We start from the raw sequence: 48,714 nt of genomic DNA on the forward strand, positions 1-48,714 counted from the left end.
TCGGCGCGCCCCACCAAAGGCACCGACATCGAAGAAACCGCCCTGCAGACCAACCTTGAAGCCGCCGAAGAAATCGCCCGTCAGTTGCGCCTGCGCGACATCGGCGGCCTGATCGTCATCGACTTCATCGACATGACTCCGGCCAAGAACCAGCGCGCCGTGGAAGAGAAAGTCCGCGAATGCCTGGAAGCCGACCGTGCACGCGTGCAGATCGGTCGCATTTCGCGCTTCGGCCTGCTGGAAATGTCACGCCAACGCCTGCGTCCATCGCTCGGCGAAAGCAGCGGCATCGTCTGCCCGCGTTGCAACGGCACCGGCATCATCCGTGACGTTGAATCGCTGTCGCTGGCAATCCTGCGCCTGATCGAAGAAGAAGCTCTGAAGGACCGCACCGCCGAAGTTCGCGCACAAGTGCCGATCCCGGTCGCCGCGTTCCTGCTCAACGAAAAACGCAACTCGATCACCAAGATCGAACTGCGCACCCGTGCCCGCATCGTCATTCTGCCGAACGATCATCTCGAGACGCCGCACTTCGAAGTCCAGCGTCTGCGTGATGACAGCCCGGAAGCTGCGACCAACCAGTCCAGCTACGAAATCGCTGCAGCCGCTGCCGAAGTCGAAGAAGTCCAGCCAGCCGCTGCGACCCGCACCCTGGTTCGCCAGGAAGCTGCAGTGAAGACTGCGCCGGCCCGTGCCAACGCGCCGGTGCCGACTGATGTTGCACCTGCCGCGCCCGCTCCGGCACCGGTTGCCGCACCTGAGCCAAGCCTGTTCAAGGGTCTGGTGAAGTCGCTGGTGAGCCTGTTCGCCACCAAGGAAGAGCCAGCCGCTCCGGTTGCCGTTGCGAAACCGGCTGCCACCGAGCGTCCGGCCCGTAACGAAGAGCGCCGCAACGGTCGTCAACAGAGCCGCAACCGTAACGGTCGCCGCGATGAAGAACGCAAGCCGCGCGAAGAACGTGCTCCACGTGAAGAACGCGCACCTCGCGAGCCACGTGAAGAGCGTCAGCCACGTGAAGCCCGTGAGCCGCGTGAAGCGCGCAGCGAAGCACCGGTGGCCCGCGAAGAGCGCGCACCACGTGCCCCGCGTGAAGAACGTGCACCGCGCGCACCGCGTGAAGATCGCAAGCCGCGTGGCGAGCGTGAAGAACGCGTGCGTGAACTGCGCGAACCGCTGGACGCCGTGCCAGCCGTAGCCGCAGCAGCCGTAACCGCTGAAGAGCGTCCGGCTCGTCAGCCACGCGAAGAGCGCGCTCCGCGTCCGCCGCGTGAAGAGCGTCAACCGCGTGCCGAACAGGCCGCTGCTGCCGTTGCCGAAGAAGAAGTGAACACCAATAACGAAGAGCAACTGCCGGAAGACGGTCAGGACAACGCCGAAGGCGATCGTCCACGTCGTCGCTCCCGTGGTCAGCGTCGTCGCAGCAACCGTCGCGAGCGTCAACGTGATGCCAACGGCAACGTGATCGAAGGTTCGGAAGAATCCGAGTCCGCCGAAAACGCTGGCGAGCCAAGCAATGCCGATCTGGCCGCTGGCCTGGCCGTCACCGCCGCCGTTGCCAGCAGCACCATTAGCGCTCCGGCTGAAGCCGAGGCCCACGAGCAGGCTGAACGCGCCACCGCCGCTACTTTGGAAACTGTTCCAGTTGAAGCGCCGGCTGTCGAAGCCACCTCCCCAGTGGAAGTGACTGCTGCACCGGAAATCGAAATAGCCCCGGTCAGCGAAGCTCAGCCTCAGGTTGAAGCGGCTGCGCAAGCTGTCGTTGAAGCGCCCGTTGTTGCAGCCGAGCCAGCGGTTGATACCGTCACTGAAGACGTGACCAAAACCGTGCGCGAAGTTCGCGAAGAGCAGACTGCGTTCAACTGGGTTGCCGAGCCGGCCGTCACCGAAGCTCCGGCGCCAGTCGCTGAAGCCGAAGTACCGCCAGCCATGGTCTCCGAAACAGTTGTTGCAGCGGCCGAACCGGCACCGGCGCCAGTGGTTGAAGCACCGGTTGCTGAAGCTCAGGTTGAGGAAGCGCCAGCTGCAGTCGAAGCGCCAGCCCCGGTGGTTGAAGCACCGGCTCCGGTCAGCGCCCTGACGCCAAACGGCCGCGCGCCAAACGATCCGCGTGAAGTGCGCCGTCGCAAGCGTGAAGCCGAGCGCCTGCAGAAGGAAGCCGAACTGGCTGCCGCTGCGGCGCCAGCCGCTGCAACTGAAGTGGTCGAGGCAGCCCCTGCCCCTGTCGCTGAAGAAGCATCGGTCGAAGCGGTAATCGCCGAAGCGCCCCGCTCCGTTCAGGACGCGGTCGAGCAGCGCGAAGAAGCCCAGGAGAAAGAGCACGAGCCTAAACCACTCGTGTAATTCCTGAAGCTGTTAAAAAGCCCCGCCCGGTGAAAGCCTGGCGGGGCTTTTTATTGCCTGTTTATCAGATCAAAAGATCGTCCGAAGGCTCGGGCCGCGTTCGGAGGATCTTTTGCTGTTATTTGAAAACCAAAGCCTCTGGCGCATCGACATCCCACAACACCCCGGGATCATCCACCGCCACTTCAACCACCCGAGCCTGCGCAAACAACGGCCGCGCCCCGCGATCGCCGATCAGGGCCTGCAACTGCGCGCCGAACCCACGGCCAAACCCTACCGGATGGCCAAATTCGCCGTTCAGCACCGGCACGCTCACCGCCTCATCAGCCATCGCCGCGAGCACTCGCTCGATACTCGAAGGCAAGATAAACGGCATATCGCCGAGCACAATCAACCAGCCATCAGCGTCCGGGCAAGCGGCAACACCTGCGGCAATGCTGTCGCCCATGCCGGTCGATTCGATCGACACCACGTCGCAGCCGTAAGCCTGGGCCATGCGCATTGCCTGCGGGCGCGCTTCGGTCGTAACCAGTACGCGCTGGTTGAGACTGGCCGGCAGGTTCACCAGGACCTGCTCGATGACCGAACGCACTGCGCCGTCACGTCCGGTGCAGTCAGCGAGCAATTTGTCCTTGTCGGGGCCGGCGATCTGGCGAAAACGATTGCCCTCGCCCGCCGCCAGCACGATCACTGCGATGGATTGGCTCATGCGCCCTCCAGCGGTTTCTTCTGTTTGAGCTCCACACCGTTCTTGATCGCAACAATTTCCGCCAGCAGCGACAAGGCAATCTCTGCCGGCGAGTGGCTGCCGATGTGCAGGCCGATCGGCCCGTGCAAGCGATCAATCGACGCTTGGGGCAAACCTAGCTGAGCGAGGTTTTCCCGTCGCTTTTGGCTGTTGACCCGCGAGCCCAGCGCGCCGACGTAAAACGCCGGCGAGTCGAGCGCGGTGAGCAAAGCCATGTCATCCAGACGTGGATCGTGAGTCAAGGCAACAATCGCCGTACGCTCGTCGGTCTGAATGTTCAACACCGCCTCGTCCGGCATGCCGGGAACGAAGCGGCCATGCTGCTCTTCCCAGCCGTAAACGAATTCGGTGCGCGGATCGCAGATCAGCACTTCGAAATCCAGCAGCCGCGCCATGTCGGCGACGTAGCGTGACAACTGCCCGGCGCCGATCAACAGCAGGCGCCAGCGCGGGCCGTAAATCGCCCGCAAAACCTTGCCGTCGAACACCAGCGAATCGGTTTTACTCGCCGGAGCCAGCAGCACCTCGCCGGTTTCGATGCTTAGTTCCCGGGCCACGATTTCATGGTTTTCGCAACGCTGCAGCAGCTCGGCCACCCACGCCGGGTCGCCGACATGCTCCTCGGTCAGGCGCAACGTGCCGCCGCAAGGCAGGCCGAAACGCGCGGCCTCCTCACGGGTCACGCCGTAGGTGATCATCTGCACCGGCGGGCCGTCGGTGGCGATGCGACCGTCGTGCAGTCGCGCGATCAGGTCATCTTCGACACAGCCGCCCGACACCGAACCGATCACCACGCCATCTTCGCGCAAGGCGAGCATGGCGCCGGGCGAGCGCGGCGCCGTGCCCCATGTCTGCACGACGCTGAACAGCACCACCCGCTGTCCGGCGCGGCGCCATTCAAGCACGCTACGCAGAACGTTGAGATCGACGCTGTCCATTCACGCCTCCGCCTTCTGCCAGCCTTGCAGCTGATAACGCACCGGCAGATTGCGAATGCGTTTGCCGGTCGCGGCGAAGATCGCATTGCACAGCGCCGGCGCAATCGGCGGCACACCAGGCTCGCCCACGCCACCCAACGGCACGTCACCCGGCGGCGTGACCAAGTGCACCGCAACCTCCTTGGGCGCCAGCGACATGCGCGCGACCTCGTACATATGGAAGTTATCCTGCTGGACCTTGCCGTCCTTGAAGCTGATTTCGCCAAGCACGGCGTTGCCCAAGCCCATGACGCACGCGCCTTCGAACTGCGAACGGATGCGCTCAGGGTTGATCTGCGGCCCGCAGTCCACCGCGATGTCGGCCTTGTGCACGATCAGGGAACCGTCGTCCTTGACCTCGACTTCGATCGCTGCCGCCACATAGGTGACGAAGCTGTAATGCACCGCCAGACCGAGGCCGCGGCCCTTGGGCAGTTTGCGCCCCCAACCGGCAGCCTTGGCGGCAGTTTCCAGCACCGTGCGCATGCGTCCGGTGTCGATCGGATAACGCTCGGGCGATTCGCCGTAATTCCACTCCTCGCTCAAGGTGCGTGGATCGATCTGCCGATCCGGGCCGAGCAATTTGATCTGGTACTTGAGCGGATCTTCACCGGCCTTGTGCGCCAGTTCATCGACGAAGCTCTGAATGGCGAAACCGTGGGGAATGTTCGACACCGAGCGATACCAGCCGACCCGCGTGTGCACCTTGGCTTCGGGGTTTTCCAGGCGCACGTTGGGAATCGCGTAAGCCATGTTGGTAAAGCCCATGCCCAGCTCGAACGCCGCTTCATGGTTCATGTCCGCCGCAAACAGCGCGGTGATGCTCGGTGCCACGGTGCGATGCAGCCACCCGGACGGCATGCCATTCTTGTCGATGCCAGCCTTCAGATATTCCGCCGAGACGGTGTGGAAATACGAATTGTGGATGTCGTCTTCGCGCGTCCACTGCACACGCACAGCCTTACCCGGAAACTCCTTGGCGAGAATCGCCGCTTCGACGACGAAGTCCGGTTTGGACTTGCGCCCGAAACCACCGCCCAGCAGCGTTACGTTGAAGGTGACCTTTTCGAACGGTACGCCCAGGCGCTCGGCGATGCGCTCACGGGTGACCTGCGGTGCCTGACTCGGCGCCCAGGCTTCGCACACGCCGTCCTTGTACCGGGCAATGGCAACCATCGGTTCCATCGGCGCCTGGGCCAAGTGCGGCAGGTAATACGAAGCTTCAAGGGTACTGGCAGCGCCGCTCAAGGCCTTGTCGATGTCACCGGTATTGCGCACCACTTTGCCGGTTGTCAGCGACGCGGCTTCAAGCTCCTTGCGATAGGCAATCGAGTCATAACTGGCATTCGGGCCATCGTCCCACTCGATCTTCAGTGCCTCGCGACCTTTGATCGCCGCCCACGTATTGCTCGCCACGACTGCGACGCCACCCAGCGGCTGAAATTCCGAGGGCAACGGTCGGCCTTCGATCTGCATGACTTTTAACACGCCAGGGACTTTCAGCGCGGCACTGTCATCGAGGCTTTTGACCTTGCCGCCATACACCGCCGGGCGGGCGATGGTGGCGTAGAGCATGCCGTCAAAATGCACGTCGGCGCCGTACACTGCGCGGCCATTGACGATATCGGCACCGTCGATGGCCCTGGTGCCTTCCTTGCCGATGTAGCGAAATTCCGACGGCTGCTTGAGACGCAGGCTGTCACGCGCCGGCACCGCCAGCGCACTGGCCGCAGCGGCGAGTTCGCCGTAGCCCAGTTCGCGGCCGGAGGGTTTGTGAATGACCTTGTGCAGTTGCGCATGGCATTCGCCGACCGGCACTTTCCACTGGGCGGCGGCAGCTTGCTCAAGCATGGTTCGCGCCGCCGCACCGCAACGACGCATCGGCTCGTACCAGTGACGCATGCTGCGCGAGCCGTCGGTATCCTGGTTGCCGAAGCGCACTTCATCACCCGGCGCCTGCTGGACTTTAACCAGCGCCCAGTCGGCCTCGAGTTCGTCGGCAACCACCATGCTCAGGCTGGTGCGCACGCCCTGGCCCATTTCCGAGCGATTGCACACCACGGTGACGCTGCCATCGGCAGCAATGCTCACGTAAACCTTGGGGTCGTCGATCCATCCATTGGGCATGCCGTCCGCGCCGAACTTCTTCGGCGCGTCATCGGCCAGCGCATCCTGCCAGCCCCAGCTCGCCGCGAGGACCAGCGCACTGGTGGCGCCGACGCCTTTGAGAAAGCCACGGCGGCTGAGATTGCTCAGGGCGAAATCATTCGGGACGTGGCTCATGCCTTCACCTCCTTCAGGTGAGTGGAGGCCTGGCGGATTGCGGTTTTGATCCGGTTATACGTGCCACAGCGGCAGATGTTGCCAACCATGGCTTCTTCGATCTGCTCATCGCTTGGGTTCGGGTTGGTTTTCAGCAATGCCGTTGCCGACATGATCTGCCCGCCCTGGCAATAACCGCATTGAGCGACTGCGGTGTCGAGCCACGCTTGCTGCACTACCATGCCCACCGGGTCGGCGTGAAGGTTATCGATGGTGGTGACGTTCTGGCCGATCACCGAGCCGATCGGCGTGATGCAACTGCGTGCCGGCAGACCGTCGATATGGATGGTGCAGGCGCCGCACAGGCCCATGCCGCAACCGAATTTGGTGCCGTTGTAACCGGCGACGTCCCGAATCGCCCACAACAGCGGCATGTCTTCGGTGACATCGAGGGAATGGTCTTGACCGTTGAGTTTCAGGGTAATCATGGGCACGCCCGCATATTTTTTAGTGGTTATGGGGTCGAGTAATCTGCCGCCGGAAAATCAGCGGTGGGTTCGCGCAGATCGACTCAGGCTAATCAGGCTCTCTTGCACCGACGGAGACGTCTGCACCGGGCCTTTAGGTGGAGCAAATGGTTGGTATCGTTAGCTCGCTAAGTTAACCCAGCATTAACAAAAAAGCCCTGCACTTTTTAATCAGTGCAGGGCTTTTGATGGCCTCAGGCAAGCGTAGCCTCAATACCGATTGGGCTCCATTTCCAGTTCGACCTGGAAGCGCTCGGCGATGTCTTTCTGGATACGTTGCGCCAGGTCGAGCAGTTGCAGGCCGGTGGCCGTGCCGTAGTTGACCAGCACCAGCGCCTGCAACTTGTGCACGCCGGCATCGCCGTCGCGGAAACCCTTCCAGCCGGCGCGTTCGATCAGCCAGCCAGCGGCCAGTTTCATCTGCCCGTCCGCTTGCAGGTAAGCCACCAGATCCGGGTGCTGCGCTTTGATCCGCGTGACCACAGCGGCAGACACCAGCGGATTCTTGAAGAAGCTGCCGGCGTTGCCGAGCACCGCCGGGTCCGGCAGTTTTTCACTGCGGATGCTGCAGATGGCGCGGCTGACGTCGGTGGGCGTCGGCTGCTCGATCCCCTGCTCGCTCAAGCGCTGACGCACCGGGCCGTATTCCAGATGCAGGTGCGCCGCGCGATCCAGTCTGAAACGCACCCGCAGAATCAGCCAACGTCCCGGCTGCTGCTTGAACAAGCTGTCGCGGTAGCCGAAATTGCATTCTTCCAGGCTGAAATCCCGTAGCTCGCCGCTCTCGCGATCCAGCGCGGTCAGGCCGGCAAACACGTCCTTGATCTCGACGCCATAGGCACCGATGTTCTGCATCGGCGCGGCGCCAACAGTGCCAGGGATCAGGCTGAGGTTTTCCAGCCCGGCCAAACCCAGGGCCAGCGTGTGCTGGACGAACGGGTGCCAGGGCTCGCCCGCTTCTGCCTCGACAACCACTTGACTGCCATCATCGCTGAGCAGGCGAATGCCACGGGTGGCCATGCGCAGCACCAGCGCCGGAATATCCGCCGTCAGCAGCAAGTTGCTGCCGCCGCCGATCACCAGCAACGGCACGTTATGGGACGCGGCATAGGCCAGCGCTTCGCGGACATCGTCATCGCTGTGGGCTTCAGTGAACAGTTGCGCGCGCACATCGACGCCGAACGTGTTGAAGGCCTTTAGTGATGCCTGCGGTTGGACCTGCAGACTCATAACCGCCCCTTCACTTCGATCACCAACTGGTCGCAGGCCACTTCGATCAGATCAAGCACCTGTTCGAAACCCTGATCACCGTCGTAATACGGGTCCGGCACTTCATCGACCAGCCCGGCATAACGACGCAGGAACAGGTCCAGCTCGGCCCTGCCAGTAGACGGTTGCAGGGCCTTGAGGTTGCGCAGGTTGCTGTTGTCCATGGCGAGGATCAGGTCATAGCTGGCGAAATCGGCCCGACTGACCTGCTGCGCGCGCTGCGTCGACAGGTCATAACCGCGCAGTTTCGCCGCAGCCTGGCTACGCTTGTCCGGCGGGTTGCCGACGTGCCAGTCACCGGTGCCGGCGGAGGCCACCTCCACTACATCCGCCAATCCCGCGTCACGCAACTTGTGGCGTAACACACCTTCGGCGGTGGGCGAGCGGCAGATGTTGCCCAGGCACACAAACAGAACGCGCATCAGGCCCCCAGCAGGCGACGAACCCGCTCCAGGTCTTCTGCAGTGTCGACGCCGGTCGGCGGCGCGATCAGTGCATCGGCGACATGAATGCGCACGCCGTGCCACAAGGCACGCAGTTGCTCAAGGGATTCGGTGTTTTCCAGCCAGCATGGGCCCCAGCTCACAAAGTCGTGGAGGAACCCGGCGCGGTAGGCGTAAATGCCGATGTGACGGCGATAGGGCACGCCTTCCGGCAGTTGCTCGCGGCTTTTGGCAAACGCATCGCGAGCCCACGGCAAGGTGGCGCGACTGAAAGTCAGCGCGAGGCCGTTGATGTCACTGGCGACCTTGACCACGTTAGGGTTGAACAGCGTTTCCACATCCTCGATCGGCTCGGCCAGCGTGGCCATGCGCGCCTCGGTGTGAGCGGCGAGATTGGCGGCGACCTGATCGATCACGCTCGGCGGAATCAGCGGCTCATCGCCCTGGACATTGACCACGATCGCATCAGGTTCAAGGCCCAGTTTCGCTGCCACTTCGGCCAGACGATCGGTGCCGGAGTTGTGATCTTCACGGGTCAGCACCACTTCGGCGCCAAAGCTTTTGCACGCGTCGAAAATGCGCGCGTCATCAGTGGCAACGACGACGCGGGTCGCGCTGCTTTTGCTCGCCTGTTCCCAGACATGCTGGATCATCGGCTTGCCGGCAATATCCAGCAACGGCTTGCCCGGCAAACGGGTCGAGGCGAAACGCGACGGGATGACAACAGTGAAGGCTGTGGTCATTTATCCAGACGCTCATCGGTGGTCAGGGTGCGCGCTTCGCTTTCCAGCATCACCGGGATGCCGTCGCGGATGGGGTAAGCCAGGCCGGCGCCCTTGCTGATCAGTTCGGTCTTGTCGGCGCTAAGCTTGAGCGGGCCTTTGCATACGGGGCAGGCGAGGATGTCGAGCAGTTTGGTATCCATGAACATTCCCAGAAAGAAAAAACAATTAAGGCAACAGACGATCCGGCAACAGGCGCATCAGCTGCGTGTCGAACCAGGCCACAAAGGCCGGAGACGGCACGGCATCGACCGCCAGATACCACCAGTCGGCAGCAGCGAAGGCACGGCACTTCACCGCATCCTTTTCGGTCATTACCAACGGCAATGACGGGGTGAAATTCAACGCCTGTACGCTGTATTCGGCGTGGTCGGCAAATGCATGCGGGACTGGTCGCCAGTCTAGCGCTTCGAGGGTATTGAAGAAACGTTGCGGATTACCGATGCCGGCCACCGCATGCAGCGCTTGCCCGGGCGGAAAATGATCGAGCGGCTGATGCTCGCCGCTGCGCAGGTTGACCAGCGCCGTGGGCTGCAGGCGAAAGGCGAAACCGTCGTCGCGATCAGCCAAGGCACCGTTAAACAGCACGCCGTCAACACTCTGCAGGCGCTCGACCGGCTCACGCAACGGCCCGGCCGGCAGACAACGCTGATTGCCCAGCCCCCGAGCCGCATCGATCAGCACCAGCTCCAGGTCTCGCGCGAGGCGATAGTGCTGCATGCCATCGTCAGACAGAATCAGATCCAGCGGCTCACTGGCGATCAAGGCTTTGACGGCGGCGCTGCGATCAGGGTCGATCATCAGCGGCACACCGGTGCGCTGGACGATCAGCAACGGCTCGTCACCAGCAATCTCGGCGCTGTGCTCGGCCTCGACGCGCCAGGGCAGATGCGCCGGCTTGGCGCCGTAACCGCGACTGACCACGCCGACGCGCAGTCCACGGCGTCGGCAATGCTCGATCAGCCAAAGAATCATCGGCGTCTTGCCGGTGCCACCGACCGTGATATTACCGACCACAATCAGCGGCACGGGCGATTGGTAGATCTCTCCGTCACCGTCGAGAAAGCGCTGACGCTTGTTGATCACCACGCGGCGATACAGCATTTCCAGTGGCCGCAGCAGCGTCAGGGCCGGGTGCCCCTGATACCACGCGTTGAGCAGGCGATCGGACAGGCTCATCAGGATTTCGGAGCCGCCTCGACCGTGGTCATGCGCAGGTGGCTGAAACCAAGCTTGCCGGCCGCGTCCATGGCGGTGATCACCGATTGATGCTGGGCCTTGCCATCGGCACTGATCGACAACGGCATGTTGGTGTCGCCGTTGGATTCTTTCTGCATGGCTTCCATCAGCGTCGGCAGATCATTCTTCGGCAGAATCTTGTTGTTCACCGAAAATACGCCTTCGGCACTGATCGCGACGTCCAGTTGTTTGACCTGCTGATCTTCGGCGGGCGAGCCGCTGACCGCTTCCGGCAGATCCACGCGCAGCTGGGTTTCGCGAGTGAAGGTGGTAGTGACCACGAAAAACAGCAGCAGGATGAACACCACGTCAATCAGCGACGCGAGGTTGATGTCTACGGTTTCCCGGGGCTTGCGACGGAATTTCACGCTTTGCCCTCGGCCAGATCGACATCACGGTCGCCCTGCACCACTTCCACCAGTTTGATCGCTTCCTGCTCCATGCCGACCACCAGCTCGTCGATACGACGCTGCAGGAAACGGTGGAAGAACACCGCCGGGATGCCGACCATCAGGCCTGCAGCGGTGGTGATCAGGGCTTTGGAAATACCGCCGGCCAGCACCGAAGCGTTGGTGGTCATGCCGGAACCGGTAAAGGCACTGAAAATATCGATCATGCCCAGCACGGTGCCGAGCAGGCCGAGCAACGGCGCCATGGCAGCAATGGTGCCGAGGGCATTGATATAGCGTTCGAGTTCATGAATGACGCGCGCGGCGGCCTCTTCGATGCACTCCTTCATGATCTCGCGACCATGCTTGGAGTTGGCGAGGCCCGCGGCGAGGATTTCCCCCAGCGGCGAGTTGGCGCGCAGTTCCTTGAGTTTTTCCTTGTTGAGCTGCTTGTCCTTGATCCAGACCCAGACCTGACCCAGCAAATGCTCGGGGGTAACGCGACTGGCGCGCAGTGTCCACAGGCGCTCGGCGACAATCGCCATGGCCGCGATGGAACTCAGAATGATCGGCAACATCATCCAGCCGCCGGATTTGACCAATTCCCACACAGTGACAGTCCCCTCGAAAAAGTGCGCCACTTTACCATACCGATCCGCGATTAAGACCCGCCACCCCGACGACCGTGAGGTGGCAACCATGCTGGCACCGATCAACGGCCAGGCGTCGGCGGATCACGCCAGAAACGCCGCTGGTGACGCATCGTCCACGGCGCTTTGAAGCTGCCCAGTTGCAGATGGATGGCGCCCTGCTCGGCGCTGTCGTAAATGCGCAGGCCTTGCTTGCGGTAGCGCGCCAATACCGTTGGATGCGGGTGACCGAACGAATTGCCGTGGCCGCGGGAGATCAGCACCGCTTCTGGCTGCAAGGCTTTGAGCAGAGCCATCGACGATGAGCTGCGACTGCCGTGGTGGGGTGATTGCAGCCACTGCGTCGGTACGGCAAGTGGGCTGTCGAGCAGGACGCGCTCGGCGTGGGTGTCGATGTCGCCAGTGAGCAGCAGGCGTTCGCCGTTGGCCTCGATTTGCAAGACACAGGAGCGCTGGTTGCTGTCATCGGCCGCCGACCATTGCCAGAGCTGGAACTGCACGCCATCCCACTGCCATTGTTTGCCACTTTCGCAAGCTTCGGCGTTCAACTCGGCCGGCAGGTTCGGCGGATCGCCGCTGACGATGCGGTGCACATTCACTCCATGCATGATCGCCCGTGCGCCGCCAGCGTGATCGGCGTCGGCATGGCTGAGCAGCATCAGGTCGAGCGTTTGCACATTGAGTTTGCGTAACGCTGGCAACACCACGCGTTCGCCGATATCGAAATCGCCGAAGCGCGGGCCGGCGTCATAGAGCAATGCGTGATGTCGAGTGCGGACGAGGATGGCCAGACCTTGGCCGACATCCAGTTGCCAGATATCTGCCCGGCCTTCATCTACTCGCTCTCGCGGCGGTAACACCAACAACAACATCAGCGGCCAGCCCAACGGACGCAGCGGCACGCCACGGGGCAACAACAATAATGATGCGCCGAGGCTGCCCAAGGCCAACGCCCAGAAGGGGATCGCGGCAGGGACCCACGCTGGCCATTGCCCGGCAATCAGCGCCAGCGCGATGAACAGCCAGTCGATCAAACCACCGGCCAGCCACAACAGCCCTTCACCAACATGGGGCACGGGCAGCAACAGCGTGCCGAGCAGGGCCGGCGGCAGTACCACGAGGCTGACCCACGGTACTGCCAGCAGATTGGCTACAGGCCCACTGATGCTGATCGGCAAGCTCAGCGCCAGCAATACCGGACACAAGCCGATTGCGATCAGCCACTGCGCGCGAGTCCAGGTCTGCCACCAACGCCAAGCGCCCAGCCGCCCGCCGAAGGTGAAGATCAACACCGCCACTGCGGCGAACGACAGCCAGAAGCCTGGACGCAAACTGGCCAGCGGATCAAGCAGCAGTACGCCATTGAATGCCAGCAGCAACGGCCACCACGCGCCGAGATGGCGAAAACGCAGGCGCCACAACAGCACTAGCGCCACCATCACGCAGGCGCGCTGCACCGGCACATCGAAGCCGGCGAGCAAGCCGTAACCCAGCGCCGTCGCGAAGGCCAGACCGCACGCCCACGGCAGCCATGGCCAGCGCAACGGCCAGATTCCGAAACGCGCCAACCCGGCGACCAGCATATACATCACCGCCGCCAGCAAACCGATGTGCTGGCCGGAAATCACCAGCAAATGCACGGTGCCGGTGTCTTGCAGTACCTGCCAGTCCTCGCGCCTGAGCCCAGAGCCATCACCGAGTACCAGCGCCGCCAACGCGCCCTCGCGTCCTTGCGCATCCACGGCCAGCAGGCGCTGACGAACCCCGTCGCGCCATGCATTGCGCGCCTCAGCCAGACGCTGACCATCCTTGATCGTGCCGGTCGCACCGATCCGTTGCGCCAGCAGCCACGCCTCGTAATCGAAGGCGTCCGGATTGAGTAAACCAGTCGGGCGTTTCAACTTCACCGCCAGACGCCAGCGTTCGCCGCTATTGACCGCAGGCCCGGCATACCAGGCCAGGCGCAGCAGCGACGGCAACTTTTCGTGGCGTGAGTGGGCATCGGCCAACTCGAAACGCACCACGCCCGCGTCGTGCTGTGGCAAGCCGACCACGCGCCCTTCAAGCCAGCGGGTTTCACCATCCAGGCTCGGCGGCAAACGATCATTCAAGGCCCACTGCGCGCCGACACAGGCCCACGTGTAGCCAAACAGCAAAAACGCCAATGGATAGCTGCGAAACGGCAGCAGCATCAGCGCCACCACCGGTAGCACCAGCAACCAACCGACCGGCGGCAAGACCGGTAAAAAAACCGGGGCCAGCAGACCGACTGCCAGCGCCATCATCCCTGTGCGCATATGCCCGTCCTTGAGAGTCCCCTCCTTAGGCATAGCGGGTCTGCGGCACGACCGTCGTCAACAATTGTCACAAAGTCTGAATGGGCGGCTCATAGAATCCAGACATACTTGCCGCCTTAACCGACCGAGAAGCCTTATGCCCCGGCGCTTATTCAAACGTTACATGCCCGACCCGACGAGCATCAGGGAACACAAATCCTTACGCTTTCTCGGCACGTTGCTGCATGACCCGAACCTCTGGCACCTCAATCGCCACTCGGTGGCCCGGGCGATGGCGGTTGGCCTGTTCGCGGCGTTCTTGCCGATTCCGGCACAGATGCTGGTCGCGGCGGCGTTGGCGGTGATGGTGCGGGGCAACATGCCGATCGCGGTGAGTCTGGTCTGGCTGACCAATCCGATCACCATGCCTGCGGTGTTTTTCTGCACCTACCAGGCCGGGGCGTTTCTGATGGATGTGCCGGCGCGGCATCTGCCGGACGAGTTGACCTGGGAATGGATCAGCGGTGAATTGTCGACGCTCTGGCAGCCGTTTTTGCTGGGTTCGGTGGTTGTCGGCCTGGTGCTGGGGATTCTCGCCTACTTCCTTGTGATGCTGTATTGGCGCTGGTGGGTGGCGCGTCAATGGCGGCGGCGCAAGCTAAGTCGGCAGAAATGAATGCAAAACGGCCTCCGCGATGGGAGGCCGTTTTTGATTGTCAGACATGCAGGGTATCGCGTGCTTCAGGTGCGCATCCCGCGTCCACTCACCAGCAACCGCGCACAGCCGAGATACAGCACCACGGTCGCCACCAGCATGAACGTGATCGCGATGCCGATACGAATATCAGAGACACCAAGGATGCCGTAGCGGAAGGCATTGACCATGTGCAGCACCGGATTGGCCAGCGAGACGGTCTGCCAGAACGGCGGCAGCAAGGTGATCGAATAGAACACACCACCCAGGTAGGTCAGCGGGGTCAGGACAAAGGTCGGGATGATCGAAATGTCATCGAAGTTGCGTGCAAACACCGCGTTGATGAAGCCCAGCAGCGAAAAGATCGTCGCCGTCAGCACCACCACCAGAATGGTCACGCCAAGGTGATGCACCTGCAAATCGGTGAAGAACAGCGACAGAATCGTCACGATCAGACCCACCGCCAGACCGCGCAACACGCCACCAATGGTGAAGCCGATCAGGATCGTATGCGGGGATACCGGCGAAACCATCAGCTCTTCGATCGAGCGCTGGAACTTGCTGCCGAAGAAGCTCGACACCACGTTGCCGTAGGAGTTGGTGATCACCGACATCATGATCAGCCCCGGCACGATGTACTCCATGTAAGTGAAGCCACCCATGTCGCCGATCTGCCGCCCGATCAGGTTGCCGAAGATCACAAAGTACAGAACCATGGTGATCGCCGGCGGCAGCAATGTCTGCGGCCAGATCCGCATGAAGCGCTTGACCTCGCGGTAGACGATGGTTTGCAGGGCGACCAGGTTGGGGCCGAACTCGGAACTCATACCGCCACCTTCGACAGATTTTTCTCCACCAGGGACACGAACAACTCCTCGAGGCGATTGGTTTTGTTACGCAGGCTCAGCACTTCGATGTTCTGCTGCGCCAACTGGGTGAACAACGCCGTGATGCCCATGGATTTGTCGACCTGCACTTCCAGGGTGTGGCTGTCGAGCAACCGGGCCGGGTAGCCGAGCAATTGCGGCGCAACCTGCAGATCGTTTTTCAGGTCGAGCAAAAAAGTTTCCACGTGCAACTGGCCCAGCAACTGTTTCATGCTGGTGTTCTCGACAATGGTGCCGTGGTCGATGATGCCGATGTTGCGGCACAGCTGCTCGGCCTCTTCCAGATAATGCGTGGTCAGAATGATGGTGATGCCCTTCTGGTTGAGCTCAGTGAGGAAGGTCCACATCGAACGGCGCAGTTCGATATCGACACCCGCAGTCGGCTCATCAAGGATCAGCAGGCGCGGTTCATGCACCAGCGCACGGGCGATCATCAAACGGCGTTTCATGCCGCCGGACAGCGAACGCGACGGCACATCTCGCTTGTCCCACAGGCCGAGCTGCGTCAGGTATTGCTCGGCGCGTTCCTTGGCGACTTTGGCCGGGATGCCGTAGTAACCGGCCTGGGTCACGACGATATCGAAGGTCTTTTCGAACTGATTGAAATTGAATTCCTGCGGCACTACGCCGATCGAGCGCTTGAGCGCTGCCGGGTTTTTATCCAGGTCATGGCCAAAGACATTGACCGTGCCGCTGGTCTTGTTGACCAGGGTCGAGAGGATGCCGATGGTGGTGGATTTGCCGGCACCATTGGGGCCAAGCAAGGCGAAAAAGTCACCTTCGGCGACGTCCAGATCGATACCACTCAACGCCTGGAACCCGTTGCCGTAGGTTTTGGTTAGCTGCCGGATGGACAGAGCGGAACTCATATCGGATTTACGCACCAAGAAGGAAGGAAAGAGATAAATAAGGGCGGACGGCGAGGGAAACAACCGCGGCGCAAGTTCGCAATGGTGCTTGCCGCCGCCGCACAAGTACAGTCAAGTGTGTCGATAGTAATTATCAAGTCAACGCGGTCATGACCGCTTTCTGATAGGCCGGACGCTGTTTCAAACGTTCATACCAGGCTTGCAGATGCGGTTGCGGGGCGCGCTCGATGGGCATTTCGAACCAGGCATAAATGAAGCTGCCCAACGGGATGTCGCCCATACCGATGTCGTTGCCCGAGAGGTAAGGCTGGCTGATCAGGGCATGGTCGGCCATGTTCAGCAACTCATCACACTCTTTGATCGCGGCATTGATCGCCTTCCAGTCCTGCTTCTCGGCAGGGGTGCGTAGCACACCCCAGAACACCGTGCGAAACGGCCCGGCGAAACTGGAAGTGGTCCAGTCCATCCACTTGTCCGCCGCGGCGCGGGCTTGCGCATCCGCCGGATACCAGGCGCTTTCCGGCGCGTGTTTGGCCAGCAGATAGCGAACGATGGCATTGGATTCCCACAGCACGAAACCGTCATCCTCGATCACCGGCACCCGGCCGTTCGGGTTCATCGCGCGGTACTCGGGCGTGTCGACCACACCGAACGCGCCGCCGGCATCGATGGCCTCGTAAGCAAGGCCCAGCTCTTCGGCCGCCCACAGAGGCTTTCTGACGTTCGATGAATTTTTCCGTCCCCAGATCTTCAGCATGACCGCCTCTTTACAAGTGAGTGGACGGCCAGCATACGCCGGATCAGGTGCGACTCAAATCGGTCTGCATATCGCCCAGCAGCACCGGCAATTGCTCGCTGAACAGATGCGGATAGCACTTTTGCAGGTGCTCGAAGAAGAAAGCTTCCGGCACATCGGTGAACTGGCCGTGATCGATCAGATACTCCATCAACTGCGCGCCGTCACGGTTGAACGGGTGGAAAACGCTGTCGTTGACACCATCGAACTCGAGCGCGGCGACGTTGAACAACTCGCACAGTTGCTGATTGAACGCCGGCGTCGCCTTGACCCAACGGCCGTCGAGAAACAACTCGGTGTAGCCATGCATGGCGAACACGTCGCTTTTCAGTAACTCGAGCAGACGCGGCGTCGACAGGTGATTGCGCACGTCGGCCAGACCGATACGCGCCGCAATTCCGCAATGCCGCGCACAACCGGCGAGAAGCGTGGCTTTCGGCACGCAGTAACTCTGCCCTGCGGCGAGTGCATAACTGCCGCGCAAGGTTTGCGGATCGCGACTGAACGTATAGGGGTTGTAGCGCACCGCCTCGCGCACGGCGTAATAAAGGTTGATCGCCTGATCACGCGGATCATTACTCGCGCCGCGATGCCGCTCGGCGAACTCCACCACTGCCGGGTGGTCACTATCGATGAAGCGGCCGGGGCTCAGATACTCGTGCATGACGGCAATCTCCTGGGTAAGCCACGAGTCTAGCGACAGCGTGAGCACAGAGATAACGACGTTTCGGCCAAACCTGAATGCAAAGCTGCGCAGCAACGAACGATTTCCCACACGTGTTGCCCACCGAACCTACGAAAACCATCCGGGGTTTCCCACGATTTCAATCACCATGCTCTGACCACCCGGATTTACAGATGCCGTCTAAGCTCTGGAGGGTCGATTTGCCTTGGTTCACGGAGGACTGAATATGCTGTTGTTGTGGATACTGGTTTTGATCGTCGGCGTGGCGTACCTCGCCCATCGACGCATCGCCCCGCTGCCTGCGTTGGGCGTGGTCGCTGCCTACCTGGTGGCGATGGGGATTTTCAGTCACGCGCCGGGCTGGCTGCTGTTCATTTTCTGGGTCTTGCTGGCGGTGGTCGCCGCACCATTGTTGCTGCCTGACCTGCGCCGCAAACATTTCACCGCGCCGCTCTTCAACTGGTTCCAGAAAACCCTGCCGCCGATGTCGCAGACCGAACGCGACGCGATCGATGCCGGCACCGTGTGGTGGGACGGCGAGCTGTTCAGCGGGCGTCCGGACTGGGACAAACTGCTGTCCTATCCCAAAGTGCAGTTGAGCGAAGAAGAACAGGCGTTCATCGATGGCCCGACCGAAGAACTCTGCGCGATGGTCAGCGACTGGCAGATCGGTCAGTCAATGGACCTGCCGCCCGAGGCTTGGACGCACATCAAGGAACACGGCTTTTTCGCCTTGATCATCCCCAAGGAATACGGCGGCAAAGGCTTCTCCGCCTACGCTCACTCGCAAGTGGCAATGAAACTGGCGACGCGCAGCGGCGACCTCGCATCGACCGTGATGGTCCCCAACTCCCTCGGCCCGGCCGAACTGCTTTTGCATTACGGCACCGACGAGCAACGCAATCACTACCTGCCGCGCCTGGCCCGTGGCGACGATATTCCGTGTTTCGCCCTCACCGGTCCGCTCGCCGGCTCCGACGCCGGCGCGATGCCTGACACCGGGATCATCTGCAAAGGCCAGTGGGAAGGTGAAGAAGTCATCGGCCTGCGCCTGAACTGGGAAAAGCGCTACATCACCCTCGGCCCGGTCGCCACCCTGCTCGGTCTGGCATTCAAGGCCTACGATCCGGATCATCTGCTCGGTGAAGAGGAAGACCTCGGTATCAGTCTGGCGCTGATTCCGACCGATACCGCCGGCGTGGAAATCGGCCGGCGCCACCTGCCGCTGGGCGCTGCGTTCATGAATGGTCCGAACTCCGGCAAGGACGTGTTCATTCCGCTGGACTACCTCATCGGTGGTCAGGAAATGCTCGGCAAGGGCTGGATGATGCTGATGAACTGCCTGTCCGTGGGGCGTTCGATCTCGCTGCCGGCGGTCGGCACCGGCGCGGCCAAGTTCACCAGCCTGGTCACCGGGCAGTACGCGAATATTCGTGAACAGTTCAACGTGCCGCTTTCAGCCTTCGAAGGTATTCAGGAGGCCATGGCGCGCATTGGCGGCAACGCGTGGATGATGGACGCCGCACGCATGCTCACCGCTAACGCGGTGGATCTCGGGGAAAAGCCTTCGGTGCTGTCGGCGATCCTCAAATACCACCTCACCGAACGCGGCCGCGAATGCATCAGCCACGCCATGGACGTACATGGCGGTAAAGCCATCATCATGGGACCGAACAATTACCTGGGCCGCAGCTGGAACGGCGCGCCGATCTTCATCACCGTCGAAGGCGCGAACATTCTGTCGCGCAACCTGATGATCTTCGGTCAGGGCGCAATCCGCTGCCATCCGTTTGTACTCAAGGAAATGGCCTTGGCAAGTCGCGAAGACAAGGAACAGGCACTTAAGGAATTCGATGGCCTGCTGCTCAAGCACATCGGTTTTGCCGTCAGCAACGCGGCCAGCACACTGGTACTGAACCTCGGGTTTGGTCACTTTGAACATGCGCCGGGCGACAAGATCAGTCAGGGCTACTTCCGGGCGCTCAACCGTCAGGCCGCTGCCTTCGCCATGCTCGCCGACTTGAGCATGATGCTCCTGGGCGGCGAACTGAAACGCCGCGAACGCCTGTCGGCACGCCTCGGCGATGTGCTGAGCAACCTGTATCTGGCCTCCGCCGCGCTCAAGCGTTATCACGATCTGGATTCGCCGGCCTACATGGAGCCGCTGTTTCGCTGGGCCATGGAAGAAAGCCTTGGCCAATCGGAGCGCGCACTGGATGAGTTGCTGAGCAACTTTCCGAACCGGGTGTTCGGCTGCCTGCTGCGGGTCATCGTTTTCCCGTTCGGTCGCCGGCACAAAGGCCCATCGGACAAACTCGGCGCCGAAGTTGCTGCGGTCATCGGTCGCGCCAAAGGCGATCCGGCATTGGAGGAACTGCTCGCCGGCTGCTATCGCCCGCAGTCAGCAGATGATGCAGTGGGCGCGCTGCAACACGCCAGCGACCTGCTCGACGCTGCGCAACCGCTGCACAAAAAATTGCACACCGCACTGAAAAGCGGCCAGGTCAAGCCAGCAGCCGGTGAACACGCTATCGATGCCGCACTGGAAGCCGGCGTGCTGCAAGCGGTCGAAGCGCAAAGTCTGCGCGACGCCGAGGCCGCCCGCCGCAAGGTGATCGACGTCGATGATTTCGACAAAGAGGAACTGACCCAGGCAGCGGGCAAAGTCCGCTGATCCCGGTTTTTGTGAAAAAACGGCGCGAGAGCTTTATACTCCCGCGCCCGTTTTGCTCTTGAGGACTTATCTCGTGTCCAACGTCGTTGCCGATCATCTCGTGTTGCTCGACCACCTGCGCAGTATCCTGGTCGCCGTAGGTGAGGCCGAACAAGTGCCCGAAGAAAGCCATGCCCTGTTCCTCGAGCGCTTCGATGAACTGCTGGCTTCCCTGCCGATCGACCCTATCGAAAGCCAATACCTGGGCCAGGACATCCTCACCCAAGTCATCAGCCGCTACCCGCAAATCGCCCACCTGATTCCACGCGATCTGCTGTGGTTCTTCGCCGGCGACTGCCTGCACTACCTCTCCGACGAAGAAATCGACCTGTACCAGGCCCTCGAAGAACGCCGCTACGAAGCCGAACAGAACGATGAACCGTTCGACTGGAACCAGGAAAAACAACTGCTGGCCATGTCCGTGCAGGACAGCAAGCACTGATATCCGACAGGTAATCAAAAGGCCCGCACTGGTGATTCCATGCGGGCCTTTTTTTGAAAATCAAAAGCCCCTCACCACTCAACACAATGAGCGTTAGCTCGAGTACCGCTTTTGATCTTGCCGTGCCAGCGATGTCGGAAGGCTGAGTGGCGGGATTGATCCGGGCGTGGGAGCGCAGCGACCGTCTGGCGCAGCCAGACACAGCGCAAGGAGGTGCAGCGCAGCAAACCGTAGCCGCTGCGCCCGGATCAGTCCCGGAGCGAAGGTACCCCGAGCCCCAGCGAGCGGGCCGAACGTAGGAGCTAGCGTTTTTTGCTGACTTTTTTACTGGGCCGGCATTCCGGGCGTTTGTAAAAAAGTAAGTCGCCGTAAGGGCGAAACCCGAAACAGCCGTTACCGCAGCAACGGATATTCACCCAAAACCCCAAGAACCTGGTCCGCCCCAAGGCCGCCAAGCCCCTAAAACAACCTCAAAGCAACCCCTCACTCTCCGGCAGCTCATACGCTACAGCCACATTGCTCCCGCCCACCGACTTCCCGGGCCGACCCAACGTCGGTTCCTTCTGCAAACACTCCACCAGATAATCAATAAACACCCGCAACTTCGGCGGCAGATAGCGCGTCGGCGAATGCAGCAACCACAACCCACCATGATAGGAAGCAAGAAACGTCCACTCCGGCAGCACCTGCACAATCAGCTGCTGCTCCAACGCATAACGCGCGGTGAAATACGGCAGGCTGCCTATTCCGATGTGCTGCAACACCGCCCCTAGCCGCACACCGGTGTGATTGGCGGCATAGCGCCCGCGCACACCGACGGTCACCGCCTTGCTGCCCTGCTTGAATTTCCAGCGCGCATCGCTCGGCGTTTCACCCAGATAAATACAACTGTGATTGAGCAAATCGTGAGGATGTGTCGGCGTGCCATGTTCGGCCAGATATTGCGGCGTCGCGCAGAGCATATGATCGATCGTCAGCAACTGCCGGCCGACCAGACCGGCCGGCGGACGATCGGTGATGCGAATCGCGAGATCGACATGATCATCGATCAAATCGACCTGACGATCCTCCAGCAACAACTCGACATCAACCTTGGGATAGCGGCGAAGAAACTCCGGCATGTGCGGATGAATCACAAAGCGCCCCACCGCTTTCGGCACGCTGACCCGCACCAGCCCCTCCGCTTCGTGGGTGAACTGACCACTGATTTCCATCACCGACCTGGCCGCACTGACCATTTCCTGGCAACGCTTGAACACCTCTTCACCACCATCGCTCAAGCGCAATTTGCGCGTGGTGCGTTGCAGCAAGCGTGTGGCCAAGGCTTTCTCCAGACGCGAAATGCTGCGGCTGATCGCCGAGGGTGACGACCCCATCTGCCGGGCTGCTTCAGAGAAGCTGCCGGTCTCGACAACCTTGACGAAAATCGCCATTTCACCCAGCAGCGGCAGCGGAAGATTGATGCTCACAACGCACAAGTCCTTTGATGTTCGAATGGATTATCACGTTATTGCACGATTCATATAATAAAAACAGAACTTCATCAGGGCATGGAATATGACGCTTCGCCTGTTTTTTCACAGTGATGATCTCAAGGCGAATGTCGAAGTCCTCGACTGCACACCCTGCGAGAACGAATTCGCCGTAGTGCTGCGCGCTACCCTGTTTCACCCGCAGGGCGGCGGCCAGCCCTGCGACACCGGCTGGATCGGTGAAAGCCGGGTGTCGCGCGTGGTGCAGGAACCAGAGCGTATTGTTCATTTCGTCGACCGCCCGGTAGCGCTTGGCATGACCGTCATCCGTGTCGATGAAGAGCGCCGCCGCTTCAATACCCGCATGCATTCTGCTGGGCATCTGATCGGTCATTTCATTCAAGCCATGGGCTGGGTGCCGATCAAGGCGCACCACTGGCCGGACGAAGGTCGGGTGCAATTCAAGCCGGGCGATGGCGCTGAAGAAGTCGATGCGCCAACCGTACAAACCGGTATCGAGCGGTGGATCGAACACGATCTGCCGCGCCTGACTTCACTGCGCGAGGGCGCGCGGGAAATCAGTTTTGGTGAACTGCCGGCCTATGGCTGCGGTGGCACCCATGTACGCAGCCTGAAGGATTTAGGCACAGTCACGATCGCGTCGCTTTCGCAGAAGAAAGGCACGCTGTCCGTCCACTACAGCGTGGGTTGAGCATTTCGGACGCTGCCATCGCGCAGCGTCCACAGCCGGGAACCGCATTCGCCGGTTCCGTTGACTATCGATAGATGGACCTAAAAAATGATGCTAGACGTCGAGCGTCTCGATGAGACGTGCATAAAAAAACTGGCCAACGAAGAAGTCCTCGCCATCCGCGTCAAACGCTTTTTGCCCGAGCCGCTGGCGATCGAGATCGGAGACAAGATTCTTGCTCCAGGTTTTGAAGGCTACATCAACGCGCCGAGTATCGGCCGCATCGGCATGGCCTTTTACGAGGCGGAAAATCAGCCGCTGCTGATCGAGGATTACTTCGAACGCGCCGCCCGCAATATCGATGAATTACGCCAGCGCTGCGCGCCCTACTCCTCACCGATCGACACCTTGCGCTGCATCCTCGACGAATCCTGGCCCGCTGGCGCCCATCTGGAAAACCTCTACGGGCGCAAGATGTATGTCGGCTTGTCGCGAGTGGTCAAGCCCGGCGTGTGCTTTCTCGCCCACCACGACATCTTCGCCAAGGACGCCCCGGACAGTTTTCAGGCGCGCAGTCTGGAGGCGCAATTTGCCTGCAACGTCTACCTGAACATGCCCACCGAGGGTGGCGCCTTGCAGATGTGGAATGACCACATCACCCCGGATCAATTCGACGAAATGCGCGGCGACAGTTATGGCATCGAACCTTCGCTGCTGGGGCCACCGGCGCTTGAAGTGCGGCCGCAGCCGGGCGATTTCATCATGTTCAATTCGCGCCGTATGCACTCGGTCACTCCGGGCGTAGCAGACCCGCGTTTGAGCCTGTCGTTCTTTGTCGGTTATCGCGGCAATGCTTCCCCCCTGACGTTCTGGAGCTGACATGCTTTCCAATTACCTCGGCGAATTTCTCGCATTGGCCACCATCCACTTCCTCGCCGTGGTCGCACCCGGCCCGGACTTCGCCGTGACCATCCGTCAGAGTGTGCGCTTCGGCCGCCTCGTCGGAATCTGCACCGCGCTGGGCATCGGCGCGGGCATTTCCGTACATGTGCTGTACACCCTGCTGGGCGTCGGCGCCCTGATGCATACCACGCCTTGGCTGCTGACTGTGGCTAAGGTTGTCGGCGGTGCATACATCCTTTATCTGGGCGTCAGCCTGATTCGCAGCAAACCGAAGAGCAGCGTCAATAGCGAGAAAAACGCTGAAGAGCCGCTGATCGAGCAGTCGTTGTTCAAGGCGTTCGGCACCGGTTTTCTGACCAATGCGACCAACCCCAAGGCCACGCTGTTTTTCCTGGCGATTTTCACCACGATCATCAGCGCCAGCACACCGCTGCAGATCCAGGCGTTGTATGGATTGTGGATGTGCTTCGTCAATGCGCTGTGGTTCGTTATTGTCGCGGTGTTTTTTTCCAGCAACAAAGTGCGCCTGCTGTTCATGCGCCTCGGACACTGGTTCGAACGCAGCATGGGCGTGATCCTGATTCTGTTTGCCGGACGCCTGATGCTGTCGATGTAACTCACACAAAAAAGTCCCGGCATCAGCTGCCGGGACTTTTTCATTTGTGCGCCCCTTTTGCATTTCTGTGCGACAGATCAAGTTTGTGACTCCCTCTTCACCTGCTCATGGTGGTAGGTTGCAAAATGTTTCTGCCGCAAGCGTCAGACATATTTTCCCAATCTCTAGCAAAGGAATGCCTGTTCCATGGTCTTTTCCCTGAAAAAACTGGCCGCTGCCACGCTCGTCATGGCCAGCCTCACCTCGTTTACGAACGCCGCACAAGCCAACATCACTGCCGAGCAAAGCGCGGCGATCCTGAAATCCTTCGACGGCAAGAACCTGACGGACTTCCGTAGCTTCCTTGGCAGCCTGGCGAAAAGCGACCTGACCAAGACGGATAATCTCACCCCGTCCATCAGCGCCTTCCTCGACAACAAGACTCTGAACGCCGAACAGCAGAACGAAATTCACCGTCTGCTGGGCATTTACACCCGCGTGAAATATGGCAAGTCTGCACTGGAAACCCTGCGTCAGCTCGTCGAAATCCCGACCTTCCGCAAGGATGGCGTTGAACAACACGACAATCCGGAATTCATCAAAATCGCCGGCGAGATTCAGAAACTTGCTGAATCCTTCGGTTTGAAATTCCGCAATGTCGATAACCGCGTCTACGAAATCTCTCTGGACGGTAAAGGCGACGAAGTCGTTGGCATTCATGCACACGCCGATGTGGTGCCAGTAACTCCGGAAAACTGGGTATTGAAAGACGGCACCAAGCTCGACCCGTTCAAGGTCACGCTGATTGGCGATCGGATGTACGGGCGCGGCACCGAGGATGACAAGAACGCCATCGTCGTCGCCCTGTACGCCATGAAAGTGATCAAAGACGAGAAGCTGCCATTGGCGCGAAACTTCAAGTTGCTGGTCGACACCACCGAAGAAACCAGCGGCGATGCCATTCCTTATTACTTCGAACGCAACCCGACGCCGAACTACAACATGGCGCTGGACGGCGGTTATCCAGTGGTAATTGCTGAAAAAGGCTACGGCACCGTTATGGCCAACTTCGCCAAACGCAAAGCCGAGGGCAACGGTGCAGAAATCATTTCGATGACCGGCGGCAAAGCGACCAACCAGATTCCATCGGCTTCGGTGGTCACGCTGACAACCGACAAGCCTGCCGAGCTCGCCGCCAGTTTGCAAAAATCCGGCGACGCCTACGCCAAAGCCAACGGCGGCGACTTTGAAGTTGCGGCAAAGGTTGATGGCAGAGACGTGAAACTCACGGTCACGGGGCTTTCTGCGCACTCTTCCGAACCAGAATCCGGCGTCAACCCGGTTGCGCGGATGCTGAGCTTCATCAACAGCCTGGACGGCAAAGTCGCGCTCAAGCACAACCAGTTCACCGATGCCGCGCGTTATGCCGATGACAACTGGGGCCTGGATTATCTCGGCAAAAAACTTGGCGTGGGCTTCTCCGACTCGTTCATGGGACCACTGACCACCTCGCTGACCTATGTCGGTGAGGACGACAAAGCCTTCAAACTGGCAGTGAACTTGCGGGTTCCGAAGGGCAAGTCGCCGGAAAAGCTCAAAGCTGAGATCGCTGAGAAACTGGATGCATGGAGCAAAACGACTCACATTGCGGTGGCATTCGACTATTCGGTGGCCGAACCGATGTATCGCAATCCCGAGGGTGAGTGGGTCAAGGCGCTGCTCGCCGTGGCCAGCGAAAACCTCGGCATGAAGTCTGAATTCGGTACATCCGCTGGTGCGACTTCGGTTCACGAATTGCCGAACGGCGTGCAATTCGGCCTGGCGCGGCCTGAGGCCAAATACACCGGCCATACCGACGGCGAATTCAAGACCGTCGAGCAGTTCCTGCTGGATCTGCAGATCGTCACGGAAATGATGGGGCGTGTCGGGCAACTGCCGAAACTGTAATGCAGCGCCTGAGTTTGGTCACCGATGACCGGGCTCGAGATAAAAAAGGACCTGTGAAAAGGTTCTTTTTTATCGCCCCTATAAAACGCGCACAAACAAAAACGCCGATCATCGCTGATCGGCGTTTTTGTGAAATTGGAGCGGGAAACGAGACTCGAACTCGCGACCCCGACCTTGGCAAGGTCGTGCTCTACCAACTGAGCTATTCCCGCAAATGGCGTCCCCTAGGGGACTCGAACCCCTGTTACCGCCGTGAAAGGGCGGTGTCCTAGGCCACTAGACGAAGGGGACACACTACAACATTCACTCCCTGCCGCGTTTCGCTGTGTGCTTTACGCTGCAAGTGGCGCGCATTCTATGGATGGATTGAGAGGTCGTCAACCCCCTGATATAAATTTATTTAAATCAATGACTTCGACCTCGATTAAGCGTCGGGCAGGTCTTTTCCGTCGTCCGAAACCTGACGCCTATATTCCGCCACTCGCCAAGACGTTATAGTCACCGCACAGTGATGGCAATCTGCACATCAAGCGCCAGCATTCATCTATACAGCTGGCGGCCGATACAGATTGCAGCAGCCGATCAAACCCGTCGAGCGGCGCTAGGCGCCTAAATGCCCAGCCACTACACTCGCATGCGAACCCTATAAAGAGGTCTTACCGGTGACACCACTCATGATCACCCTGCTAGTCGTAGCCGGGATCGCAATTCTGATCGCCATTGGCTACATGAACCATGTGGTGGAAAACAACAAACTGGAGAAGGCCCGCACCAAAGTCGAACTCAACGACCGCCTGCGCCGCTGCGGCGAACTGACCGAAACCTTCCCCGGCCAGTTCATGACTCCGGCACTCAAGCTACTGCTGACACGCCTGGAACTCAACGTGTGCCAGCGTCTGCTCAATCTGGAAAAGACCAGCGCAACCACCAAGGCCCGCATCACCGAACTCAGCGCCTTGGTCGCCCAAGGCGAATCGATCCCGGTGAACAACCCGCCCGCGCCGATCCTGACCGAAGCCAAGGCCAAAGATGTGCGCTTCCTCCTCGAAGCCCTGCACGGCCAGATCACTCGCGCCGCGCACGACGGCTTCCTGCCACCGAACGAAGCCAAGCAGTGGATCCGCGAAGTGCGCCACATCCTTGTGCTGCTGCACATCGAGTTCTTCAACAACCTCGGCCAACAGTCCCTGCAACAAAACCAGCCCGGCCAGGCCCGCCTCGCCTTCGAACGTGGCGTGCAATATCTGCGCAAACAGCAGGACCCACAGATGTACGCGGAGCAATTGCAGTATCTGGAAAAACTGCTCGCCCGAGCCAATGCCCAGGTCATGGACAAGATTGCCCCGGTTGAAGGGGACGAAAACCAATTGACCGCCGGTTTGAAGGATGTCGAAGCGGATGCGGACTGGAAGAAGAAAGTTATTTACGACTGAGGCGCGAATGCCGGGAGAGAAGCCACCTTTATTGGTGGCTTTTTTGTGGGCGACTTGGAAGAGGATGTGAATTGAAGACCGCTTTTGCGAGCAGGCTCGCACAGAAAAGCAAAAGCAAAAGATCGCAGCCTTCGGCAGCTCCTACACACGATGAGCGTTAGCTCGAGGACCGCTTTTGATCCTGGCGCCCTCGGCAGGCTTAGTGGAGGGATTGAGCGACCGTACGACGCAGTCGTACACAGCGCAAGGAGATGCAGCGAAGCAAACCGGAGCCGCTGCGCCCGGATCAGTCCCGGAGCGAAGGAACCCCGAGCCCCAGCGAGCGGGCCGAACGTCAGGGCGCAGCCTGTTGGTTACTTTTTGCTGGGCCGGCATTCCGGCGTTTGAAAAAGTGACCCGCTGTAAGAGCGGACCGCCAGCAGCAGCCCCCGACGAAACGGATATTCATCCAAACCCCAAGAGCCTGGTCGGCCAAGGCCGCCAAGGCTCAAAGCCGAAAATGCCCAACCATCGAGCGCAACTCCCCGCCCAACTGCGCCAGCTCAACACTCGAAGCCGCATTCCCGCGCATCGCCAGCGAAGAATGATCCGCACTCGCGCGAATCTGCGTCACACTGCGATTGATCTCCTCCGCCACCGAACTCTGTTGCTCGGCCGCCGCCGCAATCTGCTGATTCATCTGCTGAATCAACGACACCGCCGCCGCAATGCTCCCCAGCGCACTCTCGGTCTGCAACGCATCGCTGACCGCCAGTTTTACCAGTTCGCCACTGCTGCGGATCTGCTGCACCGACGACTGCGCCGCCGCCCGCAAGGCGCTGACCAGACGCTCGATCTCCTCGGTCGATTGCTGGGTACGCCGCGCCAGCGCACGCACCTCATCGGCCACCACCGCAAATCCCCTCCCCTGCTCCCCGGCCCGCGCCGCTTCGATTGCCGCGTTCAGCGCCAACAGATTGGTCTGCTCGGCCACGCTCTTGATCACTTCCAGCACCGTGCCGATATTCTGAATCTCGGCGCTGAGGCTCTCGATGCTGGAACTGGCCGAGGTCGCCGAATCCGCCAACTGCTCGATCCGCGCCATGCTCTGGCGTACCACCTGCTGACCGCTCTCGACCTTGTCATCCGCCGTCTGCGCCGCCAGCGCCGCCTCTTCGGCATTGCGCGCAACATCATGCACGGTGGCGGTCATCTGGTTCATCGCGGTGGCGACCTGCTCGGTTTCTTCCTTCTGACTGTTGACCTCCAGGTTGGTCTGCTCGGTCACCGCCGACAAAGATTGCGCGGAACCGGCCAAGCGCTCGATCCCGGCCTGCAAGCCACTGACAATCGTGCCAAGGCCGACAGCCATTTGCTGCATCGCCAGCATCAACTGACCCATTTCATCGCGGCGCGTCACCTCGACCTTCGCCGTCAGATCACCCGCGGCAATCTGCTGCGCCACACGAATCACGCTGCGCAACGGCGCCACGATCAGGCGCGTGATCACCCATGCGGCGAGTAATCCGACCAACAGCGCCAGCGCCGAAGAGCCAATGATCAACAGCGAATTCTTTTTCAGCTCGGCCTGCATCGAAGCGTCTTCGGCGACGTAAGCCTGATTCACTCGATCCACTACCTGCGCGGCACGCTCATGCAGTTGGTCGTAGACGGTTTTTTCCTGAGCCAGCAGGCCGGTGTATTCGGCGAGTTTTTCGTTGAACCCGGCGATGTGCCCCGACACTTCATTGAGCACGGTCAGATAGCCCTCGTCCTTGACCGTGGTTTTAAGCGCTTCGGCCTGCTCCTGTGCCTGTGCGGCCTGCTCGATGTTGCCCTGACCGGCATTGTCGGCATCTCCCTTGCGGCTCTGATCCAGGCGCACCCGCGCTTCGTTCATCGCCTGCAGCATAAGCCGCGCGACCTGACTGACCTGATTCGCCTGCTCGATGAACTGGACGCCGTCCTTGCCCTCGGTGTCTTTCAACGTATAGGCGCCATCATCCGCGAGCCCGGCCTGCAACACGTCGAGGTTATTGGCCACGCTGGACACCGACCAACTCGCCATTTCCAGGGCGAGATCCTTGGCCTGGCTCAGCGAGACGAACTGATCGAACGCCTTGCGATATGCGCCCAGCGCTTGCTCGACATCGCTCATCACCGGCCCATTGGCCGGCGCTTGCGCCTTGAGCTGCCCGGCGAGCACGACCAGTTCATCAACGCCTTTACGCAAGGCATCGGCTGTTTTCGGGTTGCCGCGCAGGGCGTATTCTTGCTCGAGCAGGCGCACCTTCAGCAGGCCGCTGTTGAGCGCGGACATCTGCTTCAAACCCTCGAAACGCAGACTGATGGCTTGCAGGGACCAGACGCCGATCGCCGCAACCAATGCAGTCAGCAACAAGACCAGCACAAATCCGATACCCAGTTTTTTCGCCATACCGAGGTTGGCAAAACGTCCCTGCACGGCCGAAATCATTGCGCCTAGCCCCCTGCCAAAGTCTGTGGATGGAGATTCGCAACGGGCTCGAACCAGCACAAGTCTCAGGCATCGGAATAATGGCAAAAAGCTACGCCCGCGTCGTTTTCAGAATGCTGAAGGTCGATCCACGCACGTATTGCGAAAAAACTGCCGGGCACGTGGGTCACAGGCACAGGCCACATTGATGCGCTGCCAGTCACCGGACTCACCGCTGGGACTGAATGCATCCGCTGCCGACAACTCCAGCCCGCAACGCTGCGCCTGCCTGCGTACCGATGCCTGATCGCCCAACCGGGCGCGCGCCCAGATGAACAGCCCGCCAACCGGCTTGCCGAACACTTCCCACTCGGCATCTTCCAGAGCCTGCAAGGCCGCCGCGCGATCAGCATTCAAGCGTTGGCGCTGACGCTGCACCAGTTTGCGGTACGCGCCAGTCGCCATCAGCCTGGCCAGCACCGCCTCGGCCAATCTGGAACAGCCGAGGCCGGTGACCATCTTGACCTCGGCCAGACGTGTCAGCAGTTGGCTGTCAGCCAGGACGAAACCGACCCGCAACGAACTGCTCAGTGTCTTGGAAAAACTGCCTACGTAGATGACCCGGCCCTCATGGTCCAGCGCCGCCAGCCGCGTGCCGCTGCCGGTGTGCAAATCAGCGTAGACATCATCTTCGATCACGCGCAGCTCGTAAGTCTTGCTCAACTGCACGATGCGCTGGGCCACGGCGGGCGTGAGACAACTGCCAGTGGGATTGTGGTGATGGCTGCCGATGAACAAGGCGCTTGGACGAAACTGACGCAGCAGCGATTCGAGCATGTCGATGTCCGGCCCGCTCGGTGTGCGCCGCACTTCGAGCATGCGTACGCCGTGCAGGCGCAACAGGTCAAACAACGGTGCATATCCGGGCGTTTCCACCACCACGCAATCGCCCGCCCTGAACAAGGTGCGCACGATCAGATCCAGCGCATGACTGGCACCACTGGTGCTCATGAGGCGGGTACTGCAGGCATCGATACTCATCAGCTTGAGGCGCTTGGCAATTTGCTCGCGCAACGCTGGCAGGCCCAGCGGCGAGCTGTAGTTGAACAGACTGGCCATGTCGGTGCGCGCCACCTCGCGTAACGCGTAAGTCAGGTCGTCGGGCTCACGCCAGCTCGGCGGCAAGCCACCCTGCCCCAAAATCAAGCGCCCCCTTGAGTCGCTCACCTCATCACGCCATGCATGGCGCCCCTCGAATACTGGCGATTCCGAGTCTGCTTCGAGCAACGTCGGCGAGGCCGCGACGATGAATCCGGCCCCCTGACGTGAAGTCAACACACCTTGCGAAACCAGGCGTTCGCAGGCTTCGACGACGCACGACTGGCTGAGCAGATTACCCCGTGCGATTTGCCGAACGGAGGGCAATCGCGTGGCCGGAGGGATACCGCTTTGTACGATCCAGTCAGTCATTCCGTCGACAATCTGCTGCACGACCGGCACCATTGCCTGTCGGTCAATTCTCAGTTCCATGAGCTCGCAAACTCCTGTCCGTTTTGCTGGCAGCAGTAAATCACAGCCGCGCCCCCGAGGCTGTGCGACAACGCCGCCAAATGCACCAGTTCTAACTATTTGATACACATTGTTGAACGGTCTTCACGGGGACAAACAGCGAGGCACAAAAAAACCGCACGCAGGCGGTTCTTTGTATAACAGCAACGGTCAGAACGCGGTCACGCCGCCATCCACCGCCAGCGAATGTCCCGTGGTAAATGCTGCACCGTCGCTGCACAGATACAACACGGCACTGGCGATTTCTTCGACCTTGCCGATGCGCCCGACCGGGTGCATGGCGTTGGCGAATTCGCCCTTCTTCGGATCGGCTTCATAGGCACGGCGAAACATGTCCGTATCGATCACCGCCGGGCACACCGCGTTGACGCGGATTTTCTTCTTCGCGTATTCGATCGCCGCCGATTTGGTCAGGCCGATCACCGCGTGTTTCGACGCCGCGTAGATACTCATTTTCGGTGCCGCGCCCAACCCGGCTACCGATGCCGTATTGACGATCGCTCCACCGCCCTGTGCCAGCAGCAACGGCAGCTGATACTTCATGCACAGCCAGACGCCTTTGACGTTGACGCCCATGATCGCGTCGAATTCGTCCAGCGAACCGTCGGCGAGTTTGCCCTTCTCGATTTCAATCCCGGCGTTGTTGAAGGCATAGTCAAGACGACCGTAGGTATTGATCACCTCGTCCATCAGATTTTTTACATCGCTTTCCAGCGTTACGTCACAGCGTACGAAGGACGCTTCGCCTCCAGCTGTACGAATCAGCGCCACTGTGCCTTCGCCACCTGCAGCATCCAGGTCAGCCACTAGCACTTTCAGGCCTTCAGCGGCAAACGCGAGGGCAGTTGCACGGCCGATGCCGTGTGCGGCTCCCGTGATTACAGCCACCTGACCGGAAAACGTCATGCTCATGGGTGTGTCCTCGAAGGCAAACAAGCTGGGGGGATATTGGCGTTGCAGCATAGCCAGCTGCGGTGGCAGCGTGTCAGCACTATCCAATCGCTGTTTACTTGTCCATGCATGGCGGTGATGTAACCCCACCAACGACCATCACTGCACTGGATCGAGCTGCATTCGCCGCATCAGCCAACCTTGCGGCATCGGCCCTGAAGGGCTATCAACAAGGCTTCATTCCGTTCGAGTGCCTGTCATGACCAACCAGACCAATCGCCAGTTCCTGCTCGCCAAACGCCCGGTAGGCGCCGCAACCCGCGAGACCTTCACTTACCAGGAAGTACCGGTCGGCGAACCACAGTCGGGACAGATTCTGGTGAAGAACGAATACTTGTCCCTCGATCCGGCCATGCGTGGCTGGATGAACGAAGGCAAGTCCTACATCCCGCCGGTCGGGATCGGTGAAGTCATGCGCGCACTGGGCGTGGGGAAAGTCATCGCCTCGAACAATCCCGGGTTTGCCGTGGGCGATTACGTCAACGGTGCCCTCGGTGTGCAGGATTATTTCCTCGGCGAGCCGCGCGGTTTCTACAAGGTCGACCCGAAACTCGCACCATTGCCGCGTTACCTGTCTGCACTGGGCATGACCGGCATGACCGCCTATTTCGCCCTGCTCGATGTCGGCGCACCGAAAGCCGGTGACACCGTGGTGCTGTCCGGCGCGGCAGGTGCGGTGGGCAGCGTCGCCGGGCAGATCGCCAAGATCAAAGGCTGCCGCGTCGTCGGCATTGCCGGTGGCGCCGACAAGTGCAAATTCCTGATCGATGAGTTGGGCTTTGACGGCGCCATCGATTACAAGGCTGAAGACGTTGTCGCCGGCCTCAAGCGCGAATGCCCGAAAGGCGTGGACGTGTACTTCGACAACGTCGGCGGCGACATTCTCGACGCGGTGCTGAGCCGCTTGAACATGAAGGCGCGAGTGGTCATCTGCGGCGCGATCAGCCAGTACAACAACAAAGAGGCAGTCAAAGGTCCGGCCAACTACCTGTCACTGCTGGTCAACCGTGCACGCATGGAAGGTTTCGTGGTAATGGACTACGCCGCGCAATTCGCCAGCGCCGCGCAGGAGATGGCTGGCTGGATGGCCAATGGGCAGCTTACAAGCAAGGAAGATGTAGTCGAAGGGCTGGAGACGTTTCCGGAAACCCTGATGAAACTGTTCAACGGCGAGAACTTTGGCAAGTTGGTGTTGAAGGTTTAAGGCAGGATCGCAGCGTTCCGCAGCGCCTACAGCTGTTCGCATAACGCTGTAGAAGCTGCGGAACGCTGCGATCTTTCAGGCGATTTCGGCTACAACCGCGGCCAACGCCTGCGCCGGATCTGCCGCCTGGCTGATCGGGCGGCCGATCACCAGATAATCGGAACCGGCATCCAGCGCCTGGCGCGGGGTCAGAATGCGGCGTTGATCGTCCTGCGCGCTGCCCGCCGGGCGAATCCCCGGGGTGACCAGTTGCAGCGACGGGTGCGCGGCTTTCAGCGCCGATGCTTCCAGCGCCGAACACACCAGACCGTCCATCCCGGCCTTCTCGGCCAGTGCCGCCAGACGCAGCACTTGTTCCTGCGGCTCGATATCCAGACCGATACCCGCCAGGTCCGCGCGCTCCATGCTGGTCAGCACGGTCACGCCGATCAGCAACGGTTGCGGACCACTGCGCTTGTCCAGCTCTTCACGGCAGGCGGCCATCATGCGCAGGCCACCGGAGCAGTGCACGTTGACCATCCACACGCCCATTTCGGCAGCGGCTTTCACGGCCATTGCGGTGGTGTTGGGAATGTCGTGGAATTTCAGATCCAGAAAAACTTCAAAACCCTTGTCACGCAGGGTGCCGACGATTTCCGCGGCGCAACTGGTGAACAGTTCCTTGCCCACTTTGACCCGGCACAGCTTCGGGTCCAACTGGTCGGCCAGCTTCAATGCGGCGTCACGGGTAGGGAAATCCAGGGCGACGATGATAGGAGTCTGGCAGGCGGACATGAATGGGCTCTCAGGCTGGTCGAAAACGGCGCGCATTGTAGCAGAGTTGGTTGACCGCCAGGACGCCATCGCCGCCATAACCGCAGCAACGGATCTGCTTGCACAACTCAAACAATGCCGCTAGGCCCGAGCCTGACTCTTGCTCCAATCCGTCAGCAAACTATAAGCCACCGCCAACAACGTCGGCCCAATGAACAACCCGATAAAGCCAAACGCAATCAACCCGCCAAACACCCCAAGCAACACAATCACCAACGGCAGATTCCCGCCACGGCTGATCAGATAAGGCTTGAGCACGTTGTCGACGCCGCTGATGATGAACGTCCCCCAGATCCCGAGAAACACCGCCATCCCGTACTCGCCCTTCCACGCCAGCCAGGCCGTGGCCGGCACCCACACCAGCGGTGGCCCCATCGGAATCAGACTGAGCAGGAACGTGACGATTCCCAACACCAGCGCCCCCGGCACCCCGGCAATCAAGAAGCCGATCAACGCCAGCAACGCCTGCGCTGCCGCCGTACCGATCACGCCGTTGACCACACGTTGAACAGTTCCGGCCACGAGCTCGATGTAATAGCCGGCACGATCGCCGATCAGGCGCTCCAGCAGACTGTGCACGAACGCGGCCAGTCGCGGCCCGTCACGGTAGAAAAAGAACACGAAGACCAGGCTCAGCGTCAGTTCTAGAATCCCGCCGCCGATCTGCGCACTGCGCGCTAGCAACCAGTTACCGACCTGCCCCAGATAAGGCTTGATCGAGACCATCAACGCCGCGCCCTGCTGATCGATGCTGTCCCACATCGCCACCAGACGCTCACCAACCAAAGGCACGCTGCCAAGCCAGGTGGGCGCTTCCGGCAAACCGTCGACTTGTACGTCCTTGATGAAGGCCGTGGCATCGCGCACATGATCGGCGAGGTTGAGACCCAACCACACCAATGGCGCCGCCACCAGCAACATCCAGCCCAGTGTCAGGATCAAAGCGGCCAGCGATTCGCGGCCATTGAGCCAGCGGGTCAGAAGACGCATGAGCGGCCAGCTGGCGAACGCCAGCACCGCGCCCCAGAACAGCGCCGACCAGAACGGCGCCATTACCCACAGGCTGGCACCAAACAACACCAGCAGCAGAATCTGCACCAGCAGGCGATCGTTATTGAGCATGGAAAGTCCCGGCAAAGTCAGTCAGCGAAAGAGTAGGCGAGCACTGTGTTCGTGCCCGCCCGGCACAGCTTATCGCAACAGATCAATGCGCAGGCCCGGGCCTTCGAGACTGCCCGTTTCCATCCGCGCTGCCCGCACGCCCTGACTGATCAGCGCCTGGCGCCAGGCTTCGGCCCTGGGCCCGGAAACCGTGACCCGCAAGGTAGTGTCGAGATTAAGGCCACGGGAAATCAGACGCAGCCAGGTGGCATCCGGCTCATCCGCCAGTTTCGGGAAATCCAGCTCGCCGGTGCTTTTCAACTGGCGCAGCAGGGTCGCCGAGGTCGGGAGTAACTCGCCCAATGGCGCAGTCGCCTCGAATTGCTCGACATGCAGATAGGCTTTGCGATTACCGCGAGTGATGCTGTAAAGCGCCACCAGAGTGTTGTCCTTTGGCGTGGCCAGCCTGAGCAACAGATAGGCCTGCTGATCATCGGAACCGTACAACTTGGCGTTGCCGAACACCTCGTTGGCCCACAGGCTGCTTTCGCCGCAGTCACGGGCCTGACACCAGAACAGCAATTCGGCGTCCTGCTTTTGCAAGGCTTCGCGGGCGGCGGTGAAGGCTTCGGTGGCGGAATGTTCCGGCGGCAACTCATAGGTCACCGAGGTGGTCTGGCCGCGGGCGGTGACCTGCCCGTCGAAACGCAATTGGCCGCTGATCTTGCGGATCGCGCCCAGCGGATAGATGCGTTCCAGCTCGGCGACCGGGCGATAGTCGACGATTTGCGCATCGGCCAGACGCGGCACGATTTGCAGGTCATGGCTGCCCGGTACATCGGCAGCAAACGATAAGGAGCTGAAGCAGCACAGCGCGAAGAGACTGAGTGACCGCATAGTCAGCCTCACCGGACGGTCATGGCTGGGCGGGTCGGGGTCGCAGCGGTATAGAAATCCATCGAGTTTGTCTCCCATTTCAACCCGCCCAGCCTCGACAGTTGCCCGCAGCAAGTCAAGGCATGGCGAAGAAGCGATTGAAACAGTCTGCTACAAGACCTGCGCCAGCCTCGTCATTCAGGTGCAGATGATGCCCGCCCGGCAACTGTTCCTGGCTGAAGGGCAAACGCTCCAACAGCGCAGGATGTTTGGCCAACATGCCATCCGCCGCGACCACCAGATGGGCCGGGCAACTGACGCGCGAGGCAAACGCCATCGCCTGCTCTTCAGTCAGGCGCAGCGGCGATGGCAAGGTCAGGCGATTGTCGGTACGCCAGGTATAACCGCCGGGCACCGGCATCAAACCGCGCTGGCCCAACAGTTCAGCGGCCTCGCGACTGACTGCCACCAGCCCCTTCATCCGTGCTTCGATGGCACGGTCGAGGGTGCTGTAAACCGGTTTGCGCTTTTCCCGCAGATCCAGCTGCGCCTGCAGAGCCATGCCCATGCGCTCGGCAGCGTTTTCGCCTTTGTCTGTCGGAGGAATTACTCCATCGATGAGCGCCAGATGACTGATGCGCTCGGGCAGCGAACCGGCCAGCACCATGGAGACGATCGCGCCCATCGAATGTCCGAGCAGGCCGAAACGTTTCCAGCCAAGTTGTTCGGCGACTTGCAGCACGTCATGAGCGTAGTCCCAGAGGGCATAACCGGCGCCGTTCGGCCGATGCCCGGAATGACCGTGGCCGGCCATGTCCAGGGCAACAATGCGCAAGCCGTTGAGCTTGGGTGCAAGCCGGGCAAAGCTGTTGGCGTTGTCGAGCCAGCCGTGCAACGCGATCACCGGCAAGCCGTCCTCGGGGCCAAAAAGATGCGCGGCCAACTCGATGTGCGGCAGGTTCAGCCGCACTTCTTCGCAGGTCGGGCTCATGCGCAATCCTTGTTCTGGCGCTGTTCCCAGCGCATGAACAGGCTCTTGAGCAGCCGCGCCGTATCCTGCGGGCGCTCCAGCGGGAACATGTGTCCGCCGGGCATGCTCAACGCCTCGCCTTGCGGCAGCCGCGAGACGAAACGTGTGTGATGACGCATGACCACGCGGCTTTTGTGCCCGCGCACCATGGCCAGCGGGACCTGCAACTGGCGGGTGCGCCCCGGACTGGTGTGCGGCACGCCGCGATAGATGCTGATTTCAGTGGCTGGGTCGAAACGCAGGCGCAGCTTGTCGTCGACCTGATGCAAACCATGTTGCAGGTAGGCATCGAAGCATTCCGGATCGAAGCCGCGAAACAGGGTCTTGCCGGAAAAGTAATTGCGCGCGCTGTCGAGATCGGCAAATTCCTCACGGCGCCCGAGGGTGCGCCCGGCCGGGGTCAGCCGGTCGATGAAACCAAAGCGCTTGGCCGCGCGAATCACCCACTGATCGGTGCGGGTCAGCACTGGCGAGTCGAGCATGACCACGCCGCGATACAACTCGGGACAACGCAACGCCGCGTGCAAATGCAGCAGGCCGCCAAAAGAATGGCCGACGCCCCACACCGGCTGCTCCTGCTGCTCAAGGTGATGGATCAGTTCATCGACGAGGTTGTACCAATTGTCGTCCGCCGGAAAACGCGGGTCATGAGCGTGCTGCTCCAGATGCGCGACCCGATACTCCGGCGCCAGCGCCGCGAACAACTTGCCATAGGTTCCCGAGGGGAAGCCGTTGGCGTGGGCGAAAAAGATCGGTTGCGACATTCGGGTAAATCCACTGGGCGGGAACGTGGCGTTGATTGTCCGCAAGACCCGGCGCCGCAGCAATGACCATAACTGCCAGAAATGGTGGTGGAGACGCTTCACAAGCAAAAGATCGCAACCTTAGACAGCTGCGGCAGGTACACGCATTTTGATGTGGAGCTGCCGAAGGCTGCGATATTTTTGATCTGCAACCGGTCAGCGCACAGGCGGCTGCTCCCCCAGCGGCACTACCGCCATGGTCAGGCGCGACACGCAACTGGCCTTGCCTTCATCGCTGGTCAGGCGGATGTCCCAGACATGCGTGGTGCGGCCTATATGAATCGGGCTGGCCACCGCCGTCACCCGCCCGCTACGCAAGCCGCGCAGGTGGTTGGCGTTGATTTCCAGGCCGACGCAATAGAATTTGCTCGCATCGATGCACAGGTAACTGGCCATTGAACCAACGGTCTCCGCCAGCACCACCGACGCGCCGCCATGCAATAGACCGTAAGGCTGGTGGGTGCGATGGTCGATGACCATGCTCGCCGTCAGCGACTGTTCGTCGAAGGCTTCGAAGCGAATATCCAGCACTTCGCCAATGGTGTTCTTCTGAATTGCGTTCAACTGTTCGATGTCGGGAGTAGTACGCCACAAGCTCATCGCAGACTTCCTTTGTTGTTGTAATCGACGCTCAATCCTGCCACAGCACCGCCTCACTGCGCGCGCTCCATTCTTCGAAGCGAGCGCCGTAGCGGTCTTCGATGACGTTGCGCTTGATTTTCAGGGTCGGCGTGAGGAAGCCGTTGTCCACCGCCCAGTTGTCCTTGACCACCACCAGCCGGCGCAAGCGTTCGTGTTTGTCGAGGGCTGCGTTGACCTCTTCCAGAAGTTTTTCCAGGCTCGCGTGCAGGCTCGCCCGTGGCTCCTGCTGATTGACCATCGACAGCACACACAACCCCAGCGGTGCACTCAGGCCATCGCCGACCACGCACACTTGTTCGATGCGCGAATGCACGGCCAGGCGGTTTTCAATCGGCGCCGGCGCGACATATTTGCCTTTGCTGGTCTTGAAGATTTCCTTCAGCCGCCCGGTCAGGCGCAGGCGCCCTTCGCTGTCCTGCTCGCCCTTGTCGCCCGTGCGCAGAAAGCCGTCTGCGGTCAACGTCTCGGCGGTCTTCTGCGGTTCCTTGAAATAGCCGAGCATGTTGGCCTGGCTGCGCACCTGCACTTCGCCGGTCTCAGCGATGCGCACCTCGACTTCCGGGCACGGCTGGCCAATCCAGCCTTGCTTGTATCGCCCCGGCAGGCAGATATGCGAATAGCCGCAGCCCTCGGTCATGCCGTACACCTCCAGCACATCGAGGCCGAGTTTCTGATACCAGGCAAGCAGGGTCTGCGGCACTGGCGCGGCACCGGACAACGCCACGCGCAAGGCATCCAGTCCAAGCCCGGCCAGCACTTTGTGCCCGACCCGCTTGCCGATGAAAGGCAGCCCGAGGAGGAAATCCAGGCGCTGTGCCGGGATCTTGCTGTACACGCCCATCTGGAATTTGGTCCAGATACGCGGCACGCCGAACATCGCGGTCGGCCGCGCGCGCTGCAGGTCGGTGATGAAGGTGTCGAGGCTTTCGGCGAAGAACACTGTCTGCCCGGTATAAATCGACGCCAGCTCGACAAACATGCGCTCGGCGACATGGCACAGCGGCAGATACGACAGCAGCCGATCGTTCTCGTTGAGTCCGAACAACTGCGTTCCACGGCTGGTGGCGAAGCCGAGATTGGCGAAACTGTGCATCACGCCTTTGGGCAGGCCAGTGGTGCCGGAGGTGTAGATGATCGTCGCCAGTTGCGCGGCGGCCGGACGCGGATCGTCCTGGATCGGCGAACAGCGCTGCAGGTCCGCCCAACTGAAATCAAATTCGCCCGGCGGGTGCAGCGGCAGGCTGATGGTCGGCAGACCTGCCGGCACACCTTGCGACATGCCCGCCCAGTCATCGAGTTTGCCGATGAACGCCAGCGCACTTTCGGAATGAGTCAGCACTTGCGCCACGGATTCGGCGGTGAGGTTGGGATACAGCGGCACGGACACATGCCCGGCCATCCAGATCGCCAGATCGGCGATGATCCAGTGCGCGCAGTTTTTCGAGATCAGGGCGATGTGGCTGCCGGCCGGCAACTCCCTCGCCCGTAGCCAATGGGCGGCGCAGCGTGCCTGATGGCCGACATCCGCCCAGCTCAGCGCCTCGACCTGCCCGCCGCCGATCGGCTGCACCAGAAAGCGCTGGCGCGGGTGCCGGGCTTCCCGTTCGTAGAACACGTCCAGCGGCAAACGGAAGGCGGCAGACATGCGACTCGCTCCTGTTTTTTTGGTCTGGAGCAAGCGTAGTCAACCAAGCAAGTGCTTGGTTGGAAATTTCAAACAAATAATTTCGTGAGGTTTGCGCAGATCCAATGTGGGAGCGGGCTTGCTCGCGAATGCGGTGGATCAGACACATCAACTGTGAATGACACACCGCATTCGCGAGCAAGCCCGCTCCCACAGCGATATGGCGTTAAGGGTGTTTCAGGCTATTGAGCTTCATCGAGCCAATCAGCAGTTCACTGTGCTCAAGCTCCGCCAGCCCCGCTGTGCTTACCCGTTCCGGCGGGTGTCCGGCGCCATGCTGCAGATAGCTGAGCAGGTTACCCACCAATGGGTTGTGGCTGACCAGCAGCACATTGCTCACCGCGACCAATTGCTCGGCGACCTTGTCCGGATCACTCTCCGGCGTCAACCACTCGACCGTGCGGATCTCAGGCTCGAAACCCAACGCCTCGCGCACGATCTGCGCGGTTTGCTGCGCGCGCACATAAGGACTGGCGTAAATCGCTGTCAGCGGCTGGCCCATCAGATGCGCGGCGCTGCTGAGAACTTCTTTACGGCCATGCTCGGTCAGCTCGCGCTCGGAATCGATTTTAGAGCCGTGAGGCACCGCCTCACCATGACGCAATACCCAGAGTTTCATAGCTTGGGCTCCTCATCGCGCACCGGATGCGCGGCCGGGGCGACGGTGTGTGGCGCCTCACCTTCCGGGGTGCGCGGCGCCGGCCAATCAGCAAACGGCCAGGGCTTCTGGTCACTGTGGAACGTGCCGAAGCGGCCGATCTGCGCAAGAAACTGGCTCAGGCTGTCGCCAAAATTCATCAGGCTGGCGCTCGGTGCGCCGTAGATCAGACGGTAAATCAGTTGCACCAACACCACCGCGCCGAGGATGAACTGCGCGACTTGCCAGACCAGCAGATAAACGATCATCCACAACACCCGCAGGAGGATGGATTCGTACTGGGTTTCGCTTTTCGGATCGTTCATGGCTTGCTTCCTGTCCGTGTAACAGCTGAATCAGTTGAAACCGCTGGTGGAAATAAAGTCGACGTCGGTTTTCGGCTCGGCCCGCATCAGTAGACCGATCACCTGCTCCAGCGTGCGGCCTTCGAACAGGATCGCGTGCAGCCCGGCGACCAGCGGCATGTACACGCCGACTTCCTGGGACTTGGCCTTGAGTACTTTCAGCGTGTTGACCCCTTCAGCGACCTCGCCCAGACGCGACACCGCTTCGTCGAGGCTCAAGCCCTGGCCGAGGGCAAAACCGACCTGATAGTTGCGGCTCTTGGGCGATGAGCACGTGACGATGAGATCGCCAACGCCGGCCAGGCCCAGGAAGGTCATCGGATTGGCACCTTGATTCACCGCAAAGCGGGTCATCTCGGCCAAGGCGCGAGTGATCAGCATGCTCTTGGTGTTTTCGCCCATCTCCAGCGCTACGGCCATGCCGGCGATGATCGCGTATACGTTTTTCAACGCCCCGCCCAGCTCGACACCGAAACGGTCGGCGCTGGCGTAAACGCGAAAAGTGCGACCGTGCAGTGCGGCTTGCACCGCTTTGCACAGTGCTTCGTCTTCGCTGGCGACGACCGTGGCGGTCAGTGCATGCTCGGCAATTTCCCGAGCCAGATTCGGCCCGGATAACACGCCGATCCGTGCCTGCGGGGCGATCTCTTCAAGGATCTGGCTCATCAGCTTGAAGGTCTGCGCTTCAATGCCTTTGGTCAGGCTGACCAGCATCTTGCCGCTCAACCGCTCGGCGTGGGCGGCGAGCACCGTGCGCAAGGCGCTGGATGGCAGCGCGACAAAGCACAGATCGCAGGCCTCGAGGGCCGCTTGCAGGTCGGTGACCGCGGTCACGCCTGGCAGAATCTTGATGCCTTTGAGGTAACGCGGGTTTTCGCGATTGACCCGGATGGCCTCGGCCTGCTCGGGGTCACGCATCCACTGAAGAACTTGATGGCCGTTCTCGGCCAGCAGATTGGCCACGGCGGTACCAAAACTTCCGCCTCCCAGGACCGCAATCGGGCGCTGTTCAGTCATATGCAATCCGTTAATCCATACCAGTGGCGATGGCGGGCATTATACGGCCCCCCCCGGTGGCGGCCAGCCCCAGCAACAATTACCGTCAGTTGTAAGAAGAAGACCAATAAAATCAATGAAAATGCCTGCAACGTCACTGGAAAAGTGTCGGCCCTCGGTTAACATGCGCGCCAACTCCTCTCTCTACAGGCTGCGTCGTGCTTTCTGGCTCTTCTCCCCCGCGCTCGCCCCTGCTACTGGCGCTGCTGTTCAGCCCGCTGGTGGTGGCGGACGACCTGTTCGTCGACAGCCAGACGTTGCCGCAAGTGCTTACGGCCACGCGCCTGAAACAGACGCCGGCGGAAGTGCCCGGGAGCATGACCGTCCTCGACAGTGAATTGATCAGCGCCAGCGGTGCTCGCGACTTCAACGAACTGTTGCGGCTGGTGCCGGGGATGATGGTCGGCAACATCAACGGCAATCAGCCAGCCGTGAATTACCACGGCACCAACGCCAGCGAAGCACGACGCATGCAAGTGTTGATCGATGGCCGCTCGGTGTACCGCGCAGGTCTGGCCACAGTGGACTGGAGCGATATTCCAGTGGCCATGGAAGATATCGACCGGGTCGAGGTATTCCGTGGCCCGAACACCGTCAGTTACGGTGCCAACGCGCTGATGGCGGTGATCAACATCATCACTCGTCACCCGGCCGACAGCCACGGCACGCGCTTGAAAATCACCCGAGGCCAGCGTGGCATCAACGACTTTTATGCCAGCCAGGGCACCGGTTGGGATGGCGGTGATTTGCGCCTGTCGCTATCCGGCCAGGAAGACGACGGTTTCGACAGCGACCGCAACGGCGCCGATTATCGCGACAGTCGGCGCTTGAATCGTCTGAGTCTGGCAGTCAGCCACAACCTCGACGAAGGGCAGAGTCTCGACTGGCAGCTTAACGCCAAGGACGGCAGCAATCAGCGGCCTTACACCTACCGCCCAGTATTCTCGGGGATTACCGACGCAGGGAACAATTCCGACGTGGTAGCCAAGGATTACGCCGGTTCGGTGCGCTGGAATCTCGATATCAACCCCGAACACAGCCTTTATGTACAAGGCTCGGCACAGCACTGGGATCGCCAGCAAGTCTGGCGCGCCTGCGATGCCGAGGTGTCGTTCAGCCCTGAGCTGACGCAGCTGTGGCAGCTCGACCCGAATTACACCGAGCGGCTGGCGCGCAACATCAACCAGTTCACCGGGCCCGGCGCGGCGCCCGGCACGCCACAGCAAATGGCGCTGGCCAATCAGGTGCTCGAGCAATGGCGTAACGGCGCCAGCCAGACCTTGTGCGGTGATATCGACCAGAGCGCCCGCGAGTCGCGCTACGACCTCGAATTGCAGGACACCCTCAGCCTGTCCGACAACCTGCGTCTGGTCAGCGGCCTGAACTACCGTTACGACCGCGCCGATTCGCAGACCTACTTCAACGGCACCCTCGACGACACCACTTGGCGCGCGTTCGGCCAACTTGAATGGCGCGCTACCGAGCACTGGCTGGTGCAGGGCGGTGCGATGTTCGAAGACACGCAATTGATCGGCAGTTCGCTGACCCCGCGCTTCGCAGTCAACTACCTGATCAACCCGCGTCACGGCCTGCGTGCGGTGTACTCGGAGGCGATCCGCTCGCCGGACATGTTCGAGAACAACGTCAACTGGAGCTATCAAGTCAGCAACCTGCGGCCCTCGGCCTACGGCCAGTCGTCGGCGCGTTATTTCGTCAAGACCCGTGGCCCCGGCGATCTCGATCAGGAGCACATGCGTTCGCGCGAGTTGGGCTACAACGGCTACTTCGCCGAACTCGGTCTGGCGGTGGACGTAAAGCTGTTCTACGACGAAATCACCGGAATGATCAGCGAGCCGCTGCGCAACAACCAATACATCGCCAGCAACGCCAACCGCTCGCGCTTTCGCGGCACTGAAACGCAACTTGACTGGCGCCTCAGCAGCGCCGACCGTTTGCGCTTCACTTATGCCTTCGTCGATGCCGAGGCGAGCAATCCGCTGGATCAGCAATTCACCTCACGCAACAGCGGCTCGGCCGGATGGCTGCGCAACTGGGGGCATGGCTGGAACAGCGCCCTCTTCTATTACGGCGACAACGCGCTCAATGGCTATCGCTTCGAACGCGTCGACACGCGCATCGCCAAACGCATCCCCATCGGCAAAGCTCAGTTGCAATTGGCAGGCGTGCTGCAACAGCGCCTCGACCATCAGCCGAACACCTTCGTCGACAACAATTACGACGAACGCCGAGTGATGTATTTCAGTGCCGAGCTGGAGTTCTAGGATGCGCAACGGCCCGTCACGGAAGACGCCAACCCTTGGCCACTGGCTGGCCGGGCTCTGCCTGTTTTTGACCGCGTGGCTGCACGGCGTCGCGGTGCAGGCGGCCGATATTCTGTTGACCGGCGCCGAGGAAAGCCCCGGCGTGCAGGCTTTTGTTCAAGCATTGAGTGAATTGCGCCCGACCGACAACGTGCGCTTCCAGCCGCTGGCCAGCCTGCCCGCACCTGGCAAACTGCCGACCAGCCTGCGCCTGATCCTGCTCGATCTGCCGAGTCTCGACTGGCGCTTGCAGGACTCGCAAGGCCCCTCGACGCTGGTGCTGCGCATCAGCCGCTTGCAGGCGCGCCAGCGTTTCGCCGATGCCCAGCCGGCGCGCTTGAGTCTGCTCTGGAGCGATCCGCCGCTGGGCCGGCAATTGCAATTGATCCGGCGAATCTTGCCGCAGGCCCGGCGCGTCGGCGTCCTGTTCGATGAGCACGGCGAATTCCTCCTCAACGAATTACGCGTGGCTGCGCGGCCCTTGAATCTGGAGATTGTCAGCCAGCGCTGGGACAACACTCACGACAGCCGTCCGTTACACGCTGTGCTGAAAAACAGCGACGTATTGCTCGGCCTCGACGATCCCGATCTGTACAACTCGCAAACGGCGAAAAACCTCTTGCTCAGCAGCTACGCGCGGCAGGTTGCGCTGATCGGCCCGACCATTGCGTTCGTTCGCGCGGGCAGCCTCGCCAGCACCTACAGCGACCAGAGTGACTGGCTGGCGATCCTCGACCATTTGCTCGACCAGCCGACCAGCGCATGGCCGCGAACGCTTTATCCCGCGCGTTTCAAGGTTTCAAGTAATGCGCAGGTGGCTCGTTCACTGGGCATCGAACCGCTGAATGAAGCATCTGTCGCCACTGCCTTGGCCGAAGGAGAGCGCCGCCCATGAATTTCCGTCGCCGTTGGGACATCAACACCCGCACACAACTGATCAGCCTCGGGCCGGCGCTGTTGCTGACACTGCTGTTGATCAGTTTCTTTACCTTCGTGCGTATCCAGGATTTGCGTCAGGAGCTGAACCACACCGGTCAGTTGATCGCCAACCAACTCGCCCCCGCCACGGAATACGGGGTGATTTCCGGCAACAACGAAGTGCTGGAAAGCCTGCTCAAGGCGACACTGGCCACCCCCAATGTGCGCTTTCTCGAAGTGCAGGACAGCGCCAACCGGATTCTGGTGTACGTCGAACAACCGGCCGATAGCCACAGCCGCCCGCATCAGGTCGAAGTGTTCCAGGCGCCGGTGCGTTTGCAGCGTATCGCCTTGCACAATGATTTTTTCCAGGACGGCAAAGTCAGCAACGGCGCCGCGGGCGAGGATTATCTGGGACGGGTGATCGTCGGGTTGTCCAATGACGCTTTCAGTCAGCGCCAGCAGGAAATCCTGTTCAAGGCCGCAATCCTCGCGCTGTTTGCTCTGCTCTTCACGTTCGTCGTGGCGCGGCGCCTGGCCGGCAGTCTGTCTCAACCGATCCGCGACATCGGCGACGCGGTCAAGGCCATTCAGGAAGGCGACTACAAGACGCCGCTGCCGATTGTCGATGACACCGAACTGGGCGCGCTGTCGCAGCACATCAACAACCTCGCCCACGCGCTCGAACAGGCCAGTCGCGAACAGCAACAGGCGATGGCGCAACTGATCCAGACCCGCGAAGAGGCAGAAAAAGCCAACAACGCCAAATCGGATTTCCTGGCGATGATGAGTCATGAACTGCGCACGCCCATGAACGGCGTCCTGGGCATGCTGCAGTTACTCGAAACCACCGAGATGACCGATGAGCAGATCGAATATGCAGCACTCGCTTCAGAGTCGACCGAGCACTTGCTCAAGGTCATCAATGACATTCTCGACTTTTCGCGGATCGAGCGTTCGGAGCTGGAGCTTGAGCACATTCCGTTCAACCTCGCCGAGCTGATCGGCGCCTGCGCGCAGTCGTTCCAGCACAGCGCGGCGCAGCGTGGCCTGGCGCTGAGTCTGCGCATCCCCGACGACATGCGCGGTTTGCAGGTCCAAGGTGATCCGACGCGGATCCGGCAGATTCTGGTCAATCTGGTTGGCAATGCCTTGAAGTTCACTGAGCAGGGCCGGGTCAGCATCGAGGCGCAATGGCAGTCGCTGGATCATGAACTGCTGTGGTTCACCTGCTCGGTGCGGGACAGCGGTATCGGCATTTCCTCGCAAAGTCTGGAGCTGATGTTCAATGCCTTCCAGCAGGCCGACAGCTCGATCTCCCGCCGCTATGGTGGCACCGGTCTGGGTCTGCCGATCGCGCGGACGCTGGCCGAACGCATGGGCGGCACGTTGCGCGCGCAGAGCGAAGAAGGTCGCGGCTCGGTATTTACGCTGGAAATTCCACTGGCGCTATATAAGCAGGCAATGCCACCGCTGGTCGCGCCGCGTGCGCTGAACGGCAGTGGCCAGGGCGAAGGACGGCATGTGTTGCTGGTCGAAGACAATCCGGTCAACCAGACCGTGATTGAAGCGATGCTGCGCAGCCTCGGTTTTGCCGTGAGTGTGGCGACCGATGGTGCGCAAGCGGTGCGCAGTGCCCAGGGCGGTGAATTCGAAGTAATTCTGATGGATTGCCGGCTGCCGATCATCGACGGCTACGAGGCCACGCGGCAGATTCGCGAGCTGCCCGGACGCCGCGATGTGCCGATCATTGCGCTCACCGCCAATGCCTTGCAGGGCGATCGCGAAACCTGTCTGGCAGCGGGTATGAACGATTACCTGGCCAAGCCGTTCAAACGCAATGACCTGCAGCAGATTTTGCAGCGCTGGGTGTCGTAGTGTGGGCCTTTCGACCATCTGCGACTGGCGTGAAAAGCGAAAGTGCGGCAGTCTTAGGCACCCGAACGAGCCCCAAAAGGGGCTTGATTAAAAATTTCAGTGCACAAGTGTACATTCATGTCCTTGGTGCTGTGACTTTCACCACAACGCAATAGTCTATGAGTAGGCTGCCGGTTCGAGGCATGAACGCTTTGAACGGTCGGGAAGATCTGCCCCACCTGCCGCATGGGATTATTGAGGAGCTCGCATGACCAAACAAAACGCCTTTACTCGGGAAGACCTGCTGCGCTGCAGTCGCGGTGAGCTGTTCGGCCCAGGTAACGCGCAACTGCCCGCCCCGAACATGCTGATGGTGGATCGCATCACCCATATCAGCGAAGTAGTCTGCAAGTACTGCAAAGGT

43 protein-coding genes, 2 tRNA genes and 2 pseudogenes are annotated in these 48,714 nt (G+C 60.8%); 14 read left to right on the plus strand and 33 right to left on the minus strand.

All coding sequences use genetic code 11. From position 1 onward, the window contains the following. On the plus strand, positions 1-2,340 hold a 2,340-nt coding region (locus tag ACIGDJ_RS24580; RefSeq protein WP_397504637.1), incomplete at its 5' end, for a ribonuclease E/G. A gap of 118 nt (positions 2,341-2,458) precedes the next feature. Here ACIGDJ_RS24580 and ACIGDJ_RS24585 read toward each other — a convergent pair. The 12 genes from ACIGDJ_RS24585 to ACIGDJ_RS24640 form a co-directional block, all read right to left on the minus strand. After that, positions 2,459-3,049, minus strand: coding sequence for a nucleotidyltransferase family protein (locus ACIGDJ_RS24585; protein ID WP_397480125.1), 591 nt, complete (start codon positions 3,047-3,049; stop codon positions 2,459-2,461). Continuing rightward, positions 3,046-4,026: an XdhC family protein gene (locus ACIGDJ_RS24590; RefSeq protein ID WP_397480124.1), complete on the minus strand. Its 981-nt coding sequence runs from the start codon at positions 4,024-4,026 to the stop codon at positions 3,046-3,048. Before ACIGDJ_RS24590 ends, ACIGDJ_RS24585 begins: the two co-directional genes overlap by 4 nt. After that, positions 4,027-6,348: a molybdopterin cofactor-binding domain-containing protein gene (locus tag ACIGDJ_RS24595; RefSeq protein ID WP_397480123.1), complete on the minus strand. Its 2,322-nt coding sequence runs from the start codon at positions 6,346-6,348 to the stop codon at positions 4,027-4,029. Beyond that, positions 6,345-6,815, minus strand: a complete 471-nt coding sequence (locus ACIGDJ_RS24600; protein ID WP_312999842.1) for a 2Fe-2S iron-sulfur cluster-binding protein — start codon at positions 6,813-6,815, stop codon at positions 6,345-6,347. The genes ACIGDJ_RS24595 and ACIGDJ_RS24600 overlap by 4 nt, the downstream gene beginning before the upstream one ends. Before the next feature lie 249 nt (positions 6,816-7,064). Then, entirely contained in the window at positions 7,065-8,084 is a 1,020-nt protein-coding gene (murB, locus tag ACIGDJ_RS24605; RefSeq protein ID WP_312999841.1) for a UDP-N-acetylmuramate dehydrogenase, read from the minus strand. After that, positions 8,081-8,545, minus strand: a complete 465-nt coding sequence (locus tag ACIGDJ_RS24610; RefSeq protein ID WP_101156176.1) for a low molecular weight protein-tyrosine-phosphatase — start codon at positions 8,543-8,545, stop codon at positions 8,081-8,083. Before ACIGDJ_RS24610 ends, murB begins: the two co-directional genes overlap by 4 nt. Then, positions 8,545-9,309 carry a 3-deoxy-manno-octulosonate cytidylyltransferase gene (gene kdsB / locus ACIGDJ_RS24615; protein ID WP_397480122.1) on the minus strand — a complete coding sequence of 255 codons (765 nt, stop codon included), beginning with the start codon at positions 9,307-9,309 and terminating at the stop codon, positions 8,545-8,547. Before kdsB ends, ACIGDJ_RS24610 begins: the two co-directional genes overlap by 1 nt. Then, positions 9,306-9,491, minus strand: a complete 186-nt coding sequence (locus ACIGDJ_RS24620; RefSeq protein WP_003179363.1) for a Trm112 family protein — start codon at positions 9,489-9,491, stop codon at positions 9,306-9,308. Before ACIGDJ_RS24620 ends, kdsB begins: the two co-directional genes overlap by 4 nt. A gap of 25 nt (positions 9,492-9,516) precedes the next feature. Further along, the gene (gene lpxK, locus ACIGDJ_RS24625) at positions 9,517-10,527 is read right to left on the minus strand and encodes a tetraacyldisaccharide 4'-kinase (RefSeq protein WP_312999839.1); all 1,011 of its coding nucleotides are present in this window, start codon (positions 10,525-10,527) and stop codon (positions 9,517-9,519) included. Further along, complete coding sequence (locus ACIGDJ_RS24630) at positions 10,527-10,955, minus strand: biopolymer transporter ExbD (RefSeq protein WP_041479458.1); 429 nt, start codon at positions 10,953-10,955, stop codon at positions 10,527-10,529. The genes lpxK and ACIGDJ_RS24630 overlap by 1 nt, the downstream gene beginning before the upstream one ends. Next, positions 10,952-11,587 carry a MotA/TolQ/ExbB proton channel family protein gene (locus ACIGDJ_RS24635; RefSeq protein WP_016771007.1) on the minus strand — a complete coding sequence of 212 codons (636 nt, stop codon included), beginning with the start codon at positions 11,585-11,587 and terminating at the stop codon, positions 10,952-10,954. Before ACIGDJ_RS24635 ends, ACIGDJ_RS24630 begins: the two co-directional genes overlap by 4 nt. A gap of 101 nt (positions 11,588-11,688) precedes the next feature. Beyond that, the gene (locus ACIGDJ_RS24640) at positions 11,689-13,923 is read right to left on the minus strand and encodes a DNA internalization-related competence protein ComEC/Rec2 (protein WP_397480121.1); all 2,235 of its coding nucleotides are present in this window, start codon (positions 13,921-13,923) and stop codon (positions 11,689-11,691) included. 136 nt (positions 13,924-14,059) lie between these two features. Here ACIGDJ_RS24640 and ACIGDJ_RS24645 point away from each other — a divergent pair, with 136 nt between their 5' ends. Continuing rightward, positions 14,060-14,578: a DUF2062 domain-containing protein gene (locus ACIGDJ_RS24645; RefSeq protein WP_101156166.1), complete on the plus strand. Its 519-nt coding sequence runs from the start codon at positions 14,060-14,062 to the stop codon at positions 14,576-14,578. 65 nt (positions 14,579-14,643) lie between these two features. Here the strand turns inward: ACIGDJ_RS24645 and ACIGDJ_RS24650 are convergent, their stop codons facing one another. From ACIGDJ_RS24650 to ACIGDJ_RS24665, 4 genes are all read right to left on the minus strand, one after another. Next, a complete protein-coding gene (locus ACIGDJ_RS24650) occupies positions 14,644-15,423 on the minus strand; it encodes an ABC transporter permease (protein ID WP_039760202.1) in 780 nt (259 codons plus the stop codon). Continuing rightward, positions 15,420-16,352, minus strand: coding sequence for an ABC transporter ATP-binding protein (locus ACIGDJ_RS24655; protein WP_312999837.1), 933 nt, complete (start codon positions 16,350-16,352; stop codon positions 15,420-15,422). The genes ACIGDJ_RS24650 and ACIGDJ_RS24655 overlap by 4 nt, the downstream gene beginning before the upstream one ends. A gap of 133 nt (positions 16,353-16,485) precedes the next feature. Next, positions 16,486-17,109: a glutathione S-transferase family protein gene (locus ACIGDJ_RS24660; RefSeq protein WP_101156159.1), complete on the minus strand. Its 624-nt coding sequence runs from the start codon at positions 17,107-17,109 to the stop codon at positions 16,486-16,488. Between the two features lie 43 nt (positions 17,110-17,152). After that, a complete protein-coding gene (locus tag ACIGDJ_RS24665; protein WP_312999836.1) occupies positions 17,153-17,812 on the minus strand; it encodes a transglutaminase family protein in 660 nt (219 codons plus the stop codon). 247 nt (positions 17,813-18,059) lie between these two features. On the opposite strand from ACIGDJ_RS24665, the gene ACIGDJ_RS24670 reads away from it, so the two are divergent. Continuing rightward, positions 18,060-20,507: an acyl-CoA dehydrogenase gene (locus ACIGDJ_RS24670; protein WP_397480120.1), complete on the plus strand. Its 2,448-nt coding sequence runs from the start codon at positions 18,060-18,062 to the stop codon at positions 20,505-20,507. Positions 20,508-20,580: 73 nt separating this feature from the next. Beyond that, positions 20,581-20,988, plus strand: coding sequence for a PA2817 family protein (locus ACIGDJ_RS24675; RefSeq protein ID WP_101156153.1), 408 nt, complete (start codon positions 20,581-20,583; stop codon positions 20,986-20,988). A gap of 470 nt (positions 20,989-21,458) precedes the next feature. On the opposite strand, the gene ACIGDJ_RS24680 is transcribed toward ACIGDJ_RS24675, so the two are convergent. Continuing rightward, entirely contained in the window at positions 21,459-22,457 is a 999-nt protein-coding gene (locus tag ACIGDJ_RS24680; protein ID WP_101156151.1) for a LysR family transcriptional regulator, read from the minus strand. 88 nt (positions 22,458-22,545) lie between these two features. On the opposite strand from ACIGDJ_RS24680, the gene ACIGDJ_RS24685 reads away from it, so the two are divergent. The 4 genes from ACIGDJ_RS24685 (at position 22,546) to ACIGDJ_RS24700 (ending at position 26,596) form a co-directional block, all read left to right on the plus strand. Further along, a complete protein-coding gene (locus tag ACIGDJ_RS24685; protein WP_101156149.1) occupies positions 22,546-23,172 on the plus strand; it encodes a hypothetical protein in 627 nt (208 codons plus the stop codon). A gap of 87 nt (positions 23,173-23,259) precedes the next feature. Continuing rightward, complete coding sequence (locus tag ACIGDJ_RS24690; RefSeq protein ID WP_312999833.1) at positions 23,260-24,030, plus strand: 2OG-Fe(II) oxygenase; 771 nt, start codon at positions 23,260-23,262, stop codon at positions 24,028-24,030. A 1-nt stretch (position 24,031) separates the two neighbouring features. Beyond that, positions 24,032-24,670, plus strand: a complete 639-nt coding sequence (locus ACIGDJ_RS24695) for a LysE family translocator (protein ID WP_101156144.1) — start codon at positions 24,032-24,034, stop codon at positions 24,668-24,670. 186 nt (positions 24,671-24,856) lie between these two features. Further along, entirely contained in the window at positions 24,857-26,596 is a 1,740-nt protein-coding gene (locus ACIGDJ_RS24700; protein WP_397480119.1) for a dipeptidase, read from the plus strand. Between the two features lie 136 nt (positions 26,597-26,732). Here the strand turns inward: ACIGDJ_RS24700 and ACIGDJ_RS24705 are convergent. Continuing rightward, positions 26,733-26,808 (minus strand) — tRNA-Gly (locus ACIGDJ_RS24705). 3 nt (positions 26,809-26,811) lie between these two features. Further along, positions 26,812-26,887: transfer RNA gene (locus ACIGDJ_RS24710), tRNA-Glu, on the minus strand. Positions 26,888-27,270: 383 nt separating this feature from the next. On the opposite strand from ACIGDJ_RS24710, the gene ACIGDJ_RS24715 reads away from it, so the two are divergent. Then, positions 27,271-28,029, plus strand: coding sequence for a hypothetical protein (locus ACIGDJ_RS24715; protein ID WP_178081140.1), 759 nt, complete (start codon positions 27,271-27,273; stop codon positions 28,027-28,029). A 487-nt stretch (positions 28,030-28,516) separates the two neighbouring features. Here the strand turns inward: ACIGDJ_RS24715 and ACIGDJ_RS24720 are convergent, their stop codons facing one another. From ACIGDJ_RS24720 to ACIGDJ_RS24735, 4 genes and pseudogenes are all read right to left on the minus strand, one after another. Beyond that, entirely contained in the window at positions 28,517-29,398 is an 882-nt protein-coding gene (locus ACIGDJ_RS24720) for a methyl-accepting chemotaxis protein (protein WP_397479760.1), read from the minus strand. Next, a pseudogene (locus ACIGDJ_RS24725) lies at positions 29,381-30,484 on the minus strand (HAMP domain-containing protein); the annotation flags it as partial. The pseudogene ACIGDJ_RS24725 and the gene ACIGDJ_RS24720, both read right to left, overlap by 18 nt. A gap of 108 nt (positions 30,485-30,592) precedes the next feature. Next, positions 30,593-31,993 (minus strand): PLP-dependent aminotransferase family protein, encoded by a 1,401-nt coding sequence (locus tag ACIGDJ_RS24730; protein ID WP_397479741.1) that lies wholly within the window; start codon positions 31,991-31,993, stop codon positions 30,593-30,595. A gap of 189 nt (positions 31,994-32,182) precedes the next feature. Then, on the minus strand, positions 32,183-32,944 hold the full coding sequence (locus ACIGDJ_RS24735; protein ID WP_397479742.1) for an SDR family oxidoreductase: 762 nt from the start codon (positions 32,942-32,944) through the stop codon (positions 32,183-32,185). Positions 32,945-33,182: 238 nt separating this feature from the next. Here ACIGDJ_RS24735 and ACIGDJ_RS24740 point away from each other — a divergent pair, with 238 nt between their 5' ends. Beyond that, on the plus strand, positions 33,183-34,187 hold the full coding sequence (locus ACIGDJ_RS24740) for an NADP-dependent oxidoreductase (protein ID WP_101156131.1): 1,005 nt from the start codon (positions 33,183-33,185) through the stop codon (positions 34,185-34,187). A gap of 75 nt (positions 34,188-34,262) precedes the next feature. Here the strand turns inward: ACIGDJ_RS24740 and pyrF are convergent, their stop codons facing one another. The 10 genes from pyrF to ACIGDJ_RS24790 all read right to left on the minus strand — a co-directional run bounded on the left by pyrF (position 34,263) and on the right by ACIGDJ_RS24790 (position 43,155). Beyond that, on the minus strand, positions 34,263-34,961 hold the full coding sequence (pyrF, locus tag ACIGDJ_RS24745) for an orotidine-5'-phosphate decarboxylase (protein ID WP_178081139.1): 699 nt from the start codon (positions 34,959-34,961) through the stop codon (positions 34,263-34,265). A 120-nt stretch (positions 34,962-35,081) separates the two neighbouring features. Then, positions 35,082-36,122 (minus strand): AI-2E family transporter, encoded by a 1,041-nt coding sequence (locus ACIGDJ_RS24750; RefSeq protein WP_101156127.1) that lies wholly within the window; start codon positions 36,120-36,122, stop codon positions 35,082-35,084. Between the two features lie 69 nt (positions 36,123-36,191). Next, positions 36,192-36,998: a DUF4892 domain-containing protein gene (locus ACIGDJ_RS24755; RefSeq protein WP_397479743.1), complete on the minus strand. Its 807-nt coding sequence runs from the start codon at positions 36,996-36,998 to the stop codon at positions 36,192-36,194. A gap of 115 nt (positions 36,999-37,113) precedes the next feature. Next, positions 37,114-37,968 (minus strand): alpha/beta fold hydrolase, encoded by an 855-nt coding sequence (locus ACIGDJ_RS24760; protein WP_397479744.1) that lies wholly within the window; start codon positions 37,966-37,968, stop codon positions 37,114-37,116. Beyond that, positions 37,965-38,771 (minus strand): alpha/beta fold hydrolase, encoded by an 807-nt coding sequence (locus ACIGDJ_RS24765; RefSeq protein ID WP_101156121.1) that lies wholly within the window; start codon positions 38,769-38,771, stop codon positions 37,965-37,967. Before ACIGDJ_RS24765 ends, ACIGDJ_RS24760 begins: the two co-directional genes overlap by 4 nt. 195 nt (positions 38,772-38,966) lie before the next feature. Next, positions 38,967-39,410 carry a hotdog fold thioesterase gene (locus ACIGDJ_RS24770; protein ID WP_101156119.1) on the minus strand — a complete coding sequence of 148 codons (444 nt, stop codon included), beginning with the start codon at positions 39,408-39,410 and terminating at the stop codon, positions 38,967-38,969. A 31-nt stretch (positions 39,411-39,441) separates the two neighbouring features. Then, positions 39,442-41,097 carry an AMP-binding protein gene (locus ACIGDJ_RS24775; protein WP_397479745.1) on the minus strand — a complete coding sequence of 552 codons (1,656 nt, stop codon included), beginning with the start codon at positions 41,095-41,097 and terminating at the stop codon, positions 39,442-39,444. Between the two features lie 205 nt (positions 41,098-41,302). After that, a complete protein-coding gene (sixA, locus tag ACIGDJ_RS24780; protein WP_101156116.1) occupies positions 41,303-41,755 on the minus strand; it encodes a phosphohistidine phosphatase SixA in 453 nt (150 codons plus the stop codon). After that, on the minus strand, positions 41,752-42,099 hold the full coding sequence (locus ACIGDJ_RS24785) for a DUF4389 domain-containing protein (protein ID WP_016773653.1): 348 nt from the start codon (positions 42,097-42,099) through the stop codon (positions 41,752-41,754). The genes sixA and ACIGDJ_RS24785 overlap by 4 nt, the downstream gene beginning before the upstream one ends. Positions 42,100-42,129: 30 nt before the next feature. Beyond that, the gene (locus ACIGDJ_RS24790) at positions 42,130-43,155 is read right to left on the minus strand and encodes an NAD(P)H-dependent glycerol-3-phosphate dehydrogenase (protein ID WP_101156114.1); all 1,026 of its coding nucleotides are present in this window, start codon (positions 43,153-43,155) and stop codon (positions 42,130-42,132) included. 197 nt (positions 43,156-43,352) lie between these two features. Here ACIGDJ_RS24790 and ACIGDJ_RS24795 point away from each other — a divergent pair, with 197 nt between their 5' ends. The 4 genes and pseudogenes from ACIGDJ_RS24795 to ACIGDJ_RS24810 form a co-directional block, all read left to right on the plus strand. Beyond that, complete coding sequence (locus ACIGDJ_RS24795) at positions 43,353-45,476, plus strand: TonB-dependent receptor plug domain-containing protein (RefSeq protein WP_397479746.1); 2,124 nt, start codon at positions 43,353-43,355, stop codon at positions 45,474-45,476. 1 nt (position 45,477) lies between these two features. Then, positions 45,478-46,410 (plus strand): ABC transporter substrate-binding protein, encoded by a 933-nt coding sequence (locus ACIGDJ_RS24800; RefSeq protein ID WP_101156110.1) that lies wholly within the window; start codon positions 45,478-45,480, stop codon positions 46,408-46,410. Continuing rightward, complete coding sequence (locus ACIGDJ_RS24805) at positions 46,407-48,311, plus strand: ATP-binding protein (RefSeq protein ID WP_397479747.1); 1,905 nt, start codon at positions 46,407-46,409, stop codon at positions 48,309-48,311. Before ACIGDJ_RS24800 ends, ACIGDJ_RS24805 begins: the two co-directional genes overlap by 4 nt. A gap of 247 nt (positions 48,312-48,558) precedes the next feature. Continuing rightward, positions 48,559-48,714: pseudogene (locus tag ACIGDJ_RS24810) on the plus strand (beta-hydroxydecanoyl-ACP dehydratase); the annotation flags it as partial.

Source organism: Pseudomonas sp. NPDC079367 (assembly GCF_044542195.1).
Lineage (GTDB): Bacteria > Pseudomonadota > Gammaproteobacteria > Pseudomonadales > Pseudomonadaceae > Aquipseudomonas.

Bases quoted from the DNA above. Each gene is read 5' to 3' on its own strand.
- murB (WP_312999841.1), bottom strand. From the start codon at position 8,084: ATGAGTCTGCAGGTCCAACCGCAGGCATCACTAAAGGCCTTCAACACG.
- ACIGDJ_RS24775 (WP_397479745.1), bottom strand. From the start codon at position 41,097: ATGTCTGCCGCCTTCCGTTTGCCGCTGGACGTGTTCTACGAACGGGAA.
- ACIGDJ_RS24690 (WP_312999833.1), top strand. From the start codon at position 23,260: ATGATGCTAGACGTCGAGCGTCTCGATGAGACGTGCATAAAAAAACTG.
- ACIGDJ_RS24765 (WP_101156121.1), bottom strand. From the start codon at position 38,771: ATGTCGCAACCGATCTTTTTCGCCCACGCCAACGGCTTCCCCTCGGGA.
- ACIGDJ_RS24600 (WP_312999842.1), bottom strand. From the start codon at position 6,815: ATGATTACCCTGAAACTCAACGGTCAAGACCATTCCCTCGATGTCACC.
- ACIGDJ_RS24610 (WP_101156176.1), bottom strand. From the start codon at position 8,545: ATGCGCGTTCTGTTTGTGTGCCTGGGCAACATCTGCCGCTCGCCCACC.
- ACIGDJ_RS24685 (WP_101156149.1), top strand. From the start codon at position 22,546: ATGACGCTTCGCCTGTTTTTTCACAGTGATGATCTCAAGGCGAATGTC.
- ACIGDJ_RS24645 (WP_101156166.1), top strand. From the start codon at position 14,060: ATGCCCCGGCGCTTATTCAAACGTTACATGCCCGACCCGACGAGCATC.
- ACIGDJ_RS24655 (WP_312999837.1), bottom strand. From the start codon at position 16,352: ATGAGTTCCGCTCTGTCCATCCGGCAGCTAACCAAAACCTACGGCAAC.
- ACIGDJ_RS24770 (WP_101156119.1), bottom strand. From the start codon at position 39,410: ATGAGCTTGTGGCGTACTACTCCCGACATCGAACAGTTGAACGCAATT.
- ACIGDJ_RS24670 (WP_397480120.1), top strand. From the start codon at position 18,060: ATGCTGTTGTTGTGGATACTGGTTTTGATCGTCGGCGTGGCGTACCTC.
- ACIGDJ_RS24805 (WP_397479747.1), top strand. From the start codon at position 46,407: ATGAATTTCCGTCGCCGTTGGGACATCAACACCCGCACACAACTGATC.
- ACIGDJ_RS24695 (WP_101156144.1), top strand. From the start codon at position 24,032: ATGCTTTCCAATTACCTCGGCGAATTTCTCGCATTGGCCACCATCCAC.
- ACIGDJ_RS24595 (WP_397480123.1), bottom strand. From the start codon at position 6,348: ATGAGCCACGTCCCGAATGATTTCGCCCTGAGCAATCTCAGCCGCCGT.
- ACIGDJ_RS24640 (WP_397480121.1), bottom strand. From the start codon at position 13,923: ATGCGCACAGGGATGATGGCGCTGGCAGTCGGTCTGCTGGCCCCGGTT.
- ACIGDJ_RS24700 (WP_397480119.1), top strand. From the start codon at position 24,857: ATGGTCTTTTCCCTGAAAAAACTGGCCGCTGCCACGCTCGTCATGGCC.
- ACIGDJ_RS24730 (WP_397479741.1), bottom strand. From the start codon at position 31,993: ATGGAACTGAGAATTGACCGACAGGCAATGGTGCCGGTCGTGCAGCAG.
- ACIGDJ_RS24800 (WP_101156110.1), top strand. From the start codon at position 45,478: ATGCGCAACGGCCCGTCACGGAAGACGCCAACCCTTGGCCACTGGCTG.
- ACIGDJ_RS24650 (WP_039760202.1), bottom strand. From the start codon at position 15,423: ATGAGTTCCGAGTTCGGCCCCAACCTGGTCGCCCTGCAAACCATCGTC.
- ACIGDJ_RS24760 (WP_397479744.1), bottom strand. From the start codon at position 37,968: ATGAGCCCGACCTGCGAAGAAGTGCGGCTGAACCTGCCGCACATCGAG.
- pyrF (WP_178081139.1), bottom strand. From the start codon at position 34,961: ATGTCCGCCTGCCAGACTCCTATCATCGTCGCCCTGGATTTCCCTACC.
- ACIGDJ_RS24755 (WP_397479743.1), bottom strand. From the start codon at position 36,998: ATGCGGTCACTCAGTCTCTTCGCGCTGTGCTGCTTCAGCTCCTTATCG.
- ACIGDJ_RS24735 (WP_397479742.1), bottom strand. From the start codon at position 32,944: ATGAGCATGACGTTTTCCGGTCAGGTGGCTGTAATCACGGGAGCCGCA.
- ACIGDJ_RS24715 (WP_178081140.1), top strand. From the start codon at position 27,271: ATGATCACCCTGCTAGTCGTAGCCGGGATCGCAATTCTGATCGCCATT.
- sixA (WP_101156116.1), bottom strand. From the start codon at position 41,755: ATGAAACTCTGGGTATTGCGTCATGGTGAGGCGGTGCCTCACGGCTCT.
- ACIGDJ_RS24620 (WP_003179363.1), bottom strand. From the start codon at position 9,491: ATGGATACCAAACTGCTCGACATCCTCGCCTGCCCCGTATGCAAAGGC.
- ACIGDJ_RS24660 (WP_101156159.1), bottom strand. From the start codon at position 17,109: ATGCTGAAGATCTGGGGACGGAAAAATTCATCGAACGTCAGAAAGCCT.
- ACIGDJ_RS24790 (WP_101156114.1), bottom strand. From the start codon at position 43,155: ATGACTGAACAGCGCCCGATTGCGGTCCTGGGAGGCGGAAGTTTTGGT.
- ACIGDJ_RS24665 (WP_312999836.1), bottom strand. From the start codon at position 17,812: ATGCACGAGTATCTGAGCCCCGGCCGCTTCATCGATAGTGACCACCCG.
- ACIGDJ_RS24785 (WP_016773653.1), bottom strand. From the start codon at position 42,099: ATGAACGATCCGAAAAGCGAAACCCAGTACGAATCCATCCTCCTGCGG.
- lpxK (WP_312999839.1), bottom strand. From the start codon at position 10,527: ATGAGCCTGTCCGATCGCCTGCTCAACGCGTGGTATCAGGGGCACCCG.
- ACIGDJ_RS24585 (WP_397480125.1), bottom strand. From the start codon at position 3,049: ATGAGCCAATCCATCGCAGTGATCGTGCTGGCGGCGGGCGAGGGCAAT.
- ACIGDJ_RS24750 (WP_101156127.1), bottom strand. From the start codon at position 36,122: ATGCTCAATAACGATCGCCTGCTGGTGCAGATTCTGCTGCTGGTGTTG.
- ACIGDJ_RS24720 (WP_397479760.1), bottom strand. From the start codon at position 29,398: ATGCTGGCGATGCAGCAAATGGCTGTCGGCCTTGGCACGATTGTCAGT.
- kdsB (WP_397480122.1), bottom strand. From the start codon at position 9,309: ATGACCACAGCCTTCACTGTTGTCATCCCGTCGCGTTTCGCCTCGACC.
- ACIGDJ_RS24740 (WP_101156131.1), top strand. From the start codon at position 33,183: ATGACCAACCAGACCAATCGCCAGTTCCTGCTCGCCAAACGCCCGGTA.
- ACIGDJ_RS24590 (WP_397480124.1), bottom strand. From the start codon at position 4,026: ATGGACAGCGTCGATCTCAACGTTCTGCGTAGCGTGCTTGAATGGCGC.